Annotated in this window: 44 protein-coding genes (2 of these 44 cut by a window edge); 24 read left to right on the forward strand and 20 right to left on the reverse strand. The window is 71.3% G+C overall.

Annotation, left to right across the window (positions count from 1 at the left end; translation table 11 throughout):
- A protein-coding gene (locus tag ACSRUE_RS36805; RefSeq protein ID WP_441287651.1) for a SpoIIE family protein phosphatase crosses the window boundary here: on the forward strand, positions 1-2,167 show its 3' portion. 302 nt of this gene lie to the left of the window's left edge; 2,167 of the gene's 2,469 nt are visible here — the last part of the coding sequence; the start codon falls outside the window, past its left edge; it ends in the stop codon at positions 2,165-2,167.
- A 22-nt stretch (positions 2,168-2,189) separates the two neighbouring features.
- Here ACSRUE_RS36805 and ACSRUE_RS36810 read toward each other — a convergent pair whose 3' ends face one another.
- Positions 2,190-4,358 carry a serine/threonine protein kinase gene (locus ACSRUE_RS36810; protein WP_441287652.1) on the reverse strand — a complete coding sequence of 723 codons (2,169 nt, stop codon included), beginning with the start codon at positions 4,356-4,358 and terminating at the stop codon, positions 2,190-2,192.
- Positions 4,359-4,552: 194 nt separating this feature from the next.
- On the opposite strand from ACSRUE_RS36810, the gene ACSRUE_RS36815 reads away from it, so the two are divergent.
- The 3 genes from ACSRUE_RS36815 (at position 4,553) to ACSRUE_RS36825 (ending at position 7,262) form a co-directional block, all read left to right on the forward strand.
- On the forward strand, positions 4,553-5,470 hold the full coding sequence (locus ACSRUE_RS36815) for an SIMPL domain-containing protein (RefSeq protein ID WP_441287653.1): 918 nt from the start codon (positions 4,553-4,555) through the stop codon (positions 5,468-5,470).
- A 151-nt stretch (positions 5,471-5,621) separates the two neighbouring features.
- Positions 5,622-6,308, forward strand: coding sequence for a hypothetical protein (locus ACSRUE_RS36820; protein ID WP_441287654.1), 687 nt, complete (start codon positions 5,622-5,624; stop codon positions 6,306-6,308).
- 72 nt (positions 6,309-6,380) lie between these two features.
- On the forward strand, positions 6,381-7,262 hold the full coding sequence (locus tag ACSRUE_RS36825; RefSeq protein WP_441287655.1) for a tRNA1(Val) (adenine(37)-N6)-methyltransferase: 882 nt from the start codon (positions 6,381-6,383) through the stop codon (positions 7,260-7,262).
- A gap of 119 nt (positions 7,263-7,381) precedes the next feature.
- Here ACSRUE_RS36825 and ACSRUE_RS36830 read toward each other — a convergent pair whose 3' ends face one another.
- A complete protein-coding gene (locus tag ACSRUE_RS36830; protein ID WP_437768808.1) occupies positions 7,382-8,104 on the reverse strand; it encodes a hypothetical protein in 723 nt (240 codons plus the stop codon).
- Positions 8,105-8,267: 163 nt separating this feature from the next.
- Here ACSRUE_RS36830 and ACSRUE_RS36835 point away from each other — a divergent pair, with 163 nt between their 5' ends.
- Positions 8,268-8,711 (forward strand): nucleotide triphosphate diphosphatase NUDT15, encoded by a 444-nt coding sequence (locus tag ACSRUE_RS36835; RefSeq protein ID WP_437768809.1) that lies wholly within the window; start codon positions 8,268-8,270, stop codon positions 8,709-8,711.
- An 81-nt stretch (positions 8,712-8,792) separates the two neighbouring features.
- Here ACSRUE_RS36835 and ACSRUE_RS36840 read toward each other — a convergent pair whose 3' ends face one another.
- Positions 8,793-9,032 carry a hypothetical protein gene (locus ACSRUE_RS36840; protein ID WP_437768810.1) on the reverse strand — a complete coding sequence of 80 codons (240 nt, stop codon included), beginning with the start codon at positions 9,030-9,032 and terminating at the stop codon, positions 8,793-8,795.
- 448 nt (positions 9,033-9,480) lie between these two features.
- Here ACSRUE_RS36840 and ACSRUE_RS36845 point away from each other — a divergent pair, with 448 nt between their 5' ends.
- Positions 9,481-10,974, forward strand: coding sequence for a protein kinase domain-containing protein (locus ACSRUE_RS36845; RefSeq protein WP_441287656.1), 1,494 nt, complete (start codon positions 9,481-9,483; stop codon positions 10,972-10,974).
- Positions 10,975-11,083: 109 nt separating this feature from the next.
- Positions 11,084-12,328 (forward strand): ATP-binding protein, encoded by a 1,245-nt coding sequence (locus ACSRUE_RS36850; protein WP_437768812.1) that lies wholly within the window; start codon positions 11,084-11,086, stop codon positions 12,326-12,328.
- A gap of 266 nt (positions 12,329-12,594) precedes the next feature.
- Here the strand turns inward: ACSRUE_RS36850 and ACSRUE_RS36855 are convergent, their stop codons facing one another.
- Positions 12,595-12,744: a hypothetical protein gene (locus tag ACSRUE_RS36855; RefSeq protein WP_441287657.1), complete on the reverse strand. Its 150-nt coding sequence runs from the start codon at positions 12,742-12,744 to the stop codon at positions 12,595-12,597.
- Positions 12,745-12,816: 72 nt separating this feature from the next.
- On the opposite strand from ACSRUE_RS36855, the gene ACSRUE_RS36860 reads away from it, so the two are divergent.
- Positions 12,817-16,119: a beta-propeller domain-containing protein gene (locus ACSRUE_RS36860; RefSeq protein WP_441287658.1), complete on the forward strand. Its 3,303-nt coding sequence runs from the start codon at positions 12,817-12,819 to the stop codon at positions 16,117-16,119.
- Between the two features lie 199 nt (positions 16,120-16,318).
- Entirely contained in the window at positions 16,319-17,404 is a 1,086-nt protein-coding gene (locus tag ACSRUE_RS36865) for a hypothetical protein (RefSeq protein ID WP_441287659.1), read from the forward strand.
- A gap of 177 nt (positions 17,405-17,581) precedes the next feature.
- Here the strand turns inward: ACSRUE_RS36865 and ACSRUE_RS36870 are convergent, their stop codons facing one another.
- Entirely contained in the window at positions 17,582-18,283 is a 702-nt protein-coding gene (locus tag ACSRUE_RS36870; protein ID WP_441287660.1) for a DUF4336 domain-containing protein, read from the reverse strand.
- 55 nt (positions 18,284-18,338) lie between these two features.
- Positions 18,339-19,241 (reverse strand): hypothetical protein, encoded by a 903-nt coding sequence (locus tag ACSRUE_RS36875; protein ID WP_441287661.1) that lies wholly within the window; start codon positions 19,239-19,241, stop codon positions 18,339-18,341.
- A gap of 201 nt (positions 19,242-19,442) precedes the next feature.
- Here ACSRUE_RS36875 and ACSRUE_RS36880 point away from each other — a divergent pair, with 201 nt between their 5' ends.
- The 4 genes from ACSRUE_RS36880 (at position 19,443) to ACSRUE_RS36895 (ending at position 23,293) form a co-directional block, all read left to right on the forward strand.
- Positions 19,443-19,811 carry a cupredoxin domain-containing protein gene (locus tag ACSRUE_RS36880; protein WP_441287662.1) on the forward strand — a complete coding sequence of 123 codons (369 nt, stop codon included), beginning with the start codon at positions 19,443-19,445 and terminating at the stop codon, positions 19,809-19,811.
- 197 nt (positions 19,812-20,008) lie between these two features.
- Positions 20,009-20,905 carry an STAS domain-containing protein gene (locus tag ACSRUE_RS36885; RefSeq protein ID WP_441287663.1) on the forward strand — a complete coding sequence of 299 codons (897 nt, stop codon included), beginning with the start codon at positions 20,009-20,011 and terminating at the stop codon, positions 20,903-20,905.
- Positions 20,906-21,128: 223 nt separating this feature from the next.
- Complete coding sequence (smpB, locus tag ACSRUE_RS36890; protein ID WP_012234932.1) at positions 21,129-21,617, forward strand: SsrA-binding protein SmpB; 489 nt, start codon at positions 21,129-21,131, stop codon at positions 21,615-21,617.
- Between the two features lie 164 nt (positions 21,618-21,781).
- On the forward strand, positions 21,782-23,293 hold the full coding sequence (locus ACSRUE_RS36895; protein WP_441287664.1) for a pyridoxal phosphate-dependent decarboxylase family protein: 1,512 nt from the start codon (positions 21,782-21,784) through the stop codon (positions 23,291-23,293).
- A 100-nt stretch (positions 23,294-23,393) separates the two neighbouring features.
- Here ACSRUE_RS36895 and ACSRUE_RS36900 read toward each other — a convergent pair whose 3' ends face one another.
- Positions 23,394-25,424: an amylo-alpha-1,6-glucosidase gene (locus ACSRUE_RS36900; protein ID WP_441287665.1), complete on the reverse strand. Its 2,031-nt coding sequence runs from the start codon at positions 25,422-25,424 to the stop codon at positions 23,394-23,396.
- Positions 25,425-25,659: 235 nt separating this feature from the next.
- Between ACSRUE_RS36900 and ACSRUE_RS36905 the strand changes: the two genes are divergently transcribed.
- Positions 25,660-26,832 carry an amidohydrolase family protein gene (locus tag ACSRUE_RS36905; protein WP_441287666.1) on the forward strand — a complete coding sequence of 391 codons (1,173 nt, stop codon included), beginning with the start codon at positions 25,660-25,662 and terminating at the stop codon, positions 26,830-26,832.
- Positions 26,833-26,925: 93 nt separating this feature from the next.
- Here the strand turns inward: ACSRUE_RS36905 and ACSRUE_RS36910 are convergent, their stop codons facing one another.
- Together ACSRUE_RS36910 and ACSRUE_RS36915 are read right to left on the reverse strand one after the other, a co-directional pair.
- Positions 26,926-27,417: a DUF6691 family protein gene (locus ACSRUE_RS36910; RefSeq protein WP_441287667.1), complete on the reverse strand. Its 492-nt coding sequence runs from the start codon at positions 27,415-27,417 to the stop codon at positions 26,926-26,928.
- Positions 27,414-27,848 (reverse strand): YeeE/YedE family protein, encoded by a 435-nt coding sequence (locus ACSRUE_RS36915; protein ID WP_441287668.1) that lies wholly within the window; start codon positions 27,846-27,848, stop codon positions 27,414-27,416. The genes ACSRUE_RS36910 and ACSRUE_RS36915 overlap by 4 nt, the downstream gene beginning before the upstream one ends.
- A gap of 309 nt (positions 27,849-28,157) precedes the next feature.
- Here ACSRUE_RS36915 and ACSRUE_RS36920 point away from each other — a divergent pair, with 309 nt between their 5' ends.
- Together ACSRUE_RS36920 and ACSRUE_RS36925 are read left to right on the forward strand one after the other, a co-directional pair.
- Positions 28,158-29,894, forward strand: coding sequence for a protein kinase domain-containing protein (locus ACSRUE_RS36920; protein ID WP_441287669.1), 1,737 nt, complete (start codon positions 28,158-28,160; stop codon positions 29,892-29,894).
- Positions 29,895-29,949: 55 nt separating this feature from the next.
- Positions 29,950-32,808 carry a TonB-dependent receptor domain-containing protein gene (locus tag ACSRUE_RS36925; RefSeq protein ID WP_441287670.1) on the forward strand — a complete coding sequence of 953 codons (2,859 nt, stop codon included), beginning with the start codon at positions 29,950-29,952 and terminating at the stop codon, positions 32,806-32,808.
- Between the two features lie 114 nt (positions 32,809-32,922).
- Here the strand turns inward: ACSRUE_RS36925 and ACSRUE_RS36930 are convergent, their stop codons facing one another.
- From ACSRUE_RS36930 to ACSRUE_RS36960, 7 genes are all read right to left on the reverse strand, one after another.
- Positions 32,923-35,382 carry an SGNH/GDSL hydrolase family protein gene (locus tag ACSRUE_RS36930; protein WP_441287671.1) on the reverse strand — a complete coding sequence of 820 codons (2,460 nt, stop codon included), beginning with the start codon at positions 35,380-35,382 and terminating at the stop codon, positions 32,923-32,925.
- Positions 35,379-35,612 (reverse strand): hypothetical protein, encoded by a 234-nt coding sequence (locus tag ACSRUE_RS36935; RefSeq protein WP_441287672.1) that lies wholly within the window; start codon positions 35,610-35,612, stop codon positions 35,379-35,381. The genes ACSRUE_RS36930 and ACSRUE_RS36935 overlap by 4 nt, the downstream gene beginning before the upstream one ends.
- Before the next feature lie 142 nt (positions 35,613-35,754).
- Positions 35,755-36,870 (reverse strand): 3,4-dihydroxy-2-butanone-4-phosphate synthase, encoded by a 1,116-nt coding sequence (gene ribB / locus ACSRUE_RS36940; protein ID WP_441287673.1) that lies wholly within the window; start codon positions 36,868-36,870, stop codon positions 35,755-35,757.
- A gap of 195 nt (positions 36,871-37,065) precedes the next feature.
- The gene (locus tag ACSRUE_RS36945) at positions 37,066-38,094 is read right to left on the reverse strand and encodes an ABC transporter substrate-binding protein (protein WP_441287674.1); all 1,029 of its coding nucleotides are present in this window, start codon (positions 38,092-38,094) and stop codon (positions 37,066-37,068) included.
- Positions 38,095-38,263: 169 nt separating this feature from the next.
- Positions 38,264-39,505, reverse strand: a complete 1,242-nt coding sequence (locus ACSRUE_RS36950) for a methyltransferase (RefSeq protein WP_441287675.1) — start codon at positions 39,503-39,505, stop codon at positions 38,264-38,266.
- A gap of 312 nt (positions 39,506-39,817) precedes the next feature.
- The gene (locus tag ACSRUE_RS36955; protein WP_441287676.1) at positions 39,818-40,327 is read right to left on the reverse strand and encodes a hypothetical protein; all 510 of its coding nucleotides are present in this window, start codon (positions 40,325-40,327) and stop codon (positions 39,818-39,820) included.
- Positions 40,328-40,350: 23 nt separating this feature from the next.
- Complete coding sequence (locus ACSRUE_RS36960) at positions 40,351-41,694, reverse strand: hypothetical protein (protein ID WP_441287677.1); 1,344 nt, start codon at positions 41,692-41,694, stop codon at positions 40,351-40,353.
- Positions 41,695-42,776: 1,082 nt separating this feature from the next.
- Here ACSRUE_RS36960 and ACSRUE_RS36965 point away from each other — a divergent pair.
- The 4 genes from ACSRUE_RS36965 (at position 42,777) to ACSRUE_RS36980 (ending at position 47,215) form a co-directional block, all read left to right on the forward strand.
- Positions 42,777-43,178 (forward strand): hypothetical protein, encoded by a 402-nt coding sequence (locus tag ACSRUE_RS36965; protein WP_441287678.1) that lies wholly within the window; start codon positions 42,777-42,779, stop codon positions 43,176-43,178.
- Between the two features lie 680 nt (positions 43,179-43,858).
- Positions 43,859-44,038, forward strand: coding sequence for a hypothetical protein (locus tag ACSRUE_RS36970; protein WP_441287679.1), 180 nt, complete (start codon positions 43,859-43,861; stop codon positions 44,036-44,038).
- A 189-nt stretch (positions 44,039-44,227) separates the two neighbouring features.
- A complete protein-coding gene (locus ACSRUE_RS36975) occupies positions 44,228-45,901 on the forward strand; it encodes a DUF1592 domain-containing protein (protein WP_437768839.1) in 1,674 nt (557 codons plus the stop codon).
- A 9-nt stretch (positions 45,902-45,910) separates the two neighbouring features.
- Entirely contained in the window at positions 45,911-47,215 is a 1,305-nt protein-coding gene (locus ACSRUE_RS36980; RefSeq protein WP_441287680.1) for a DUF1552 domain-containing protein, read from the forward strand.
- A 356-nt stretch (positions 47,216-47,571) separates the two neighbouring features.
- Here ACSRUE_RS36980 and ACSRUE_RS36985 read toward each other — a convergent pair whose 3' ends face one another.
- From ACSRUE_RS36985 to ACSRUE_RS36995, 3 genes are all read right to left on the reverse strand, one after another.
- On the reverse strand, positions 47,572-48,525 hold the full coding sequence (locus ACSRUE_RS36985; protein WP_441287681.1) for an MBL fold metallo-hydrolase: 954 nt from the start codon (positions 48,523-48,525) through the stop codon (positions 47,572-47,574).
- Positions 48,526-48,564: 39 nt separating this feature from the next.
- On the reverse strand, positions 48,565-49,218 hold the full coding sequence (locus tag ACSRUE_RS36990) for an MEDS domain-containing protein (RefSeq protein ID WP_441287682.1): 654 nt from the start codon (positions 49,216-49,218) through the stop codon (positions 48,565-48,567).
- 239 nt (positions 49,219-49,457) lie between these two features.
- Positions 49,458-50,216, reverse strand: coding sequence for a hypothetical protein (locus ACSRUE_RS36995; protein ID WP_441287683.1), 759 nt, complete (start codon positions 50,214-50,216; stop codon positions 49,458-49,460).
- Positions 50,217-50,365: 149 nt separating this feature from the next.
- Between ACSRUE_RS36995 and ACSRUE_RS37000 the strand changes: the two genes are divergently transcribed.
- The 3 genes from ACSRUE_RS37000 to ACSRUE_RS37010 all read left to right on the forward strand — a co-directional run bounded on the left by ACSRUE_RS37000 (position 50,366) and on the right by ACSRUE_RS37010 (position 52,874).
- Positions 50,366-50,821: an amidase family protein gene (locus ACSRUE_RS37000; protein WP_441287684.1), complete on the forward strand. Its 456-nt coding sequence runs from the start codon at positions 50,366-50,368 to the stop codon at positions 50,819-50,821.
- 156 nt (positions 50,822-50,977) lie between these two features.
- Positions 50,978-51,355: a hypothetical protein gene (locus ACSRUE_RS37005; protein WP_441287685.1), complete on the forward strand. Its 378-nt coding sequence runs from the start codon at positions 50,978-50,980 to the stop codon at positions 51,353-51,355.
- A gap of 310 nt (positions 51,356-51,665) precedes the next feature.
- On the forward strand, positions 51,666-52,874 hold the full coding sequence (locus tag ACSRUE_RS37010) for a pyridoxal phosphate-dependent aminotransferase (protein WP_441287686.1): 1,209 nt from the start codon (positions 51,666-51,668) through the stop codon (positions 52,872-52,874).
- A gap of 37 nt (positions 52,875-52,911) precedes the next feature.
- Here ACSRUE_RS37010 and ACSRUE_RS37015 read toward each other — a convergent pair whose 3' ends face one another.
- Positions 52,912-56,898 carry a serine/threonine-protein kinase gene (locus tag ACSRUE_RS37015; RefSeq protein WP_441287687.1) on the reverse strand — a complete coding sequence of 1,329 codons (3,987 nt, stop codon included), beginning with the start codon at positions 56,896-56,898 and terminating at the stop codon, positions 52,912-52,914.
- Positions 56,899-57,185: 287 nt separating this feature from the next.
- Here ACSRUE_RS37015 and ACSRUE_RS37020 point away from each other — a divergent pair, with 287 nt between their 5' ends.
- Positions 57,186-57,671 carry the 5' portion of an ATP-binding protein gene (locus ACSRUE_RS37020; protein ID WP_441287688.1) on the forward strand. 663 nt of this gene lie beyond the right edge of the window, so only the first 486 of its 1,149 coding nucleotides appear in the window; its start codon is at positions 57,186-57,188; its stop codon lies beyond the right edge, outside the window.

Below are 57,671 nucleotides of genomic sequence, written 5' to 3' on the forward strand. Positions count from 1 at the left end.
CGTGGGGCTCGCGCTGGACGGCGTCCCGAGCGTCATCGTCGACAACGCGGTCGGGGGGGAGGCGGCGGTCGCGCACGTGCTCGACGACCACGCGTGCAAGCGCGTCGCCTACATCAGCGGGCCGGCCAACAACGAGGAGGCGAAGCTGCGCGCCGTGGCGTACCGGAGGGCCCTCGAGGCGCGCGCGCTCCCCTGCGACGAGCGCCTCTTCGTGTACGGCGATTTTCTGATCGACGGCGGCCGCCGCGCGATGCGCGAGCTCCTCGGGCGCAGGGTCGAGTTCGATGCCGTCGTCGCCGGCAACGACAACATGGCCCTCGGCGCGATGGACACGCTGAAGGCGCACGGCATCGACGTCCCTGGCGACGTCCTCGTGTGCGGGTTCGACGACGTCGCCGTCTCGCGCGTCACCAGGCCGTCGCTGACGACCGTCCGCCATCCGATCAAGGAGCTCGGGGCGCTCGCCGTCGAGACGGTCGTGCGCCAGCTCCGCGGCGAGCGCGTGCCGGAGTGCAGCCTCCTCCCCGTCGAGCTCACGCGGCGCGAGTCGTGCGGCTGCGGCTACTACGCTGCCCTCCCGCGCGCGACCGGGGCGCCTCCGCGCCGCGAGCCGCCCTCCCTCGCCGCGCAGCAGGAGCCGCTGGAGCGCGCGCTCGCGCGGTGCGTGACCGTCCCGGCGGCGTCGCGCGAGGCCTGGCCCCGAGCGCTGCTGTCGGCGCTCGAGGAGGAGCTGGCGGGGCGGGAGGACCGCTTCGTGACGGCGCTCCAGGACGTCCTCGACGCGGCGGCGCGCGAGGGCGTCGCCCTCGACCAGTTCCAGGGCGCGATCACGCTGCTCCGCGCGAAGATCGGCCGGGCGCCCGGCGGCGCCTCCGAGGACCGCCTCGAGCGGCTCTGGCACACGTGCCGCATCCTCATCAGCCACGCCTCCGCCCGCGCCGAGGGCGAGAAGCGGCTGTACCTGGAGCGCGCGTCGGTCAACCTCAGCTGGACCGGCATGTTCTTCTCGACCTGCCTGGGCATGCCCACGCTCCGGCGCACGCTCGCGGCGGAGCTGCCGAAGCTGGATCTCACGCACGTCGCCATATCGCTCTTCGACGACCCCCAGCGCGCCACCCTGCAGTCGCTCTTCCTGATGGAGAACAGCCGCGAGGTGGAGCCGCCGCCCGCGAGCTTCGCGTCCTCGTGTCTCGCGCCGCCCGGATTCCTGAGCTCGTCGGAGCGCTGGAGCGTCGTCGCGATGCCGCTCACGTTCGGCGAGACGGAGCACTACGGCATCGCGCTCGTCAACAGCGGCGCGAACGAGATGGTCTACGACGCGGCGCGCCTCCAGATCGGCTCTGCGATGAAGGCGGTGTCGATGCACCGGGAGATCGTCCGGCACGTGGAGGTACGCGAGCGGCTGGAGCAGGAGAGGGTCCACCAGGAGACCCTCGTCGCGAAGCACATCCAGACCTCGCTCGTCCCGTCGCACCTGCATGTGGAGGGGCTCGAGCTCTCCGCGATGATGCGGCCGGCCGCGGAGGTCGGCGGCGACTACTACGACGTGCTCCCCACGCGGGACGGCGGGTGGCTCGGGATCGGCGACGTCGCGGGGCACGGGCTCGTGGCGGGCCTCGTCATGTTGATGATCCAGAGCATGGTCGCGGCCATGACGCGCAGGGATCCGGGCGCCCGCCCGGGCGAGGTCGTCTCGGCGCTCAACCGGGCGATCTACGACAACATCCGCGACCGGCTGAAGCGCGACGAGCACGCGACCCTGCTGCTGCTGCGCTACGAGCGCGGCGGGCGGGTGACGTTCGCTGGCGCGCACGACGACATCATCGTGTGCCGCGCGAGGACGCGGAGGAGCGAGTGCGTCCCGAGCTCCGGCGTGTGGGTCGGCGTCCTGCCGTCCATCGACGCGATGACCAAAGACGCCGAGCTCCTCCTCGAGGACGGCGACCTGCTCGTGCTCTACAGCGACGGGGTGACGGAGGCGCGCAACGCGCACCGGGAGCAGTTCGGGCTCTCGCGGCTCTGCGCCACCGTCGAGGCCGCCCAGGACGCGCCGGTCGACGACATCCGCGACCGGATCCTGCGGGAGGTCGACGGCTGGTGCCCGAGCCCGGACGACGACATCACGATCGTCGTGGGCAGGTACCGCGCGCCGGCGGCCGCCCTGTAGCCGCGGCGGCTCGCCGGGCTCGTCAGCCGGTGACGCGGCCCTCGATGATCCCGCCGTCCGCGGTGATGGCGACGACCACCTCGCCGTCGACGAACAGCGACACCACCGGGCCGACCCAGGCGTCGTTCTCCCAGACGCACTCCCACACCCCGGCCATGGGCGGGATGCCGCCGCGCCGCACCCAGACGCGCCCCGCGCTGCCCGCCCAGGCGCGCCCCTCCGCGTCGATCGTCGCGGCCGACAGGGCGCGCCGCGGCTCGATGATCTCCGTGAAGACGCTCTGCCCGTACCGCCAGACGACGCTGCCCTCCGCGCCGACGGCGATGCCCACGCCGAGATCGGGCCGCCCGGCGCACGCGACGAACGCCCGCGCCGGCGGCGCCGGGATGCGCTCCAGGTGCCAGTCGAGCGGCGCGTAGAGCGCGACAAGCCCCTCGCCCTGGGTCGACCGGCCGACGACCAGCCACCGCTCGTCCTCGACGCGCGCGACCGCGGCGAGCAGCGCGACGCCGTCGGCCGGCATCGGCCGCAGCCAGCGCTTGGCGATGAACGCGTGGAGGAGCGGCCGCGGATCGTTCGGCGTCGTCGAGACGAGGATGCCCATGTCCTCGAGGTCGCCGCTCAGCGCGACGTGGCTCTGCGGCTCTCCCGGCAGCTGGAAGACGCCCGTCACGCCGCCCGTCGTGTACACCGCGAGCGTCGAGGCGTCGCCGCCGATGAGCCACCGGCCGGGCCCGATCCGGTGCACGAAGCGCACGCCCTGCGGGCTCGGCAGGCCGCCGGACGACGCCTCGCTCCAGCTCGTCCCGTTCCAAAAGAGCAGCCCCCCCGTGCCCGCCGCGAGGCACCGGCCGTAGCCGTCCCAGGCCACGCTCCGGATGACCGAATCGAGGCTCGGGTGGTGGAGCACGCTCCACGTCCAGCGCTCGACGACCGCCGACAGGCGCGGCGCGGGCTCCCGCGAGGCGCGCGGGGGCGCGCTGATGATCTCGGCCTCGATCGGGCGGTCCTGGCTCGGGCGCTCGGCGGCCTTGGCGCTTCGCGGCGACAGCAGCGTCTGGCCGAGCTCCCCCTTGAGCTGCACCGGCGCCTTCAGGTGCGTGGACGGGACGGTCATCGGACCGACCTCCTCCGCGGCGCGCACGCGCGGTTCCCCCGCGCTCGCCACGATCCGCTGCTCCAGCGCGGAGATCGGCGAGGCGGGGCGGAGGTACGGCGAGAGCATCGCGGCCACGGCCACCGCCTCCTGGAGGCGCTCCTGCGCCTCGCCGGTGGAGGCCCAGCGGAGCGCGAAGTCGATCGACTTGCACGCCTGCTCGTTGCCGCGCAGCGCGGGGTGGAGCCACCGCGTCTCGACGATGCTCCGGCGCGTGCGCGCCATGGCGGCCATGAGCGCCTGCGCCTGCGACTCCGCGACGATGTACTCCTCGCCCGTCAGCAGGAAGAAGATGACGGACGCGAGGTTGAAGATGTCGGTCCACGGGCCGATCGTGCTCGGATCGGCGGACAGCATCTCCGGCGGCACGACCCCGGCGTTGCCGACGACGCCGGCCATGATCGTCTCGCGGATGCCGCGCGGCCGCGCCATGCCGAAGTCGCTGATCTTGAACAGCTCGTCGTCGCCGGAGCCGCAGCAGAGGATGCTCTCCGGCGTGAGCTGCCGGTGGACGACGCCGACGTCGTGCACGGCCGACAGCCCGCTCGTGATGCACTCGATGGCGCGCGTCGCGCGCGCCGGATCGAACGCGTGGCCCGTGGCCTGGACGGTCCCCTGCACCCGCTGCCGGAGCGTCACGCCCTGCACGCCGCCGTGCACGTACTCGATGGTGATCCAGGGGAGGTTGAGCGCCTTCGTGCCGCGGCGGACCTCGAACGTGCCGGTGTCGATGAGCCGGACAACGAAGGGGGTCGGAGGGACCTGCTCGTTGAGGCGGCCGAGGGACACCGCCTCTTTCTTCACGATGACGGCCGCTGACGGACCCAGCTGCCTGAAGAGCGACGGCCGGAGGATCTTGACGACCACGGGCGTCTCGCCTTCGGGCGCGGTGCGGACCGCGTAGAACGAGACGAACATCGCCCCGGACCCGGCGCGCGACACGATCCGGTAGCCGATGCTTGACGAGAGGTCGCTGGCGATCGTGGCACCCTGCAGACCTCCGAGGGCCTCTTCATCGCTGGGTATTGTGAGCACGTGAACGACCATAGCGCACCCGGCGCGGCGTGGAACAACTTGCCGCGGGGGAGCAACGCGGCCGCCTCGGGCGCCGCCGGAGCGGCTCGGCAAGCGGCCCGTCGGTCTGCTCGCGGCGGCGAGCGCGCGGGCGCGCGGGCGCTGAAGCGCGCGCCCCCCTGTAAGCCGGCCAGGGCGGCGCGCGTTGCACGGGCATGAAGAACCAGCGCTCCCTGTCCCGGGCGTGCCTCGCCGGGCTCATGCTTTCGGTCACACCGCTGCTCGCCGCGTGCGCGGCGCAGGCGACGCCGCCCGTGGCCGCCGCTCCGGAGATCAACACCATCACGGTCGTCGGCCGCGGCGACGTCAGCGCGAGGCCTGACGTCGCCCGGGCGCAGATGGGCATCGAGGTGATGGCGCCGACGGTGCACGAGGCGACGAGGCTCGCCGCGGCGCGCATGACCGAGATCCTCGCCGCGCTCAAGAACGCCGGCCTGGCCGAGAAGGATATCCAGACCAGCAACTACTCCATCCAGCTCGTGCGGCAGCCCGACGTGCCGCCCTGGATGGCCACGGGCCACGCGCAGCCCGCCCCGGCGGTCGCGCCGGCGGCCCCGGCCACGGCGCCCGCGGCGCCCGCGGGGCGCGGACCGAAGGCGCCTCAGCCGCCCGCGCCGAAGCCGCCGCCCGCCGACCTGGCGCCGGCAGCGCCGCCTCCGCCGACGCACGTCTATCAGGTGAGCAACACGGTGATGGTCGTCATCCGCAACCTCGATCAGGTCGGCGCGGTGCTCGACGCCGCCGTGGCCGCCGGCGCGAACAACGTCTGGGGCGTCTCGTTCGGCCTCGACGACACCGACCCGCTCGAGGCGCGCGCGCGGGAGAAGGCGATCGCGGACGCGCGGGCTCGCGCCGGGGCGCTCGCCAGGCTCCAGGGCGTCTCGCTCGGCCCCGTCGTCTCGATCAGCGAGGTCGTCGAGCAAGGCCCGATCTACGCCCCCCGCGCCGCGCTCGCCTCCGGCGGGTACTCCGCGGACATGGGGACGCCCGTGTCGGCCGGCGAGGTCTCGTTCGGCACGCAGGTGAAGGTCGTCTACGCGCTGGAGAGCGCGCCGGCGAGCCCGCGCAAGTGACGCCGCGGCGCGGAGGGAGGGGCCGCGGGCGCGCCTGCCCGCGCGGCGGCGGTCGGATTCCAGCTAGATCCACCGCGCGTCGCCCCAGTGGGTAAAGTCCCAGCACCCCAGCACGGACCCCACCCCCCAATCGGCCCCTGCACAGCGCACCATGATCGCTCCGTCTCGCCCTTCCCTTCGCCGTGCCCCTGTCCTCGCGGCGCGCCCGCGCCGCTCCGCCGCGCTCGCTCGCTCGTTCGCGGCGGCGGCGCTCGCCGCCTCGACCACGGGCTGCCTCGTGATCGAGCCGCCGACGTACGAGCACCCCGAGCAGACAGCGCCGGTGCTCACCGCGGTCTTCCCTCCCCAGCACATACCCGTGTACATCGTCGAGCAGCAGGACAGCTTCAAGAATTTCGGCGCGACGGTGCTGTCCGAGGACAACGGCACCCCTCTGCAGGGCGTCCTGTACATCGATTATGGGCGGCGCAGCAGTGAAGATGCCCCGTTCCCGCTCCCGTTCCGGAGGGTCACGTTCCCACGAGTGTTCCCAGCCGGGACCATGGCTGGCGGACAGCGCCCCTTCGAGCTCACGTGGGATCTCACGACGCCAATCCCGGCAGAGGGGGTGACGCCGGAGAAGGAGTGCCACACGATCACCATGATTGCATCGCACGCCTTCAACAAGTGCAGTTGCGCGGCCGACCCGGACGACGTGAGTTCGCTCACCTGGCAGATCATCCACTGCAATCCGAACGAGCCGACCTGCCCCAAGTCATGCCCTCCGCTGGATTGCGAGACGACCCCGTGCCTCTTCTGCGATGATCCCTCGCTCGAGGATGGCTGCAAGAACCACTGACGCCGCGGGGCCGCGCGCTCGGGGGGGATTGGGCGCGCCCCCGACGCCGCGGGGGCGTGGTACAGGGGGTCGATGAGCGCTCCCCCTGATGTCCAGCCCGCTCTCGCGCCGCGCGGCGGGGTCGTGCGCCCTGCGCGCCGGCCGCCCGGGTGGGTCGCCCCCGGGCCGCGGCCGGCGACGCCGGATCGCCCGGAGGTCTGGCCCGGCCCAGGCGAGGACCTCTGCTATCTCTCGGGCGATTTCCGGATCCTGCAGCGGCTCGACGGGCACCGCTGGTCGGCCGACGACCTCGTGACCGCCTGGTTCGCGGCCGAGCGGGTCGCGCACGCGCCCCCGCGACGCACGGTCGACCTCGGCTGCGGCATCGGCACGGTGCTCCTGTTCACCGCGTGGCGCTTCCCGGACGCGCGCTGCGCGGGTGTGGAGGCGCAGGAGGTGAGCGCCTCGATGGCGCGGCGCTCGGTCGCGTGGAACGGCGTCGACGCGCGCGGCGAGGTCCGGTGGGGGGACCTGCGCGATCCGGCGGTGCTCGACGGGCTCGCGCCCGCGGAGCTCGTGACGGGGACGCCGCCGTACCTGCCGGTCGGCACCGGCATCGAGTCCGCTCGGCTCCAGTGCGGGCCGTGCCGCTTCGAGCACCGCGGCGGCGTGGAGGAGTACTGCCTCGCGGCCGCGCGGCTGCTCGCTCCCGGCGCGCCGTTCGTGGCCTGCGCGGCGGCGCGGCAGCGGCCTCGCGTCGAGGCGGCGGCGGCGGCGGCCGGGCTCGCGCTCGAGGCGTGGCGCGACGTCATGCCCAAGGAGGACAAGGCGGCCTTGTTCTCGGTCTATGCCCTGCGCCGCGCCGAGGCCGTGGCGTCGTGCCATGACGAGCCGCCGCTCGTGTTGCGGGGCCGGAACGGGCGCTTCACCGAGGAGTTCGACGCGCTCCGCCGGACGATGGGAATGCCGGTATAACCAGGGATCCTGCGCGGGTGTGTCGGCGGGGGGCTCACCGCCTCATCGCGGAGCGCACGAATCTGCGCCCCGCGACAGGGCAGCCTCCTTGCCGGCGGATCCGCCTCGTTCGCCGCCCGTCAGCTCGGCTGTGACACGAGCGGAAGGGTCATGGTCTGCGCGCGGAGCAGCGGCCGTCCGTCGCGCGACAGGAGCGCATCCTTCGCTTGCTGGCCCTGTGCCGTGCGCGGTCGCGCCGGGCGCGCCGGCTTGTCGCCGGGCTCGGGCGCAGGCGCTGGCGCTGGCTCAGCGGACACCATCTCGACCGGGGCCTCCCATGCGTGTCGGGTCCCGCCGGCCTCGTTGGCCTGGAAGAACACGGCACGGAGCGCCCTCCCCTCGACGTCCGTCTCCACGGCCATCATCCAGAACCACGGGCCATCCGGCTCGGTTTCCTGCCCCATGAACGAGAAGGCCATCTGGCGCGACTCCGAGCGGCGACCGTGCTCGCTGCGCGCGGCCTCGAGGTGCCGCTGCGAGGGTTTGTCGGCCGGACCGCGGTACACGCGCACGGCGACGCCCTCAATGTGCGGCATGAAGTACAGCCCGTCTCGATGGACGGACAGCCAGGGATGTCTTCCGCTCTCCGCCAGCTTGCAGAGGGAATGACCGAACCGCTCGTGCGCCTTGCAGCCGATGCCCCAGCTGGTGTCGCCCTCCTCGCGGTTCGCCTCGCTGAACGCCTTGTTGCGGACATCGACCGCTGTCTGCGCCAGAAGGACGAGCCGGCTCTGCTGGAGGACGGGGTTCAGCTCCCAGGGCAAGGACGCATCCATCGTGTCCGGCACGGTACGCGTGTTCACTGAAAAGTCAATCGGTACCGGCGCTTGCACGTGCGCGAGGTGGCTCCGTGCGCGGCGCGGCTGGCGCAGCAGGCGCGGCGGGTCGACCCGACGCCTCCCGAGCGGCGCCGCTGCGCGCCGTGCTAGAGCGCGCTCCACGCACGACGGCGTCGCGTGCGGGGAGGTGTCCTTGGGAGAGGCGATCGTCGGAGGGAACGCCGCGGAGCGACCGCTGGTGGGCGTGGGCGTCATGATGGTGCGCGACGGGCGCGTGCTGCTTGCGCGGCGCCGCGGGAGCCACGGCGACGGCAGCTACTCGTGGTGCGGCGGCCACCTCGAGCTCGGCGAGTCGTTCGAGGACTGCGCTGCACGCGAGGTGCGCGAGGAGAGCGGCCTTGTCGTCAGGAAGCTCTCCTTCCTGTGCCTCAGCAACATCGTCGCTTACGGCAAGCACTATGTGGACATCCAGCTCCTCGCGGAGGAGTTCGACGGCGAGCCCGAGGAGCGCGAGCCCCACAAGATCGCCGGCTGGGGCTGGTACCCGCTCGACGCGCTGCCCACCCCGCTGTTCCGCCCGGTGGAGCTGGCCATCGCGAGCTACCGCAGCGGCCGCCGCTACAATCCCTGATCCCGGCCTCCTGCGCGCGCAGGACGGCGCCGCACCGCGCGCGGCCCTTTCGCTACGTTGCTACGTCGCTGGTCCGCTGCGTCAGCGCAGCCACACGAGCGCGATCACCGCGCCGCACAGGACCGCCAGCGCCAGGACCACCGCGCCGATCCGCGCGCCCCACCAGCGCTTCTCGGCTCCGCCCTCCACCATCGCCGCGCTCATCCAGACCCCGGCAACCTCTTGCTCCATGGCCTCCATCGCCTCCGCCTGGGCCTCGATCTGAGCGAGCTCCTTCCGCACGTCCTCGCCCCGCGCTATCTGGAGATTACAAGGATCCATTGACTCTCCAGTAGACCCTCGAGCGAAGCGCCGCCAACGGATCCGCACCAGGTGCACCAGCGCTCAACTCACCGCAGGGTCAGGCTTCGCTCGCTCAGCTGGACAGCGACGCATCGCTCGCCCGCGCGCCTCCAATCAGGGCATCCTTGCCCTGGCCGGTCACCCTGTCTCAGTCCGCCAATGCCGGTATGAACATGGCCCGGCACCCGAGCCGGGATTCTCCGGCGCCACGCCGGCGCTGGAGGCGCCCTACGGCCCGGCCGGCCGGCGAGCGCGGCGCAAAGCCACGCTCGCCGCGCAGCGTGGCATCCTGCCACAGCTGCGACATCCCGCCTGACCGTGACGCGCCCGCGGCGCGCCGTCAGACCGCCGCGTGCGCCGCGCTTCGCAGCGGAGCGCGTGTCGCTCTCCGTTGATAGGCATGCGCAGGGCACGTATCATGCGCACCATGGCAGACGCGGCGGACGGCTCGCCCGGCTTCAGCTCTGGAAGCGCGAACGGCGGCGATCCCCCCGCGCCGCTCGCGCCCGACACCGCGGACACGCTGCAGGGCGTCGACACCGTGGTGCGCGACCGTCCCCCCGCGCGGGCGGAGCGGCCGGCCGAGCGGAACGGCGGCGGCTCCACGCTGAGCGACGAGGACCTCTGGCAGGCCGCGGCGCGCTCGAGCCTGCACGAGGGAGGCAGCCCGGTTCAGGTGCCGCCCGAGGGCACGTTGCTCGGAGGGGTTTACCGCGTCGTCGGTCGCCTCGGCGAGGGGGCCATGGGCGTCATCCTCCTGGCGCGCGACGAGCAGCTCCAGCGGAACGTCGCCGTCAAGCTGCTCCGGCCGGAGCAGCTCGACAACGCGCAGATGCAGGCCCGCCTGCTGGCGGAGGCGCGGGCGATGGCGCGCGTCCACCACCCGAACGTCGTCGAGATCCATGCGTTCGGCGAGTACGAAAACGCGCCGTATTTCGTCATGCAGTACGTGCCCGGGGTCACGCTCGACACGCATGTCCACAGCAAGGGGGGCCGGCTCGGCCTCGACGAGGCGCTGAGCGTCCTCGACCAGGCCTGCCTCGGCGTCGCGGCGATCCACGCCTCGGGCATCGCCCACCGCGACGTCAAGCCGAGCAACATCCTCGTCGGCCAGGCCCTCCGCGTCGTGGTGGCCGATCTCGGGCTCGCGAAGCGGATCCCCCGCGGCGATCGGGTCGAGCTCGCCTTCTCCGGCACCCCGGCGTACCTGGCGCCGGAGGTGGCGCTGGGCCGGCAGCTCGATCCCGCGCTGCTGCCGCGCATCGACGTCTACGCCCTCGGGGTGGTCGCGTACTACCTGCTCGCCGGCCGCCTGCCGTTCCAGAGCACGAGCACGGTGGATCTGGTCATGCAGCACGCATATCAGCCCCCGATCCCGCCGAGCGAGATCTGCCCTGATCTGCCGCCGTCGTTCGACGCGCCGGTGCTCGCGGCGCTGGCCAAGGAGCCCGACCAGCGCACGGCGAGCGCGGAGGCGCTGCGCGAGGCGCTGCTCGACGCGCGCGGCGCGCTGCCGGCGTACGCGCGCACGACGCGCGTCCTGGTCGCCGACGACAGCCCGTCGTTCCGCAGCTTCCTCGCCAGCGTCCTCGCGGAGGCGCTGCCCGGCGCGGCCATCGAGACCACGCCCGACGGCGCCGCGGCGCTTTCGGCCATCGAGGCGAACCGCCCCTCGCTCGGCGTGTTCGACCTCGACATGCCCGGGCTGGACGGCATCGCGCTCACGGCGGCGGTGCGCAAGCTCCCACAAGGGGATTTCCCGATCATCGTGGCGACCGGGACCGGGGGCGCGGCCGACTGGCAGTGCCTGTCGCGCCTCGGCGCGTCGGCGTTCCTCGTCAAGCCGTTCGACGCGGGGCAGCTCATCACCCTGGCGCGCGCGCTCGTGGGCGTCGCCGAAGAGCAGAAGCGCCGGCCATGAGGGGCGGGGCGAAGACCCGGGCCTCCGCCACGGCGGGGGCAGCGCGGGCGGCGTGGCGCGAAGCTTGCCGGCGGGAGAGCGCCGATGTCCGGCGTGGTCGAGGCTCCCGATGAACGACAGCGCGATGAAGGTCCTGCTCGTGGATGACGACGAGGTCGACCACCTCGTCACGCGGAGGCTCCTCCGCGACGCTCCCCGCACCCGGTACGACGTGACGTGGCTGAGCAGCTCGGACGAGGCGATCCGGGCGCTGCGCGCCGGCGGCTACGACGTCTGCCTCCTCGACTTCCGGCTCGACGCCCGGACGGGCCTCGACGTCGTGCGCGAGGCCAACCACCTCGGCTGCGCGATCCCCATCATCATGCTGACGGGGGTCGGCGACGAGGAGATCGACATGGCCGCGATGAGCGCGGGCGTCGCGGATTACCTGGTGAAGGGGGGGTTCGACGCGCAGATCCTCGAGCGCACGATCCGCTACGCCATCGAGCACAAGCGGAGCCAGCTCAAGCTCAAGCAGTACGCCGACACGCTGGAGGAGAGCAACCGGCAGCTCGTCCAGATGCACGAGGAGCTCGCGGCGAAGAACGCGGAGCTGGTCCGGCTGAACGAGGAGAAGAACCGCTTCGTCGGCATGGCGGCCCACGACCTCAGGAACCCGCTCGGCGTCATCCTGGGCTACAGCGATTTCATGCTGATGAGCCACCGGCGCGGGGAGCCGTCGTCGCTGCTCAAGGAGGGCGGTGTCGAGATCGTCAACATGATCAGGAGCTCGAGCAAATTCATGCTCTCGCTCATCAACGATCTGCTCGACGTGTCGATGATCGAGCTCGGCAAGCTGAACCTCGACAGGAAGAGCACCGATATCGTCCAGCTCGTCGAGTCCAACGTGGCGCTCAACATGGTGCTGGCGGGGCAGAAGAGCATGAGGCTCGTCGTCGAGAGAGACGAGGGCGTCCCGCCGGTCGAGGTCGACGTCCACAAGCTGGAGCAGGTGCTCAACAACCTCATCAGCAACGCCATCCACTACTCGCCTCCGGGCACGACCATCTGCGTCCGGGTCCACGGCGGCCGCGGGGAGGACGCCTGCGGGGGGGCCGAGGTGATCCTGTCGGTGAAGGACGAGGGGCCCGGGATCGCGGCGGAGGACCTCGGGAAGCTCTTCCGGCCGTTCGGGCGGGCGAGGACGGTCAGCACCGGGGGGGAGCGCTCGACGGGCCTCGGGCTGGCGATCGCGCAGCGGGTCGTCGAGGGCCACGGCGGGCGGATCTGGGTGGAGAGCGTGGTCTCGAAGGGGTCGACGTTCTTCGTGGCGCTGCCGGTGGCGCGGGCGGAGGAGAAGGAAGAGGCCGCTTGACCGGCGCGCGACGAGCGCGGGTCCCGCGCCGCTCGACGTCACGATAGAAGGCGTCGAGCGTCCCGCAGACCGGCGCGAGCCGACCGCAACCAGCGCTGTCCGAACCGTCGTGTGGGGAGACGCCGCCACGTGTGAGCTCTCGGCGCTCCGCTCCGCCCAAGAACCCATCCTGCGCCACGCAGAGCAATCGGCGCTGCCGCCGCTCCGTAACAGCATTCCACGTTGAGGAGCCACTCCAGAAGGTGGATACTCCGCTGGATGCAAGCTCACGGTCCGCGGTAGTGCGAAGCCGCGTAGACCGGCTCGATCGCGGGCTGCGCCGTGCCGGACGCGCCCTCGACCGCTCGCCGGAGGCTCGCCGCACCGCCGCCCTCGGGCCGCGACGTTCCGACCACGTTGAACCGTGCGGGATCCATCGATGTGTGCAGTCTCCGTACCTCGAGCGAGGTAGCAGGGAGGAGTGAGCAGTGGCGAAGAGAAGAGCACTGGTGAGAGGTGTGCTGTCAGCGCAGGCCAGCGTGATGGCCGCGCTGCTCTTGCTGCTCGGACAGGGATGCGGGAGCGACGACAAGAAGCCCGTGCCCCAGGAGCAGACCCCACCCGAACCGGAAGAAGAAGAGAACGAGAACCCTCCGCCCGAGGAGGAGGAGCCTGATCCCGATCCTCCCAAGGAAGAGCCCGAGGAGCCAGAGCCCGAGACCCCAGCGGGGCCCACCGACTTCGTGTCGGCCGATGATCCTTTCATCGAGGGGTACCTCGGCGAGGAGGAAGAAGAAGAGGAAGAAGAGGAGGAAGAAGAAGAGAGCCGCGAGCTCGAGGAAGGCGACATCTACCGCGTCCTCGGCAACGGGCAGCTCCTCAACCTCAACACCTTCCGCGGCCTGCAGGTCATCGACATCCAGGACCCGTCGGACCCGAAGTTCCTGGGCCAGATGCAGATCGCCGGCACCCCGGTCGAGATGTACGTCGTCGGTGACCGCGCGGTCGTGCTCCTGAACGACTGGGCCGGCTACCAGCTCAAGGCCGACGGCCTGACCGTGGAGCGGCGGACCGGCGGGACCGTGCTGTTCATCGACATCGCCGACCGCACCGCGCCGAAGCTCTTGTCGCAATATCCGGTCGCGGGCGCCATCATGACGAGCCGCCTCGCGCGCGGCGAGAGCGCGAGCTCGCTCTACATCGCCTCGAACGGCTCGGAGCTCGAGGAGATCAACCCCGGGCAGTTCCAGTGGGTCAACAAGACCCTCGTCCGGAGCTTCGACGTCGGCGCCGACGCGCTCGCCCCGCGCAGCGAGATCGAGCTCGGCGACACCGTGACCGCCATCCACGCGGAGGCGGACGTGCTCCTCGTGGCGCGCAACGGCGGCAGCTGGTCGCAGGATCCCAGCGAGATCTCGATCATCGACATCTCGAGCCGCGACGGGTCCATGACGCTGCGCGACAGCGTGAGCACGGCCGGCTACGTGCGCTCCCAGTTCCACATGGACTTCCGCGACAACATGCTGCGGGTCTTCTCCGGTCCGCAGTGGGCCGACGGGTCGCCCAGCTACCTCGAGACGTGGAACGCAGCCGATCCCGACGACATCGTGCCGATCGACAGCGAGGAGTTCGGCGCCGAACAGTCGCTCTACGGCGCCATCTTCCTGGACGACAGGGCGTTCGCGGTCACCTACCGGCGCCAGGATCCGTTCCACGCCTTCTCCATCGATCCGAGCGGGAACGTCACCGAGGAGAGCGAGTTCATCGTGTCCGGGTGGAACAACTTCTTCCGCCCGGTCTTCGGCGCGACGCGCCTGATCGGCATCGGCGTGAACGATCAGAACGGCCGGCAGCTCGCGGCCAGCCTCTACGACATCACCGATCTGACGAGCCAGGATCCCCTGGTGGCGCGCGCCGAGATCGACGGCGGCGCCCAGGGCTGGAGCTGGTCCGAGGCCGACTGGGATCACCGCGCGTTCACGGTGCTCGACAACGCGGTGGACGCCGTGGCGCCGAGCGGAGAGCCCGAGACGGGCCTCGTGCTGCTCCCGTTCTCCGCGAGCAGGACCGTGGACAACACCCGGCGGCCGTTCTCCGGCGTGCAGATCTTCACCTTCTCGGACACCACGCTGACCCGCCGCGGCGTGATGGAGCACGGGACCCCCGCGCGCCGCACGTTCCGCGCCGAGGACATCGCCACCGCGAACGTCTCCGATGAGGAGCTCACCCTCTACGCGCAGGACAAGCTCGACACGCCCGAGAAGCTCGGACACCTCGATCTCGCCCCGGATTACGTGAAGGTCTTCGCGTTCGGCGAGCACCGCGTCCGCGTGAAGATGCCTTACGATCTCTACTGGACCCCCGCCGAGAGCCGGAAGATCAAGGCGGAGGTCGTGCCGAGCGCCGGGCTCACCCAGCTCGCGCAGCCGATCGCCACCTTCGATCTGCCGGCCGACGCGCAGCTCCACCAGGTGGGCGATCTGCTCGTGTCGCTGACCACCACCTTCGAGAACTGGGTGGGCAAGGTGACCCACCTCGAGGTGATCGACCTGTCCGACCCGACCGCGCCGCGGCGGGCGGGCACGCTCGACACGAGCGATCTCCCCGCCACGGGCAGCTACTACGGCGGGGCGAGCTCGTTCTCGACCGTGCACCCCGCGCGCGACGCCCTCGCCTTCCTGCGCGTCATCGGCCACTCCGAGGACCTCGGGGTCGGCTGGGCGTGCCGGACCAGCTCGGTCGAGAACCCGGGCTGCTTCGGGCAGGAAGGCTGCACGTACATGGCCGGAGAGCGGACGTGCCGCAACATCGGCGGCGAGGAGTACTGCAACGGCGGGTTCGCCGAGTGCACGGACCACCCCGGCGCGGACACGAGCTGCACGCCGGTCGAGGTCGACCGGAACGACATCGTGGGGATCACGTCGACGTATTGTTATGAGTACGTCCCGCGCCGCAGCTGGGCACAAATCGAGGTCCACGTGGTCGACCTCTCCGACCCGGACCACCCGACCGTGGCGCCGGCCGTCGCGCTGCCGGACGACAACGAGGCCGTGAACGTCCTCAACGACAACGGGGAGCTCTACTTCAACATCAAGCGCTCGATCAGCGGGCGCGCGCCGGACGATCCGCGCCCGCGCACGCAGTACTTCCTCACGCACCTCGACCTGACCAACCCGTCGCAGCCGGCGCTCGATCCGGGGATCAACGTGCCCGGCGAGGTGCTCGCGATCCAGGGCGCGTCGATCTTCGCGAGCGACAGGGTGTGGGGCCAGCAGTTCATCGAGACGGCGATCGCGCGGCTCGAGGTGCACGAGGGGCTCGCGTACCTGCAGGAGTACCAGAAGTTCCCGGACCGCCAGGTCAACGCGATCTCCATCGACGGCCGCGGGCTGCCCGTGCTGTCCCACAGCCTGATCTGGCGTCCGAGCAACGGGTGGTACGCTGGCTGGGATCCCAACCAGAAGCTGACCACGCTCTCGCCGGCGGGTGAGGCGCCGCCGCCCGAGCCGGAGAACGAGAGCGAGACCCCCGCGATCCCCGAGTTCGACGTGCTCTCCACCGTCCGACTCGCCTCGTGGGCGTCGCTGCGCCACACGGCCGACATGCGGGCGCTCTTCGAGGTGCCGGGCGGCGCCCTGGCGATCTCCCTCGAGGAGCCCGAGGCGCCGAAGGCACAGGCGTTCTTCCCGCTCTGGGGCTGGCCCGAGAGGTTCGTGACCAGCGGCGAGGAGGTCCTGTTCGCCGCCCGCCGCTTCGGGATTCACCAGCTCGATCGCGAGACCGTCAACCTCGTCCCCTACCTGGGCGAGTAAACCGGGCCGCCGGGCAAGCCGGCCGGGGCCGAGCGCACCGGGCCGGCTTGCCGCAATGGCGCGCGGCGCGCAGCTTCGCGCGGCGCGGCCGCCTCATCCCTCTTTTCCCTCTTCGAACGCTACGCACCGCGCAGGCCGCGCGTGCGACGCGGTGAGATCCGGTTTCGCGGAGCGCCCGACAACGCTATGGAGGAGCCCCATGGTCGAGCAGAGCACAGCGGAAAACGGGGAGGGGCAACCGGAGGGCGCGGGGCCCGTCGAGGAGCGCGCGACGGAAGCCGCCGGAGAACCGGCGGAGGCGGGCGCGGAGGCCTCTTCCGGCGGCACGACGACGACCACGACGGCGGGCGCAGCGAGCGCGGCAGACGCCGTGGCGGCGCCGGCCGCCGCTGCGCCCGCCGCCGCTGCGCCCGCCGCCGCTGCGCCGGCTCGATCGCGGCCGCCGCGGGTCATCGACATGCGCCGGCCGCGCACGCCAGCGCCCGCGCAGGAGCCGCCGCCGCGGCGCCCGGCGCGGCCAGCGGAGCGCGGACCTGCCGACCGTGGAGCGCGCGAGCGCGGGCCGGCGGAGCGCGCAGGACGCGACGGCATCGCGGCCGAGCGCCGATCGCCGGACAAGGCCAGGGGGGCGCGGGAGGGGGCGACGCCGCGCGGCCGGACAGGCGCCGGGGGCGCTACCCAGACCCGCGCGCCCGCGGCCCATCCTGCGCCGGGCGCCGTCACGCGAGAGCAGCGCGCGGCCCCCGCCGTGGACCCCGCGCAGCGCGAGGCGGAGCGCAACGCCGCGCTCGCCGAGGCGAAGCTCGCACCCGCCGCGGGAGAGGCGAACGCCTCCAAGGCGTCGCGGCAGCCGCAGCCCGCCGAGACGCGCGGCGTGGCGCCGGCTCCGGCGCCGGAGACGACGGCGACCGCCGAGCCGCGCCGGGACGCCGTGTGGGTGCCTCCGCCGAGCGCCGCATTTCCGCGGAAGAAGAAGCCCGCGCTCACCGCCAAGGAGGCGATGAAGGCCAGAGTCCAGGCGCGGGCCGAAAAGAAGGCGGCGAAGCAGGCACCGAGCCGCGCGGCCGAGCCCACCGCGGACCAGGGCGTGGAGGCCGCCCGTGAGGAGCCCGGAGCGCCTCCCGCTGCAGCAAAGCCCCGTGACGCCGCCGTGGCGAAGCCCCGCGATGCGGCGCCGAGGTCAACACGCCGCGACCGGGCGGCGCCGGCGCCGGCGGCGAGCGCGCCGGCCGCGAAGCCGGGGCTGCTCACGCGGTTGCTGAGCCTGTTCCGGCGCTCCGGCTAGAGCGACAAACGGGGTGAAACCCCAGAAAAGAGCAGGGATTTGAACCGCCAAGCGCGCCAAGGACGCCAAGATTGTGGTTTGTTCTTGGCGTCCTTGGCGCCTTGGCGGCTCATTTCTCGCTCGAGCAATGACGGGGCTTTCGCTCGGCGAGAGCCGCATGGAAGCGGCGCTGTCAACCTACACCTCCACGCCCTCCAGTCGCCAGGCTCGTGCGAGGCCGTCGCGCCAACCTCCTTCGATGACCTCGGCATGCCCCACGATGAGACGCTGGGCCGGTCGCTCCAGCATGGCGCGGATGGAGCGCGCCGCCGCGGTCTTGTCCGGAATCTTCTTTCTGGCGTCGGGAGGCACACGCACCCGCTCGTAGAAGCCAGTAAGGCGCGCGGCGTAACGCAAAGTCCAGTGGTCCCTGGCGCAAGCGCAAAGGACGATGTCTGCGCCCAGCAGGGTTTGCGTCGGCCGATGGTAGAGCACTGTCTCGTCCCAGAACGGCACGCCCCGAAGCGGCAAGGCCTCGAGCTCGGGCACCTGCTCGACGAACTGGGCGTCGTGGATATCCACGTCGATTCTCAACGCCTTGTTCCTGTCGAGCGCCGACGCCGGTCCCACCACGCGCGCCTCGGGGAAACGGGCCGCCGCCGCGGGTGTCCCGAGGTGATGCCAGCAGTTGGGTACCAAGAGCCAGCGCACGGGGCCCAGGGCGCGTAGCTGCTCTGCCAGCGCATCGGTGGGAGGGGCCGGGGTGTGCAGGAGCAAACTGCCGTCCTCGAGGCGTACGACCGTCGTGCGGGCGCGCATCCGCACCCCGCTGAACCACACGGGGCGGTCCAGGGTCCAGATCGTGTCATCGACCACGGCGGTGAGAGCGCTGTCAGGCATGCGGGCGGCATCCTCCAGACGGCCAAGGCGTTCGAGGGGCAAGGGCCATTCGTCCTCAACCGGCGGCGCCGGCGGGCCGATTCTTCCTTCTCTTCTTCTTCTCGCCCTCGCGCGCCCGGTCCGCCGCCCGCAGCGCGCTGAGCTCGCGCCGGAAATCCGCGGCCGCCGCGTGGTGCTCGCCAGCCGACCGAACGACGCCGGCGATGGCGCCGCCGCAGCGCGGGCACTCGCTCCGATCGGACGCCAGCGCCGTGCGGCAGCCCGGCTCGGAGCAGAGATCGTACTGCCACCAGTGACCGACGGCCCAGCCGACGAGCGGCGCCCCGAGGAGCACGGCGAAGGCGAGCCCCCCACCGGCGCCGCGCGGCAGGGCGGCCGCGACCAGGATCGCCCCACAGAAGCCCGCGAGCAGGCCGAGGAACAGGCCCATGCCCGAGTGCGCCCGCCGCAGGCGGAAGACCGGCCGCGGATCGCCCTCCTCGAGCTTCGTCATCGCGGCGGGCCCCGCCTTCGGATCGTCCCAGACATGGCCGCACTTGTGGCAGTGCCAGCGCCTCGGCAGGAACAGCATGAGCGGCGCGGCGAGGATCGCGAGCGCGGCGGCGGCGCTCGATCCCTCGAGGCGCAGGCGCTCGTGGAAGCAGTAGGGGAGCTCGCAGCGCGGGCAGCGGACCCCGGCAGCCTCCTCGTCGTCGTTGCTGGCCGACTCCCCGCCGGGGTGGACCTCGAGCAGCCCCTCCGCGCGCTGGAGATCGCCCTCGCGCACCTGCAGCTGCGTGCCGCCGGCGGCGCCGCTCAGCATCGGGTTGTAGCTCGCCGCCTCGAACACGTGGGACTCGATGCCGTTGGCCGAGAGCAGCGCGCGGTCCATCTGGGCCGCGACCGGATCGAGGTAGCGGCGGACCGTGATCAGCTTCCCCGTGCCCGAAGCAGCATCCAGCTTGTCGCGGTACGGCAAGACGTCGCCTCCCCTGGGTCGGGACAGTGTCGCCCGGCTATGGGCCAAGAAATCCAAACGCGCTCCGAAAGTCAATCTCCGCGACGAGGGCCCGGCGGGGGCGCGCGTCGCCGGTCCCGGCAGGCGAGCCGGTCTCCCACGCTCGACTGTAATGCGACGGAGGCCCGCGCGTCTTCCCGCGGCACCTGAAAGGAGCTTCTCATGAACGTCACGCACGCAATCTTCTCGATCGCGCTCGGCATCACCTCGGTCGCCTCCGCGCTCGGCTGCTCTCAGCCCGCGAGCGCCGAGCCGCAGAAGGCCCCTCGCGTGGTCGAGATCATGGTCCACGGCGCCTTCGTGCCGGACAAGATCGCCGCGGTCGAGGGGGAGCGGCTGGAGCTCCGGCTCGTCCGACACGACAGCGGCGGCTGCACCAAGGAGGTCGTCTTCCCGAGCCTCGGTATCCGCAAGGAGCTGCCTACCGGACAGCCGGTGACCATCGACCTCCCGGAGCTGAAGGCAGGGGAGCTCCGATTCGAGTGCGGCATGGGGATGATCAAGGGCACGATCGCCGTCGATCCCCGTTGACGGAATGCACGAAAGACGCGGACTGCGCCGTGCGCCGGAAAAGCGAGGACGTATATCCTCCGCACAGCGCTTCAGGTCGTCGACCGGGGCGCCCCCACACCGGTCTGTCCGGCGAGCGCCCGCTGCAGACCTCCCTGCACGATCTGTGACGTTCCGCCTCTTTTGGTATACAGGTCAGGAGAGAGCAAGGGGCACGGATGAACTGTGAATCGGATCACAAGGATGTCATTGCAGAGAACGAGCGCCTGAGGCAGCGCATCCGGGAGCTGGAGGAGGCGGACCAAGAGCGGGATCACCTCCGCGCTGCGCTGGGCCGGAGCGAGGAGCATGTGCGCCTCTTTGTCACCTACACACCCGCCGCGTTTGCCATGTTCGATCGGGACATGCGCTACATCCTGGCCAGTCACCGCCACCTGGCGGATTTCGGCTTGCGCGAAGAAGATGTCCTTGGCCGGTGCCATTACGAGATCTTCCCCGACATGCCCGAGCACTGGAAGGCCATCCACGAGCGCTGCCTCGCAGGGGCCTCGGAAGGGAATGACGAGGAGCCCTTCCCGCGGGCCGACGGGCACGTCGAATGGGGGAGCTGGAGGATCTTCCCGTGGCACACGACGACCGGCGAGATCGGCGGGATCGTGCTGTTCTCGGAGGTGATCACCAAGCGAAAGCAGCTCGAGGACAAGCTCCGGTTGCAGGCGAAGACGCTGCTGGAGCTGTCGTCGCCCATCGTGCCCATCAGCCAGGGCGTCCTCGTGCTGCCGCTGGTGGGCGCGCTGGACGCGGCGCGGGCGCAGCAGATGATGGAGAACCTGCTGGGCAAGGTGGTCGAGCGGCAGGCGCGGGTGGCGATCATCGACGTCACGGGCGTGCCGGACATCGACACGGCCTCGGCGAGCGCCCTCCTGCAGGTGGCGCGGGCGGTCCGGCTGCTCGGGGCGCAGGTCGTCCTGACGGGCATCCGGCCCGAGGTGTCCCAGGCCATCGTCCGCCTCGACATCGATCTCGCCGGCATCGTGACCCGCCGCGATCTGCAGAGCGGGATCGCGTTCGCCACCGCGGCGAGCCCGGGGGCCTCGTCGCCGTCCCCGGCGTGACGCACCCTGCCGGGGGATCCGGCCGCCGGCAGCCTGCTCGGGGCGCTGACGTTTCTGGGCGCTCGAGGCGCTCTACTTCCCGTTCCCGGCGCGCGCCGCCCGCCGCGCCGGCCGGGAGGCCGATGCGCGCGCGGCCTTCGCCGAGGCGCGCCCGCTGCTCCCGTCGGGCCTCTCGTTCGCCCGGCGCTTCGCCGCGCTGGGGATCGACGGATAAGATCCCCTCGTGCCCAAGGAAAAGGCCAGGCCTGGCGAGACGCTCATCGCGCGCAACAAGCGCGCTGGCTTCAATTACGACCTCGGCGACCGGTTCGAGGCGGGCATCGTCCTCAAGGGGAGCGAGGTGAAGATGCTTCGCGCCGGCAAGGCCGACTTGACCGACTCGTTCTGCACGGTGCTCCGGGGCGAGGTGTTCCTGCACGGCGTGAGCATCGCCGCGATGGCCAGCGCCGCCTTCGGCCACGTGCCGAAGGGCGCGCGCAAGCTCCTCCTCCACCGGCGCGAGATCGAGCGCATCGACCTCTCGATCGCCCGCGAGGGGATGACCGCCGTCGCAACCCGGCTCTACTTCAAGAGCGGTCTTGCCAAGGTCGAGATCGCGCTGGCGCGGGGGAAGAAGAGCCACGACAAGCGCGAGACCATCAAGGAGCAAGACGCCGAGCGCGAGATGCGCGCCGTGGTGGTGCACGGGCAGCGAGGGTACGGACGCGCGTGACGCTCCGCGAGCTCGCGGAGGACCCGGCTCGTGCGTCGATCGCAGGCCGGCGCCCACCCCGGACGAGGCGGCTCGCCTCGCTGGACGTTTCGCGACGTCCTCGCGACGTTTTCGCCCCGAACGCCGCCCGCCGTGGAGCGCGCGATGACGTAGGATGGCGCGCCTTGGCCCGCCCGAAACGCCCGCCGTCAGGCCCCCACCCGCTCGAGCTGCCGGGCGACGCCATGCGCGAGATGGTCGAGCTCGCGATGGACCGCATCGTTCGGCACATCGAGAGCCTGCCGGAGCAGCCGATGCACGCGACACGGGGAGGCAAGCGGGTCGCGCGCTCGCTCCGCGAGCCGCTGCCGGAGCGCGGCGTGCCTTATGAAAAGCTCCTCCGGAAGCTCTTCGGCAAGCTCATCCCGATGAGCCTGAACACGGCGTCCCCCGGTTACATGGGGTACATCCCGGGCGGCGGGCTCTTTCACGCGGCCGTGGCCGATCTGATCGCGGACGCGGTGAACCGGTATGTGGGCATGTTCCAGGCCGCCCCCTTGCTCGTTCAGGTCGAGGCGAACGTGATCGCCTGGTTCTGCGCCATGCTCGGCCTGCCCCAGGGCTCCGGGGGCATCCTCACGACGGGCGGCTCGCTCGCGAACCTCGTCGCGGTGATCACCGCGCGCCGCGAGCGACTCCCGCCGGACTTCCTGCGAGGAACCCTCTATGCCTCGGAGGAAGCGCACCACTCGGTGACGAAGGCCGCGCTCCTCGCCGGCTTTCCGCCGGAGGCCGTGCGCGAGATCCCGGTGGACGGGCGCTTTCGCATGCGGACCGACGCGGCGGCGGAGGCGGTCGCGCGCGACCGGGCGCGCGGCCTCTCGCCTTTCCTGCTCGTCGCCTCCGCGGGCACGACGGGCACCGGCGCGATCGACGATCTGCCCGCCCTCGCCGGCCTCGCCGAGGCCGAGCGCCTCTGGCTGCACGTCGACGCGGCGTACGGCGGCTTCTTCGCGCTCACCGAGCGAGGGCGCGCGGCGATGCGGGGGATCGAGCGCGCCGATTCGGTGACGCTGGACCCGCACAAGAGCCTCTTCTTGCCGTACGGGACGGGCTGCCTCGCGGTGCGCGATCGCGAGGCGCTGCGGCGCGCGCACGCGCTCTCCGCGTCGTACATGCCGCCGATGCAGGCAGAGGACGATCTCGTCGATTTCTGCGCGATCGGCCCCGAGCTCTCGCGCGACGCGCGCGGGCTGCGGGTGTGGCTGCCGCTGAAGATGCATGGGGCCTCCGTCTTCCGGGCCGAGCTCGACGAGAAGCTCACGCTCGCGCGCGGCGCCGCCGACGCGCTCCGGCAGATGGCGCACATCGAGGTCGTGGCGGAGCCCGAGCTGTCGCTCCTCGCCTTCAGGGCGCGCCCGCCCGGCGTCGGCGACGGGGCGGCGCTCGACGCGCTGAACCGGCGCCTCCTCGCGCGGGTGAACGCGAAGCAGCGGGTGCTGCTCACGGGCGTGGTGGCCGGGGGGCGGTTCCTGCTGCGGATGTGCATCCTGAGCTTCAGGACACACGCGGACCGGGTGGACGCGGCGCTCGCCGACGTCGCGTCGAGCCTCGCGGAGGTGCTGGAAGAGCTCCGCGACGGGCCGCTCTCGCCCGCGCGCGGCGGCGAGCAGCGCGGAGGAGCGGACGACGACTGAGGGGCGCAACAGACGCGCTCGCCCGGCGCTGGCTCAGCTCGGTCTCGTGTTCTGCTTCCCTCCCTGGATCACCTCGGGATCTCCTCGTTGCGTCGTCGGGTCAAGCGGGCTTCCGGACGGGCAACGCCGCCTGGTCGAGGAGTGTGAAGGCGCGAAGCACCTCGCCGACGCTCCACGCCTGGGCGATGCAGCCGCGCGGCGCGAAGGGGGCGTCACCATCGAAGATCTCGCTGATCGAGCCGAGGCCGGCGGTGTTGATGTGGTCGCCCATCGGCGCGAGCAGCCGGCGGGCTGCGTCGGGATCGCCATACACGCGGAGGTGCGCGTCGACGAACGGGCCGATGAGCCAGGCCCAGACCATGCCCTGGTGGTAAGCGGAATCGCGGCGCTCCTGATCGCCGCCGTAGAACCCGTGATACGCCGGATCCGACGGGGCGAGCGAGCGCAGCCCGTGTGAGGTCAGGAGCGCCCGCGCGCACGCGTCGACCACGGCGCGCTGTCGCTCGGGGGAGAGCGGGCTCTCGGGGAGCGACACGGCGAAGATCTGGTTCGGCCGGAGCGCCGCCTCGGCGCCCGCGGGCCCGTCGAGGACGTCGTAGCAATAGCCCGCGGCGGCGTTCCAGAAGCGCTCGAAGGAGGCGAGGGCCCTCGCCGCCATCCCCTGATACGGCTCGGCGGGCTCGCCGAGGCGGGCGGCGAAGACGACCATCGCCCGCAGCGCGTTGTACCAGAGGGCGTTGATCTCGACCGGCTTGCCGATGCGCGGCGTGATCACGCGATCGCCGACCTTGGCATCCATCCAGGTGAGCTGGACGCCGTCCTGCCCGCCGCGGAGCAGGCCATCGCCCGGGTCAACCTGGATCCCATACCGCGTGCCCCGGAGATGCCAGTCGACGATGTCCCGCAGCACCGGGAACAGATCGCGCAGGAGCCCGTCGTCGCCGGTCGCCTCGTGACAGGCGCGGATGGCCTGGAAGTACCAGAGCGTGGCGTCCATCGTGTTGTATTCGGGGTGCGCGGCGCCGTCGGGGAACCGGTTGGGCAACATCCCCTGATCCACGAAGGCGGCGAACGTGCGGAGGATCGGCGCGGCGATGCTCGCCTGTCCTGTCGAGAGCGCGAGGCCGGGCAGGCTGATCATCGTGTCGCGGCCCCAGTCCTCGAACCAGGGATAACCGGCGATGACGCTCTTGCCGGGGCTGCCGCCGGGGGCCTGCGCGCGGTCCACGACGAACTGGTCGGCGGCGAGGACGAGCTGCGAGACCCAGCCGGGGGCGGCGGCCGCGCCCGACGGTCGCGCCCCGCACCACGCCGAGAGGAGGGCCCGATCGCGCGCGCGGCGGCGCGGGAGGGCCTCCGGATCGACAGCGGTGATGCCGTCTCCGGCGGCGGCGAGGAACACCACCGTCTCGCCGGGCAAGAGGGTCGCCTCGAAGGTCGCGACGTGGAGGTGGTCGTCGCGGTCGAGGAGCCCGCGCGCCGTCTCGGCCGGGAGCGCGAAGCCGCGGTAGAGCTCCGTCGCGGGGGTGGCCGCGCCGCCTTCCAGCTTGAGGAACAGCGGCAGCGCGTCGCCGGCCGTGACGACGCGGACGCCGCCCCAGGCGGCGCTGACCTCGGCCGGCCACGCGACGGTGCCGGTGTTGTGGAAGACGCGGTTGTTGGCGATGGCGCGCGCGGTGAGGCGCAGCGGCTCGCGCGCCTGGAGCGCGGTGTACGCGACGTAGGTCGTGTTCTGGCCGTGCTCCATCCAGACGCGCTTCTCGAGCAGCGCGTCGGCGCAGGCGTAGCGCCAGCAAGGGATCGAGCCCTCGAGCGCGAAGTGCTCGATGTTGACGAAGCCGCTCGGCGCGACGGCGCCGCTCGCCCAGCGGTTGGTCGCGAGGTCCCAGGCCGCGCCGCGGTAGGTGACGGTCTCGTCGAGCTTGACCAGCATCAGCCGCCGATCGACGGGCGGCCGGAGGGCGGCGACGAGCAGCCCGTGGTAGCCGCGCGTGAGCGAGCCGGCCACCGTCCCGGAGCCATAGCCGCCCATGCCGTTGGTGACGAGCCACTCGCGGTCTTCGGCGATCCTCAGGTCGCCGCAGATCTCCCTCCCCATCCTGACCATGCGCTCCTCCTCCGGGACTTCCATCGCTGACCTAACCGGCGCGACGCGACCTCGAATTCGCCGAGGATTTTTGATCACGGCATCGTAACCGTCATCGGCGGGCACCGCGCAGGCGTCCGTCCGCAGCGCCGTGTCAATTTTCAACAGCACGTCCCGCCCTCCTTCCGTTCCGCCTGCGCCCCACAGCATATCACACCGATTCGGTGATCTGCCGAGGCGCTCATCGCCGAGCGCGGCCTCCTGCGCGCTATGCTCGGTCATGCTCGCGTCCAGAGGTCGTCTCGTGTCCAGCGCGGACATCGCAGCGCTCATGCTCGTTCTCCTCCTGCCCGCCGCGTGCGCTCACGGCCCGGAAGCGCCATTCGCCGCGCCGTCGCGGCCCGCCGACATCGCGGCGCTGCGGCTCGCGGACTGGCAGCCCATACCGCTTCTGGCGCTCGAGCGCACCGCGATCACCCACCTGGCCGTGCCCGCCATCGATGTCCACACGCACCTGCACCGGGTCGTCGACGTGGCGGCCGAGGTCGCGCGCATGGACGCGCTCCACGTCGAGACCCTGGTCAACCTCGACGGCTCCTCGGGCAAGCGCCTGGTGCGCGAGCTCGAGCGCTTCGACCGCGCCTATCCAGGGCGCTTCCTGACCTATGCCAACCTCGACCTCACGCTCGTGGGCGCGCCGGGCTGGGGCGAGCGCGTGGCCGCGCAGCTCGCGACCGACTTCGAGGCCGGGGCCAAGGGGCTCAAGATCTTCAAGGAGCTCGGGCTCACGGTGCGCACGCCCGAGGGCCGGCGCGTCGCGCTCGACAGCCCGGAGCTCGAGCCGGTCTGGCGCACGTGCGCGCGCTACCGCCGGCCCGTGCTCTGGCACGTGGCGGACCCGGCGGCGTTCTTCGCCCCGCTGGACGCGAAGAACGAGCGCTGGCACGAGCTGCACGAGTTCCCGAGCTGGTCATTCGCGGACAGGACGCGCTTTCCAACACGCGCGCGGCTCTTCGAGGAGCGCAACCGCGTGCTCGAGCGCCACCCCGACGTCACCTTCGTGGGCGCGCACATGGCCAGTTCGTCCGAAGACCTGAAGCAGCTCGCGGGCTGGCTCGATCGCTTCCCCAATCTGCAGGTCGACATGTCGGCCAGCGTCAGCGAGCTGGGCCGGCAGCCGCGCGCGGCGCACCGCTTCTTCGTGCGCTACCAGGACCGCGTGCTCTTCGGCACCGACCTCAAGAGCGCCAGGACCGCGGGCTACGAGGTCTATGCGCGCTTCCTCGAGACCGAGGACGACTACTTCGACACCGAGGCCGCGAACGGCCGCCAGGGGTTCTGGAGGATCTACGGTATGCACCTGCCCGAACCCGTGCTGCAGAAGATCTACCGCGACAACGCGCGCCGCCTGCTCTGGCCTGCAGATCCCGATCGGCTCGCGGCGCACCCGTGACGCGCGGCGCCCGGCGCGACACACGATGTTCCGTCCGGCGCGACACGCGTTATGAGCCGTTCCGCCGGTCACAAGCGTTGTTTCACTTGCCGTTCATTTCGTCGCCTGCTCGCTCGTCTCCGCCCTCCCCCTGGCCGAGGTGAAACGCTCGACCGCCATGCCGGCGGCCATCGCCGCGACGAACGCGAGCACGGCGCTCGATCCGGTCGCCAGCGAGACGAGCGCCGGCCCCGGGCAGTACCCGGCGAGACCCCAGCCGACGCCGAACAGCGCGGCGCCAGCGACGAGGCGAGCGTCGATGCCGACGCGGGTCGGAACGTCCGCGCGATCGGCCAGGAGGGGAAACCGCGGCGCACGGGCGGAGCCGGCCGCATCGACGCCGCCCCCACGCCGCCGCCAGCGAAGGGCGCGGTAGGCCAGGAAGTGCACGGATACCGCGCCGGCCATCACGAACGCGAGGCTCGGGTCCCAGCCGCCGGCCACGTCGAGGAAGCCGATGACCCTGGACGGCTGGGTCATGCCGGAGACGCCGAGCCCCACGGCGAACAGCAGGCCGGCGAGGAACGCGACCGCGCCCTGCCTCATCGCGCCCCCCCGAGCAGATGCCGGCTGACGTACACCGTGATGGCCGCGGTCGCGATGAACGTCAGCGTGGCGACGAGCGACCGGACCGACAGACGGCTGAGGCCGCAGACTCCATGGCCGCTCGTGCACCCGTTGCCGAGCCGCGTGCCCCAGCCGACGAGCAACCCGGCGACGATCACGAGGCCGAGCGACCCGCCGCCCCCCGCTGAGGGAAAGGCGAGCGGGTGCGCGGCGACGAGCGCGAGGCCGCCGAGGAGGAGGCCCGCGACGAACGCCGCGCGCCAGGCGGTATCGCCAGGCTTCCGGAAGAGGAGCCCTCCGACGATGCCGCTGATGCCAGCGACCTTCCCGTTGAAGAGCAGGAGGAGAGACGCGCCCAGGCCGATGAGGGCGCCGCCGAGGAGGGGGCCCATCACGGTGAATTCATTCACGATGTGACCTCGCTGAAAAACCGGTGGCCAGCATAGCAATGCGCGTCATCCACGGAAGACGAACCACCACGCGGTGCGCAATCCCGGAGCCCGCTCGGCGGTTGTCGGCCGGCCCGCCGGCTCGCGCGCCCCCTGCCCCGTCCGCCACCGCTCGCCGCGCAACCGCTGCTGCGAGCGCGCGGCGCCACACCCCGCCTGGATCGCCGCCCGACAGAGCGGGTGGGGCTGGGAGCGGGCGTATCGCACACGGCGCCGGCGGACAGCCGAGATTGTGCCGGGTCCCAGAGGTGCTGGTGTATACTGACGCCGATGGCCCACGCAGGCTCGGACGCGGCGGAACCGGCTTCATGGCGCAGGATTCCGCGCGTCGGGGATGTCGTCGGCGGCAAGTACCGCATCGAGCGGGTGCTCGGCCGCGGCGGCATGGGGATCGTCGTCGCGGCGCACCACCTCTCGCTGCGCCACCGCGTCGCGCTGAAGTTCCTGCTGCCCGAGGGGCGCACCACGCCCGGCGCCACGGAGCGCTTCTTCCGGGAGGCGCAGGCCGCGGCGGCGATCGCCAGCGAGCACATCGCGCGCGTCATCGATGTGGGGCAGACCGACGACGATCTGCCCTATTTCGTGATGGAGTACCTGAATGGCATCGATCTGGAGGCGCTGCTCGAATCGCGGGGCCCGCTGCCCGTGGAGCAGGCGGTCAGCTACGTGATCGAGGCCTGCGAGGCGCTCGCCGAGGCGCACTCGCTCGGGATCGTCCATCGCGACCTCAAGCCGGGCAACCTCTTCCTCGCGAGCCGCAAGGACGGCTCGACCCTGATCAAGGTGCTCGACTTCGGCATCTCGAAGGCGTCCGAGGAGGGCGTGCTCGGCCTGAACGCGCAGCTGACGGCATCCGCCGTGGTGCTCGGCTCCCCCCGCTACATGTCGCCGGAGCACATCCGCAGCACGCGGACGGTGGACGCCCGCAGCGACATCTGGGCGCTCGGCATGACGCTCTATCAGCTCCTGACAGGGCGGCTGCCGTTCGAGACCGAGTCCGTCTCGGCGCTGTTCGTCAGCATCGTGACCGACGTGCCCGTGCCCCCGCGCAGCCACCGGCCAGAGATCCCGCTCCCGCTCGAGTGGGTCATCCTGATGTGCCTCGAGAAGGATCCGGCGCGCCGTCCCCAGACGATCGCCGAGCTGGCCACGCTGCTCGAGCCGCTCGGGTCGGAGTCCGCTCGCCAGACGGTGGCGCGCATCCTGCGCAGGGCGATGGGGAACGAGGCCGTCGACGCGCCGCCGGCGCCGGACCGCCCGCGGGCCATCGACGAGGAAGCCGAGACCCTGACCGGGCCGATCGGCCCCACGCGTGGGTCCCGGCACAGCGTGAGCGAGCAGGCGAAGGAGCGCGCCTCCTCGATGCCACCCACGCGGGCGTCCGTCGCTCCGCCCGCCCTCGCGACGGCGGCCTCGCCATCGATGCCGCCCGCGCGGGTGTCCGTCGCTCCTCTCACGCTCACCGCGGCGGCCTCGCCCTCGGTGCCGCCCGCGCAGACGTCGGCTGCCGGACCTCCCTCCGTGCACGCGTTGCCCCCGGACGAGTCGCTGGCGCCGACGGCGGCGCCGTCCGGACGGGGCGAGCGCGTCGCCGCAGCGGATCCACAGGGGCGGCGCCGGCGAAGCATGGTCGCGCCCCTCGCGGCGGCGGCGCTCGTCGCGCTCCTCGGGGGCATGGCGGCGACCGCGTGGCTCGGGCGCGGCGCGGCGCCGGCCCCGGGCGCGCCGCCTGACGGCGAGGCGGTCGCGCCGGCGCAGGGCGAGCTTTCCGCGCCCTCGCGCGAGGATCCCGGGCCTTCGTCCCTCCCGCCGTCGGAGGTCGCCTCGCCGCCCGCGGCCGCGGCGGCCGCCGCGGCGAGCGGGTTCGCCACCGCCGGCGCCGCGCTCGCGCCGCTCGGCTCGGCGAGGGCGGGCCGCCCGCGCGCGGTGCTCGCGCCGTCGTCGCCGTACCCGGCCAGCAGCGAGCCGGCGCCGACGAAGGCGACGCGCCTGCGCGAGCACCGCTAGCGGCATGCGTCGAGCGCCCTCGAGCACGCGCGCTCGCCTATGGAGGCTCGCCGCAGTGCCCCTCTTCGCAGGCGCCCTGCTCCAGGCCCCCGCCGCCCGCGCCGACGGCGAGGGCCAGGCCGACGAGGCCGACCTCCACTTCGACCTGGGCCGCGACCTCTACAAGCAGGGGCAGTTCCAGACGGCCCTCGAGCACTTCCTCGCGTCGAACCGGCTCGTCCCGAACCGCAACGTCGTCTTCAACATCGCGCTCACCTACGAGGAGCTGGGCCGCTTCGCGGACGCGCACCGGTACTACGACGACGCGCTCGAGGGCGAGGCCGACCCGGAGGTCGTCGCCGAGGTCCAGGCCGCGCTCCAGCGGATCGCGCCGCGCGTGGCCGTGCTCCAGATCGTCACGTCGCCGCCGGGCGCCAGGATCTACGTCGATCGCAAGGACCTCGGCGCGCGCGGCACGGCGCCGCGCCGGCTCGCCATGTCGGAGGGGCGCTACCGGATCCTCGTCGAGCTCGCGGGCTACGAGCCCGTGGCCGTGGACGACGTCCCCGTGAAGCTGGGGCAGAGCAAGGAGGTCCTCATCGTGCTCCGCCGCATCGTGGGCACCGTGCGGGTGGACGTGCGCGGCGCGAGCGAGGCCACCGTGCACGTCGACCACGACGGCGCGCCGCCCGCGTGCACCGCCCCGTGCGATCTCGACCTGCCGCCGGGCCGCCACGTGCTCCATTTCTCGCGCCCGGGCTTCGAGGCGGCGCCGCAGCCGCTGACCGTCGCCGCGCACGAGACGGTGCCGATCACGGCGACGCTCAGCCCGCTCACCGGCTCGATCCTCGTGCGCGCCGACGAGCCCGACGCCCTCGTCGAGATCGACGGCCGCCCCATGGGCTTCACGCCGTCGGTGATCCAGGGCGTCGCCGTGGGCCGGCGCCGCGTCCGCGTCAGCCTGCGCGGCTTCGCGCCCGTCGAGCGGACGATCGAGGTGACGGCCGGCCAGCAGGCGGAGCTGCGCGACGTCACGCTGGCGCCGCTCCGGGAGGTGTCGTCGGCCTCGCGCGTCCTCGAGCGCCTGGAGGACGCGCCCGCGTCCATCAGCGTCATCGAGCAGCACGAGCTGCGCGCCTTCGGGTACCCGACCATCGCCGAGGCGCTGCGCGGCACGCGCGGCATCTACCTCTCGAACGATCACGTCGTCTACTCGGCCGGGATCCGCGGGCTCGGCGAGCCGCTCGACTACGGCAACCGGCTCCTCGTCCTCTCCGACGGCCACTCGACGAACGACAACGTGCTGAACGCCGCGTTCGTGGGCTCCGACGCGCGCGACGACCTCCACGACGTGGATCACATCGAGGTCGTCCGCGGCCCCGGCTCGCTGCTCTACGGCACGGGCGCGCTCTCGGGCATCGTCAACCTCGTCCCGCGCGGGCGCGACGAGCCCACGAGCGCGCACGTGGCGGCCGGCACCTACTACGACGGCGTGGGCCACGCGCGCGCCGGGTTCCACTACAACGCCCGCGGGGACGCGGGCGTGCAGGCGAGCGTCACCGGGGCGCGCTCCGACGGGTTCGACGTCCCGGTGGCGCTGCGGGACCCCGGCGAGGGGCCGCGCGTGCAGATCGCCGAGCGCGCCGAGACCTTCCGGGCCGGCGGCACGTCCGGGCGCGCCTGGTACGGGCCGTTCACGGCGCAGTGGATGTACCATACGCGCGAGCAGCTCGTCCCGATCGGCTACGTGGGCACGCGGCTCAACGACCTCGGGACGAGCTACGAGGACGCGCACATGATGGCCGAGGTGCGCTTCGAGCCGCGGCTCACGCCCGACCTGCAGCTCATGGCGCGCGCCCACGTGAACCGCTTCGTCTGGCGCGGCGCCTACGCGTTCGAGGAGGGGACGATCTTGGAGCAGCAGCACGGCACCTGGCTGGGCGGCGAGCTCAGGGCGGCGTGGACGCCGCTCCCCTGGCTGAGGGTCACCGGCGGCGGCGAGGTGCAGGCGCACCCCGAGGCGACGCTGGGCAGCGTGTTCGCGGACGGCCGCGCGCGCACGAAGCCCGTGCCGTACCGCTTCGGCGCCGGCTACCTCATCCTCGACAGCTCGCCCGCCCCCTGGGTCCGCCTCTCGTGGGGCGCGCGCCTCGACGTCTACAGCACGTTCGCGCCGATCGTCGTGCCGCGCGCCGCGGTCATCCTCCGGCCCGCGCCGGGAGGGGTCCTGAAGATCATGGGCGGGCGCGCCTTCCGCGCCCCGAGCATCTCCGAGCAGTTCTACACCGACGGCAAGACGCAGGTGCCCGCCGTCGACCCCGCGCGGGGCCTCGTGCTCAAGCCGGAGTCCATCGCTTCCGCCGAGATCGAGTACTCGCAGCGCCTCGGCGACGACTGGACCGCGCTCGGCGCCGCCCACGCGAGCAAGCTGTCGGACCGGATCACCTCCGCCGAGGACCGCCCCGGCGTGCCCGGCGTGGTGCGCTACGTGAACAGCCGTCGAGACGCGTTCGTGGCGGGGTGTGACGTCGAGCTCCGCCGCGAGTGGCGCCAGGGCTGGATGCTCGCGGCGACGTACGGCTACCAGCGCGGCGAGCTCAGGCGCGGCGAGCGGCTGATCAACGCGCCGGAGCACCTCGCGTCGTTTCGCGGCGTCGTCCCGGTGGTGGAGCGGCTCGCCGCCGCGGGGCTCCGGATCAACCTGGAGGCGCCCCGGCGCATCGGCCGCAGCTCGGCCGACGAGACAGCGGGCGCGATCGTCGCGGATCTCACGGTGTCCGGGGAGCTCCAGCGCTTCCACAGCCGCTATGTGATCGGCATCTACAACGCGATGGACGCGCGGTACGACTACCCGGCCGCGGAGAGCTACCTCTCGGCCACGAGCCGGCAGAACGGCAGGACCTTCCTCGCCGAGATCACCGTCAGCTATCCCTAGTTCCGCGCGTCCAATGTGCTGCTGCGCGCGGGTCTGCAGCGGCCCGGAGATGCTGACCACGCGGACACGCACGAGCCACGCGGAAAAGAGCGAACGGCCTGCCAGGCGCCGCCGTTACGGGGTGCTGTACTCGTGCCGGAAGCGGCGGAACAGGTTCCTGACCGCGCTCGCCGAGGGGACGCCGGAGACCGCGAGCGCCTCCAGGATGGTGCCGTCATGCGGGAAGCTGCTCTGGCTGTCTCCGCCGAGCGTAAGCCCGGTCACCGTCACGTTGTTCAGCGAGACCGTGGTCGAAGTGCCGTCGATGATGATCGCTGAGCTGGCCCCATTCACGATCACGCCCACAGCGTGCGCCACGAGTGGGTTGTACCCGGCGACCTGTCTGGTTACCGCGCCGTCGCTGAAGGCCAACGAGGTGGGCGTGTTGTTGTAGAACAGCGCCCCTGAGCCAACGCTTGTCCTTCCGATAACAGCACCGAAAGCCGTGGAATTCTTCTTGAATACGGCGAACAGGGCATAGGGTGCGGCGAGAGAAATCCCGTTCAGGCGATACTGTTGCAGGATGTTAGAAAACGAGATCGCCGGTTTGTGGTTGAGGCTGTCGATCTCGAATGCTGCGGGGCTCGCTGCGTACTGGATCGTCCAGTGCCTCGAGTTCCCGCTCCGGTCAACGGCCTGGCCGATCCCGAGCGGCAACCTCCAATAATGCAGGTTGCTGTACGTGGCAGAAGGGAACGTGAGCGTGATCCCAGTCGTACCAAGCGCAACAACGCCGTTGGACGGCACCAGGACATTATTCTCTGCCCACACGCCACCGCCGTGAATGCTCCAGTCGAACCTAGCGGTGCCGCGCGGCCCCCCCAAGACCATCTCGACATGAAGCAAGCCAGTGACCGTCGACGTGCCGGCAGCGGTCAGGGCAGGCGGTGAGGAGCCGAAGCCGGTGGGCGTCCCGGTCACGGTTCCACCGGGGAGGTCAAACCCAGCTTTGACCCAGGTAAAGAGCCCCGGAAGATGGTTTGGGCTGAACGGGAAGGCGTCCCCGGCGCATACCGCCGTCATCTTCTCCTGCCCCTTTTCGTTGGGATGAACGGTGTCCACCGCGTTGTGCGCAGCCGCCGCCTCCGCCGTCCACGCGGAATCGGCATAGATCACCTCGCCCCACGGAGCGAGCGCGGCAACCGCCGCCGCCTCCGCATCGCGCTGCGCGTCCCAGGACGTGCCGTCGACGTCGTTCTCGGTCACCTCGCGCGTGTAGGTCATGGCGCGCACCACCACGCGCGGATCGGCCTCTTTGATCGCGTTCGCAAGGTCCACCTTGAACTGAACCACGTTCGCGGCCGTCGTTTTCCGGTTGGCGAAGTCGTTCCTTCCGATCTGGACAATCACCTCGTCGGGACGGTTCGCCAGAATCTTCCTGGCGAGCGCACGGCACGCAGCGACGGAAGGCGTCGCCGTCCCGGTAAGATGCACGAGGCCATCCCCACCGCTGCCATGGGTCATGAACTCGAGGCCCTTGCGTTGCATCTGGAGCTGCCACGACGTCATGCCAGAGAACGCGGTGTACGCGCCCGCGCCCTTCGAATCGACGATGGCGATGATCACGCGAGCCCGGGGAGGTGTGACATCGAACATCGATGCGCCTGGCACGTAGATCCCAACAGGGAAAACGCCGATGTTCTCGCCACGGATGGCGACCAGCGACGCCGTGTACGGTGATGCCATCTGAGGACCAGAATAGACTCTGACCTTGCGCGGCACGGCACTGCGTGCGGCCGGGACGCTCACCCTGCTGAACGTGGTCGAGTTCCACGCCACGGGGAGCACCGGATCGATGGGCTCGCCGTCGGCCCAGACGGACGGATAGGAGCGGTTTCCGTTTCGTCGGTTCACCGTGTCGTAATACTCGACGTCAAAGACGTCGGTGTCGGTGGACAACGCGTAATACGCCAGGTTGGACATCTCGAGATGTCGAGGGTTGCGCCAGGCAGTGAGCTTTTCATACCCCGCCTCGCTGGAGCCGTGGAGCAGCGCCGGGTGCACGTCCAGACGGTAGAAGTCGGGGTAGAGGCCCCCCGTGGCGCCCACCGGGCGAATGCGGAGCCTGCCGCACAGGAACGTGGCCTGCGTCGCGCCGCTGCGAACGACGACCCGCGCGCGGTACGACAGCCCCGCGGTGACCGCGAGCGATGGCGTGATGCAGTCCGTCGGGGTGCTCGTGGGCGTGAACGACGCCGACATCAGGACGGAGGAGCCCACCGCGTCCAGGATCTGGAGCTGGAACGCGCCGGAGCTCCCGACCCCCGACGGGAGCGACACCCTGTCGAGCTCGAGGCGCACCGCGGGGACTTCGGACGGGACAGCGAACCAGCGCTCCTTCATCGCGCCGTCCGGCGCAGCCTGGTCGTGGTTCACCCAGATCAGGCTGCGTTGCCCGTCGGCGTCGACCCCCGTCAGGGGCAGGCACCGCGGGGCCAGGTTCGGCCGCTCCACGTGCCAGGCCATCGACTCGAGTCGCCCGGGGCCGAGCGAGTTCCGATCCACGTGCAGCCCGGCCGGGTACGCGAGGCTCACGTGTTGCTCCGCACGAGCTGACAGGCATGCTCCCAGCCCGGGCCGACGTTGGTCCACGTGCGCGTCGCTCCCGCGGACCCCTCGGTGATGACCGCCAGGACTCCGAGCTGCGGACCTTCGACGATCTCGACCGCGCGACATCGAGCATCGACACCCTCCGCCGGGATGGGATCGGGGAGCTCGAGCTCCTCCCCATCCGACGGCACACCGATTGAGTCACGATCTGCCATGACACGTTGTCTACTATAGAGTGCCAATCCTGTCGAGGTCGCCCGTCAGGCGTCCGATGCCGGGGCGCCGGCGTGGCGGGGGTCGGCGGAGGCGGCGACGGAGGGGCCTCCCGAGCGCGCGGGGGCGGAGGGCGGGAGCTCTTCAGGCACGCAGCTCGGCGGTCAGGCCCACGTTGGATCGATGGCTGTGGACCCCCACCAGCGTCACAGGCTCGCCCGTCTCGAGGTCGATCTCCTTCTTCGGACCGTCGGGCCAGGGCGCCTTCGAGTCGAGGAGCGTCGCCCGGCGAACCCCGAGCGCCACGAGCTCGCGCGCGGCGACGGCGAGCTCGAGCCCCGTGGTGACGTCGGCTCCCGCGGCCGTCGGCTCGGCCGGCGGGGGCACATAGACGACCGCGCCAGCGCCGGCGGCCTCGATGTCTCGCAGGGCGTCGAACAGATGGGCGTCGCCGAGGAGGTCCGAGACGAGCGCGGCGCGGTGGGTGTACACGACGACAGTGTCACCGGCGCGCGCCGGCGCGCCGTGCGTCAGGAGGAGCAGCTGCCTCTCGCGACGTACCGTGTACGTGTGCGCCCGCCACTCGCCGCTGAGGCCTGCGGGCCGGAACGGGGCGCTCCGGACGCGCGCGGCGACGTCCTCGCTCCGCACCCGGTGGCGGAGGAGGTCGTCGATGGAGACCAGCGGCAGCCCCTGTCGCGCCGCGAAGCGCGCGAGGTCCCGGCGGCGCGCCATCGTCCCGTCGTCATTCAGGATCTCGCAGATGACGGCCGCCGGCAGCGCCCCGGCGAGCCGCGCCAGGTCGACCGCGCCCTCGGTGTGCCCCTCGCGCTCGAACACCCCGTCCCGGCGCGCCCGCAGCGGGAACACGTGCCCTGGCGACACCACGTCTCGCGGCGACGCGTCCCGCGCGATCGCGGCAGCGACCGTGCGCGCCCGGTCGCGGGCGCTGATGCCGGTCGTGACGCCCTCGCGCGCCTCGATGCTCACCGTGAACGCCGTCGACCGGCGCGCGCCGGGCCGGGTCGCCATGAGCGGCAGCCCGAGGCGGTCCACCTGGTCCTCGGTGAGGGCGAGGCAGATCAGCCCCCGGCCGTGGGTCGCCATGAAATTGATGGCGGCCGGCGTCGCGTGCTCCGCCAGGACGACGAGATCTCCCTCGTCCTCGCGCGCCTCGTCGTCGACGAGGATCACCATGCCACCGGACCGGAGCTGCTCGACGGCAGCCTGAACACGCAACGTGGATGTCGAAACAGCCATGGATTCCTCTTCGCTCAGCGGGGCGGGAGCGGCGCCAGTCGATCGATCTCTTCCAGATCGGCCCCGGTCAGCCGGAAGCCCAGGGCGGCGGCGTTCGCGCGCACCTGCTCCGGCGACGTCGCGCCGGCGATCACGGAGGCGAGTCGCTGGCGCCGGCGAAGCGGGCCGCATGACGCAGCCCGCGCCCCCAGGCCGTCAGCCCTTCGGCTTGCCGTTCGCATCCCACTCGGCCCAGAAGCGCTCGAGTCCGGCGTCCTTCAGCGCCCGGTTGAGGAAGCGCCGATCGGTCCAGGGCTCGACCTCGAACGTGCTCCTGATCAGGCCGTACTTCTTCGAGTCGGCGACCGCCGACGTGTACCGGGCGATGGCGTAGTCGTCGAGCAGCGGGCTGGCGTTCTGCTTCATGTCCTCGCCCTGCTGCGCTTCCTTGTAGTTCGCGAAGGGCGTGCCCGACTTCGACCAGAGCTGGAAGGCTTGCGTGCGGTTCTTCTCGTCCGCGACCCACGCCGCTGATTTCACCGCGAGCGTGATGATCTTCTGCACGACGTCGGGGTATTCGTTGATGAAGTCCTCCCGCGCGATGATGCCTGAATTGCTCGGATAGGTCGGGGAATCCCCCTTCGTCGTGTAGACGATCTTCGCGATCCCCTGGTCGCGCAGCGAGAGATAGTCCGTGCCACCGAACACCGCGTCGATGTCCTTCGTGGCGATCGCCGCCTTCGCGGTGGAGGCATCCATGCTGATGGACCGGATGTCCCTCTCGCTCAGCCCGTGGCCCTCGAGGATCCGGTTCGCGGAGAGCTGCGAGGCCGTGCCCTTCTGGAAGGCCACCTTCTTGCCGCGCAGATCCCGGACGCCGGTGATCGGCGAGTCGGCGGGCACCACGAGGTAGGCGTGTCCGCGCCGGCTGGCGCTGGCCAGGAGCCGCGTCTTGAGGCCGCTCGCCCGGCCGACCACCGAAGGCAGGTGACCGTGGGTCCAGATGTCGAGCAGGTTGTTCGCGACCGCCTCGTTCACGGCGGGGCCGGCGCCGCGGAAGAAGTTCCACTTCACCTCGATGCCGTCCTTCTTGAACTCCTCGGCCAGGGTCCCCTTGAGGTGCAAGAGGGAGAAGAAGCTTCCTCCGGTGACGGGGCGATTGCCCACGCCGACGCCGGGCACCCCGACGCGGATCACGCTGGGCCCGGCGGCCCGGGCCCTGCCTGCCAGAAGCGCTGCCGACACCGCTGCAGCGGCGCCTCCCAAGAACTGACGTCTTTGCATGGCGCCGCGATGTGCACCGTGCGTGCCATTCCATGAGACCCGTGGAATCAAGGGTCTGCCGCGCGGCGCTGTTGCTGGAGAAGCACCCGATCCGCAGGGCTGCTGGCGAGCGGCCCGCCGCGGGGCCGCGTCAGCCGCCGAGCCCTCCCGGCCTGGCGCTCGCGAAGATCGCGACGTTCCTCGGCGTCACCTCGGGCTCGAACACGATCGCCGCCTCGACCTCGTGCCCTCGCTCGCCGAGGGCCGTCGCGCGATCCAGCGCGACCGCGACCTCCGTGAGCCGGGCCAGGAGCGCGCGCGGCAGCGTGAGCCGGCGCATCTGGCCGAACGCCGCGCGCGCCGCGACCTCGCGCTCGCGGAGCTCGGCCTCGGTCGCCGGGCCGAGGCCCCGCAGCGCGAGCGCCCGCGCCGCGAGCTCGCGCAGCCCGCCGTGCGCGCGCCGCCGGTTGATCCCGCGCATCTCCTCGCCCAGGGCGACGTCGAGCCCGCGGCCGCGGAGCAGCGACAGCAGCGCGTGCCGCCGCTCGCGGGCCAGAAGCTCCTCGTCCAGGCTGGCCTCGACCCCCGCCGGGCGCGCCGTCAGGTTGGTGAGCCCCAGCGCCTCGCGCCGAAGGACGAGCCCCGCCGCCCTGGCCGCGGCCGAGAGCGGGGCGCGGGCCGGCGCGCCGATCTTCTGCAGGCAGCACGAGACGAGCGCCAGGTCGCAGGGCGCCTCGGCCGCCGCCGTCACCGTGCGGTCCCCGAGCTCGCCGCAGGCGTGCAGGCCGACCGCCAGGTCGTCCGGACCGAACGCCAGCGCCTGCTCGAAGGCGTCGAACGCCACGAAGCGCGCCCGCCCCCCGGCGGCCAGCGCGGAGGCCGTGGCCACGCGGTCGGGCTCACGCTCCAGGCCGACCGCGTCGCGGTCGAAGCGCGCAGCGGCGAGGCGGGTAAAGTGGCCGTGCCCCGCCCCCACGTCGACGAGGCGACGGGCGCGGGCGGCCATGGGCGCCACCGCGCCGAGCAGGGCCTCCAGCTGGAGCCGCTTGCGCGCCGGCACCGCCCGCAGCTCGTCCAGCGACGCCGGCGGGAGCGGCTGGACCGGTCGCCGCGGCAGCCTGGCCGCGTCGTCCGCGGCCCGCGCCAGGGCCACGAGGCTCGGGGGCGCGCCCTCGAGGCCGTCGATGCACGCGGCGAGCCCCTCGGCCTCGCAGCGGGCGAGATCGGCGTCGGAGAGCGCCAGCAGGAAGCCCGTCCAGCCCCGCGCCTCGCACCAGGCCGGCGGCGGCCCCTCGTCGACGCGGGCCTCGACGATGTCGAGCGCCGGCACGAGCACCTCGAGGGCGCGCGCGAGGCGCTGGGCGACGGAGGGCGGCGTGGTCGGTGGGGGCATGCGCGGACTGGAGGCGGGCGAGGAGTACCGGATCCGCGCCGCGCCAGGAAGGCGCCTCGGGCGCGGCGCCGGGGGAGCTCGCCCCATGCCCACCTACGATCTTGCGGCCGTAGACATCCACGATCAGATACAGGAAGTAGAACGCACCGCGCACCGCGCTCTTCAGGCAGGTGATGTCCCAGCACCACACCTGATTGGGCTTCTTGGCGACGAGCGTGGCGTCTGGCCGCGGGGGCGCCAACGAGGTGGGCTCATCGAGAAGACGACCGCACCGCCCGCGCTGCCGTGGCGGCCAGACGCTCGTTCACTTCCTCAGGGCGGGAGCGCGGCGATGAAGTCGCGGATGCACGCGATCTCGGTGTCGCTGAGCGCCGCGCCGCCGAACGGCATCCGGTCGTTGCACGGCGGGTCCGGCGTGACCTTCGTGTAAATCGCGCTGGCGTCCGGGTCGCCCGGGACGAGCACCGAGCTGCCGTTGCCGCACACCGACGCCTGGCCCTGGAGCGTGTTCTCCCACCCGGCGGCCAGCGAGAGGCCCGCCAGCTTGGTGTTCTCGTCATGGCAACCGGCGGTGGCGCACTTCATCGCGACCAGGGCCGGCGCTTCGGCGCATCCGCTCGACCCCCCGCCCGTCGTGGCGCCGCCGCTGCCGGTCACCGCGGCGGTGCCGCCGCCGGCCCCCTGGTCGTCGGTGCCGCCGCTGCCCTGGTCGTCCAGGGGGAACTCGTCCTCGTCCAGGGTCCCAGCGCAGTTCAGGAGGAGCGCGCCGTTGGTCAGCAGGGCGGCCGCGGCGAGCGCGGCGCGCCCGTAAAGGGAAGTCATGAACGTCACGTGCTACCTCTCTCTCAATAGACGTAGGCTCCGGCGAGCCGCAGTCCCAGGTATTGATCGATGGCCCCGCCTGCGATGTACGCGTCGCCCTGCTCGGGCTGGAACGACGAGAAGAACCGGGCGTACTCGACGAGCAGGCGCGCCTCGATGCCGGTCGCGACTGGGACCATCACCCCGGCCAGCGCGCCGATGCCCTGCACGCTCGCCCCGGTGAACCGCTCGTAGACCGGGCCTGACGAGAGCGGCAGGATGTACTCGGCGCCCAGCGCCAGCGCGATCGGGCCGACCGGAAAGCGCCCGTCGAGGCCCGCCCGGAACAGGGTGTACGAGACGTTCGGCACCGTCATGGCGAGGTCCGCCGGCGCGTCGATCTCGAAGGTCAGGAACCGGAGCCCCGCGGAGATCCCGAGCACGGACGCCTCGCCGAGCGACAGCCGCTCCCGGAGCCCCAGGTTGATGCGCTCGTAGGTGGTGCTGATCGGGTCGCCGCTGCCCACCGCCGAGTTGAGGCCGAGCGCCCGCGCATACCCCGCGGTGACCCCGAGGCCCTTGAGCACCGCGATGTCCGTCGACGCGAGCGGGTACAGCTCGCCCGAGACCGACAGCGCGGGCTGTCCGAAGACGCTGTAGGGCGGGAGGTTCTGCGTGCGCGGATCGGAGTAGTCGAACCAGCGGCCGACGAACTCGACGCCGAGCTCGATCGAGAAGAGCGCCGAGCCGGCCTCGTGCGGCGCGCGCTCGCCGCCCTTCCCGCCCTCGTCGGCGTCCCTCTCCTCGTCCCCCCCGTCGCCATCCTCGCCTTCGCCTTCCCGGTCGCCCTTCACCTCGTCCTCCTCGACGGGCGGCGGCGCGGGCGGCGGCGCGATCTGCGCCAGCGTCGGGCCGAGCAGCTCTTCCAGCGCCCTCTTGCGGTCGTCCCGCGAGCCGCTCAGCGGCACCGCGCTGTCCACGGCGAGGTCGCCGGCGTTCTCGTCGACGTAGACGAGGTGGACCTCTTTCTTCTTCTTGTTGGTCCGCGAGACGCCGTAGATCACCCCTTCTGCCTTCGCAGCCTTTCCTGCCTTGCGGATGCGGTCGATGGCCTTCTTCCGCTGAGCCTTCGACACGAGCGTGTCCCCGACGGGCTTGGTCTGGCCGGCGCCTTTCAGCGACTTCGAGAACGCGTCAGGGTCCACGACCCCCAGCGTCTCCGGCATGATGGCGAGGATGTCCTCGCGGATGTCATCCGCGTTGGGGCCTTCGATGCGCACCGCGATCGACTTCGACGCCTTGGGGGCGGCGAGCGTGGCGGGCGCGAGCGCGAACGTCGCGGCGGTCGCGGCGGAGAGCCCGAGCAGGATCCGCCCGCAGAGGCTCATGGAAAGGAACAGCGTTGTAGTTCTGGCGGGTTTGTGCACGGGCCTCTCGCTAGCGGCAGAGACGTCAACCGGGGCTTGCACGGGCGTCAGCCTACAGGGGACCTGGACGAGCTCCCGCAGGCTGTGGAGTGAAGGCGGCCCCTTCGATGCATGGATAAGTTGCTGGCATCGCGTCGCTTTTCCAGGGGGTCGTATAGAAAAGTCGTCTGTCAACCCGGAGCAGGTCCCGCAGTGTGACGGAACCTGGAGCACCTGATCCGGGACGGGGCCAATGTGATGACACCGTGCACCCCAGGAGGGGCTGAGCAGAGCCCGCCGCAACATAGGTCACGCTGCACCCAAAGTTGCCGTCCGGCCGCCTTGCCGGATCTCGGAGGATTCCGGTGGAGAATATCCTGGATCTCACGACAGCCGAACCGAGGCTTGCCGTGGTCTCCAGTGCATTGAACTTGGCAAAACACCAAGCACCATCGATCGGCGATCGCTTCCGTGATGACCGACCGAACGGAATCGGTGCCGAGACCGGTCAGATGACAAAAGTCTCGGTGCGCATGACGACCCACCCGAGGCGAAGCAAAAGGATACCTGTCGAGGGGAATGTGAACGATCACATGGCCGATGTCAACGCCAATTCATGGGCCCGCGGGGAGATCCCCGAGCCCGATGGAGGGCAAGGCTGGCGGGGCTCCTCCAGCGCGCCGCGTCAACATGGGCGGACGCCGGACAGCGTTGATCGCCGGCCCGCCCGACGCGCTCGAAGCCGAGCAGCGCATCGCCGGTTGGCGCTCGACGCTGCGAGCCCGCCGGCGCCTGGCCGCCGCCTCTCGTGCGCGGCGATCTTGTGCGCGGTGACTCGAACGCGCGGTCCAGCGCGAGCTCGCCCGCTGCTCCTGCGCTCGCCGGACCTCTCGGAGCTCGGGCGCCGCGGCCGGCCGCCGCTGCGCGCCCATCGGGATCGAGGATAGCCGCGCGTCGGCCGATTCTGGTTGACGCCAGTAATGTGAACGTTCACAATTTGATTCTCCGAGCTGCGATAACTTGGCTGAGGTTGCTGCTTACATGACAGGAGACGTCGGATGTCGATGAGCATGAAGCTGATGAGTGCGGTGTTGATGAGCGTCGGCATTGGCTTTGCAGGCGCAGCATGGGCCGCGAACGGGACCGCGGACGTCCCCGGTTCTGTTGCCGAGGGGAAGGATTTTGGCTGCGGTGCAAAAGGACAGAAGGCTTGTCCGATGCAGGGCTGGATGAAGACGGTGATGCAGTCGGCAACCACGAGCGGCGACGGCGCGAAGATCGCGTCGGCGCTGGAATACGTGGCGTCGAAGCCGCCGCCCGGGATGCCCAAGTGGGTCGCGATCTCGAAGGATGGCGCGGAAAAGGCCAAGAAGGGCGATATCGACGGCGCCAAGGCGAGCTGCAAGGCCTGCCACGATCTGTACAAGGCGGAGTACAAGGCGAAGCTCCGCGACGTCGCCTTCTGAGGCGCCTCTCTCTGCTATCTCCCTCTCCGCTCCGCGCGCCGTTCCATTTCCGGTTGACACCGAAATGTGACCGTTCACAATGCCTTCTCGGGGTATCCTACTGCTTTGCCCTGGACAGGCTGTCGTGCGCGCCGGCCCTTCGTCCCCGGGATCGGGATCGATCTCGGCACCGGGTACGTTCGTTCGGTCGTCGAGCACGCGTGCAGCGGCGCGTTCGCGGGGGCATCGCTCGCGCCATGCGGCGCTCTGAGCGCGAGGCCCCACCTGCGATCCGCACACGCACCGGTTCACTCAGCTTTCAGCCGTACGCAACCAACATCGTCGAGGCTGCCGTGAGTTCATATGCAGCGATAAATCGTCGCTCTCGCTGGATTGAGCCTGGTGGGATGCGGCTCGTCGGATCCAGAGCCGGCCCCGGGAAGGTGGAGCACCCCCTCCCGGGCAAGAGCGGGGAGCGACGGCGCCCGTGGAACGACCAGCGGTGGGGCGACCACGCTCACGCAGAGCGGCGCGGCGTTCGTGAGGTGGAGCGCCTGGAAGTTCTTTATGGGAGTCCTCCTCGCCCCCCGGGGTTGGGGGAACGACATGGAGATGGCGCGGCCAAGCAGGAACGCGATGGCTCATCTGGTGACCAAACCGGCCGAGTCCGCCGCATCCACCCCCGGCGCAGAAATACTTCAATGGACGATCTTCACGGCCTCTCGAGAAATCTCGAGCGAATCGTGATCGTTCTCGGACGCTCGGGTCCGGCTCAGGGCCAAATGCGACGCACGGCGGACGCCCGCCACGGCGACGGCGGCGTCATCGCGCAGACGCCGCCCGAGACGCTGCTCTGGCTGTGGCGCGGCGACTCGCGCTGAACCCGGGAGCGACATCGATTTTGATCACGAACACCGCCATTGTAACAATCAACGGAGACGCAACTACAAGGAGCTCGATGTTCGGATCGCGTTTGGATTTCCTGGCCTCACCCAGCTTCGTCTAACATTTCAGCCTAGCAAGAGCGTTCCATGCCAATCGCAAAACGAATCGGTGTACTACGTTCACTCATGAGCCGCTCGTTTGGCCTTGCGGCGCCGCTCGCGGTCGTCGTGGCCAGCGGGTGCACGGGCGTCTTGGGAGTCGAGGGCGAGGCGGCGCCGGCGACCGAGACGCCGCCGGCGGCCGAGTGTGGCGCCACCCCTGCGCTGGCCAAACCGCGCATCTGGCGGTTGACCAACACCCAGCTTGCCAACACCTTGCGCGACGAGTTCGACGTCCAGCCGGCAGCGCTTGCGAACCTGCCGAGCGAGGCCAGGCTCGACGGCTTCGCCAACCAGGCCTCAGACCTGCGAATCGCGCCGCTCCTCGCGGACGTATATTTCGCCGTCGGTGAAGAGCTCGGAGCGCACGCGCTCCAGAACCCCGACAAGTTTGGGATCGCCTGCGACGTCGACAGCTTGGCGCCTGGCCCTTGCCTGGACGGTTTCGTCACCGAAACGGGGCAAAAGCTCTGGCGCCGCCCGCTCTCGACGACTGAAGTCACCTCCTTGAGCGCGCTCTTCGCCAAGACCGCCGCGCAGGGCGAAGGTGCTGCCGGAGGCGTCAAGAGCGTCGTGCAGGCGCTGTTCATGTCGCCGAACAGCCTGCACCGCACGGAGCTCGGCACGGTGAAGGATACCGGAGCGGTGACGGCGCTGACGGACCACGAGGTCGCTTCGGCGCTCTCGTACCTGCTCTGGGATAGCGCGCCGGATGCTGAGCTCACCGCGCTCGCGGATCAAGGGGAGCTGCGCGACCGTACAGTGCTCTTGGCCCAGGCCAAGCGCATGTTCGAGGCGCGCGACAAGGCGGCGCCGGCCATGAACCACTTCTTCGAGCAGTGGCTGGAGCTCGAGAATCTCTCGACTTCGGTGAAAGAGGCCAGCGTCTTTCCGATGGTAACGCCCGAGTTAGCGCCCGAGTTCACCGCCGATTTGAAGGAAGAGTTGCGCCTGCTCACGAACAGCGTACTCTTCGACGAGGGAGCGGATCGTCGCTTCGACTCGCTGTTCATGGGCACGTACGCGTTCGTGAACGAGCGCACCGCTCCGCTCTACGGTTTGAGCGGGGTGACCGGCGACGCCATGGTGCGTCGCGAGCTCAATCCGACGGAACGCCGAGGCATCTTCACCTCGCTGCCGTTTCTCTGGGGCCACGCGCACAGCCAAGATACGGGCCTCGTCGGGCGCGGCGCCTACGTCCGCGCAGAGGTCCTATGCCACCGCGTGCCGCTGCCGCCCGGCGGTGTTCCGAATCCCGGCCGTTTTGCCCCGGAGGACGCCACGGGTCGGCAAAGACTCGGCGTTCATGCGAGTCCGGGCTGCGCCGTCTGTCACGATCTGTTCGATGGAATCGGGTTTGCGCTCGAGAACTACGATGCTATCGGTCGCTACAGGACGACGGATCACGAGCAGCCGATCGATGCAAGCGGCAGTCTGCCGCTGCCGAGCGAGGAGAATGCGCTTCCCGGAATCGCGTTTTCCAACTTCGTGGAGCTTGTGGACGAGTTGGCGCAAAAGCCGGATGTCTACAGCTGCTTCGCACAGCAGTTCGCCGCCTACTCTTCAGGATACGACTTGCCGGAGCTCGACGCCTGTGAGAAGGAGCGCCTCGTGGACGAATTTGCGCGCTCACAGCACGCGATTGATCAATTGGTGCTGGGCGTGATCGCGTCGCCCAGCTTCATCGACCGGAGGAACTAGGAGTTCGCCATGCGCAACGTAAAATTTTCCCGGCGTACGATGCTTCGTGGCCTCGGTTACGGGACGCTCTTCTGTTCTGGGCTGGCCGACAACCTCTACGCACAAACCGTTCCGCGAGTCACGCGCGTCGCCATGTTCGGCTACGCAAATGGCTCTCAGTATCAATCGGAGCCGACCGGCGGCGAAAGAAATTTCGTGCTCAAGCCGCACATGGCGCCGCTCGAAGCGGTGCGCGACGACATCCTGGTGTTCAAGAACCTGACGCTCAAACGCGACGGCGGTAACGCGCACCGCTCGGCGTCGTATTCGGTGTTCGGCCTCGGCGCGCGGACCAGCATCGACCAGGAGTTCGCCAGGTTCCTCAAGGACACGACCCCCCTGGCATCGCTGGAGATCGCGGTCGGTCAGACGTCCGGCGACGGCGGCGTCATCCCCGGACTGTCTCAGGTCGATGGGAACTTCATCCCCAGCGTGAAGAACCCGCTGGCTGCGTATCAGCGCATCGCCAACCGCATCAGCGGGGGCGGCACGCCCATGAACACGCCGAACGCCGCCGAGCAGGCGCTGCTCCGCCGTCAGAGCGTGCTCGACTTCATCAAGGACGATGTCCGGTCCTTCCGCGGGCGGCTCGGGCCGGAGGAAGGCGCCAAGATGGACTTCTACCTCGAGTCGCTGCGCACGCTCGAGCGCGATGTCGGCGGCAGCATCCCCACAGAGGGCTCGTGCAAGCAGATCGCGTCGACGCTGCTCAGCAAGGACACCATGATGAACGACATGCCGGAGCACAGCCGGCTGTATCTCGACATCATGGCGATGGCCTTCGCCTGCAACATCACTCGCGTGGCGACCATGATGTGGGGCGGCGGCGAAAACAACGAAGCCGTCAAGCTCGGTGACATCGATATCTCAGCCTGGCACTCCATCTCACACGGCGATCCGGACGGTGCTCCTGGACAACAAATCACTCGGCTCCAGGCCTATTTTGCGGGAGAGTTCCGCTATTTCATCGAAAAGCTGAAAGGCCTTTCCGACGGCGAGTTCTCGGTGCTCGACAACACCGCAGCGGTTCTTTGCACCCAGAACGGCAGCAGCCAGTTGGGCTCCGGCCAGAACTTCGCCGAGACCGACCACCCGCCCCAACACGCACCTTTCGTGGTTGCCGGCAGCTGTGGAGGTGCTTGGACGACCGGGCGCCTGCTCGACGCCGGTGGGCGCAATCACAACGACGTTTATGTCAGCATTGCCCGGGCGATCGGCATGAACGTGACGTCTGTCGGCCGCGCTGACTGGTGTCGAGGTCCGCTCATCACGTAGCTGGCGGCCGATCGCGGCGCGGCAACGGCAGTGCCGCGCCGCTCCGCGGGTTCCCAATCCCGTGACCGAGCCCCGCAGGCTGTGGAGTGACGCCGCAGCACGCCGTGGCGCTGCGCCGTCTCGCGCAGCACAGCGCCCTGAAGCGCCCCGGCGCGTACCCGCCGCCCACGAGGATCCATGGGACGAACCTTCTCCGAGCTGGACGACGACCTCATCGGCTTCCTGGCCGAGCAGCGCCTCTTCTTCGTGGCCTCCGCCCCCTCGGGCAGCGGCGGGCACGTCAACCTGTCGCCGAAGGGGCACGACACCTTCCGCGTGCTCGACCCGCGGACCGTGGCCTACCTCGACCTGACCGGTCAGAGCCCGCGGGTCTCGCCGACGTCGAGGATCCAGAGGCGCTCCATGTCGCCTCGGCGCTTCAGGAAGGCCTCGCGCGCGCGGACCGGCGGCTCGCCGATCGGCTCGTCGGTGAGCTTGTACGTGCCCCAGTGCATCGCGACGAAGGTGCGCGCGCCGAGCAGCTCGGACGCCTGCACGGCCTCTTCCGGGCCCATGTGCTGCGGCTCCATGAACCAGCGCGGGGCGTAGGCGCCGATGGGCAACATGGCCCAGTCGATGGAGCCGCCGCTTCGCTCGCCGATCTCGGCGAAGCCGTCGAAGAAGCCGGTGTCGCCCGAGTGGTACGCGGCGCCCTCGGGGCCGCGGATCACGAAGCCTCCCCAGAGCGCCTCGTTCCTGTCCCAGGGCATGCGCATCGACCAGTGCCGCGCGGGCACGAGCGTGATCTCGACCTGGCCGACGTGGACGGACTGCCACCACGCGAGCTCGTCGATCGCGCCCGCGCCCAGCTTCGCGAGGAGCGCGCCGTTGCCCTGCGGCACCACGAAGCGGGGCCGGAGCGGCGCGCTCTTCTTGCCAAGCTTGCCCGGGTGCACGGCGTGCGCCGCGAGGATGCGCGACAGCGTCGGCGTGTCGAGGTGATCGCGGTGGTTGTGCGTGATCAGCACCAGATCGATCTCGGTGAGGTCCTCGAGCGGGATGCCCGCCGGGGCGAGCCGCTTCGTGGTGCCGAGGCCTGTCGCGAGGATGGGATCGATCAGGATGCGCAGGCCGCCCAGCACCAGCAGGAACGACGCGTGGCCGATCCACGTGAGCGAGGCGCGGCCGCTCTCGACGAGCGAGCGGTCGTACGCGCGGTGCGGCGTGACGAAGCCGTCGGCGACGGCCTTCTCGCGGGCGCCGAGCTTCCACTTGAGGACGTCGGCCGCGCCGCGCGCGGGCGTGGTGGCGAGATGATCGAAGCGTCCCACGCCCGGCGGTATACCACGCGGAGCGGGCGGCGAAGAGGGTCAGCCCGCGTTCGCGAGAGCCACAGGCGCGCGCCGCAACGCCAGCTTCCTCAGGAACGTCACCGGGTCGAGGTAGTACGGATTCTCGTGCACGTGTCCGCCGATGATCACGTGCGAATGCGTGGCGAGCACATCGGCGATCACCCGGCCGCTGAAGCGATTGACGTCGTAGCAGCAAAGAAGCGTGCAGTCGTGCCTGGGCGCCAGCGTGTTCAACTTTGCTTCGTAGACCATCAGGTCCTCGGTGCCCGGCAGGTTCTTCAGCGCCCATTCCATGTCGCCGCAGGTGCGAACGGACTTGAACTCGCCTTCGGCAGCGCCCTCGAGCACGCCCTCGAGGATCGAGTACATGCGGTCGGCGACGAACACGTTGTCCTGGATGTACGTCTGCTCGGAAGGCACGACCTTGAGCTGGCCACGCCGGATCGCATCCTGCACGGGCACGCCGCCCTTTTGCATTCGATCCACATGGTCGTCATGGGCGCTCGACTCGAAGATGGTCACCACCTCGTCGCCGACATCGATCCCTTCCCGGAAGTACGGATTGAGGACGTCGTACATTTCCTTGCGCGAATCGAAGAACGCGCAGATGTGCTTCAGGCCGTGCAGCTCCTTGCCGCAGAGACTCACTTTTCGCGTACGTGTCGGCGCCATGTTGCACTCCTGGAGCTCGCACGTCTACCACCTCGTCGCGTTCGCGTCGACCCATCCTGGTACAGCTTCATTCCCGAATTTCGTCCCTGGATCGGCGCTGTGTCAGCGTGGCGGCGATCCGGGCTGATCGGGCTCCTGAACGAAGCGAGCTCGTCGGGGGACAACGCCGCCGAGCGAGCACCTCGATGGGCGCGGTTTCCCCTCGGCCGCATGGCTCGGCCCCGTCGTGTTCGTCGCTCTCAGTCGTTCGCTGCGTGGCCCAGCTGCAGCAGTCTCCGCGCGACCGTCAGGTTCCACGCGATCATGAGGAGCCCGCCAGGCATGGCGATCGCCATGAGCATGCGGCTCGACTCCGACGCGAATGTGGCGCCGGCGATGTAGACGAGCAAGAGCGAGATGCCGAGCATCCCCGTGTACGGCGCCACACGACCGAACAGCCTCCCCTTGAACATTGCGACGGTCATGAACAGCGTGCCAACGCTCGAGAGGAAAAAGCCCACGAACGCGCCCATGCTCCCGTGTGCCCCCTTGGCGAGCAGGGCCTCGCCGGCCCCCCGGAGCGCAACCCGCTGTGCTTCCGTGGATGCGACCGCGTAGTCGCGGCTGAGCTCGAGCATGGGCAGCGCCGCGTTATTGGCGGTGAAGACGGCTGTCCCGAGGGTCACGACGACCAGCGCGAGGGCCGCGCAGCCCGGGCTCGCGCTTCGATGAGCCCCGTACAGGGCAACGTACAAAGGGAGCCCGACAAGAGACACCGTGACGTTCAGGAGGTCGAGGTTGCGCAAACCCAGCCATGGTTCTTGATGGAGCTGGGTGAACCATTGCTCGACGGTGACCGGCACGGTCGAGGCTTCCCACCCCGGAATCATCGTGAGCACGACATCAGCGAGTGTCCCCGCCAGCGCGACGAGCGCGGCGACCGCACCGAGGACATAGAGGCTCCGCCAGGCGGACTCCGCAGCCGCCTCAGCCCGCCGTTCTCCTTGCGCATCAGACATGGGATCCTCTCTCCGGAGACGCCACCCGCGCCCGGCGTGGCAGTCGGCTGTGATGCACGACCTGTCTACACGACAAAGACCATGGCGGGAACACGACGGCGAACGCGCGCATCCGTTATACAGGACGATACATCCGTTATAATGGACGCATGCCGCCCACCTCGCTCGTGCGGGCCACCGCCGTCGAGCTCCTCGCGCTCTATCGATCCCGGAGCGCTTCCCCCGTCGAGGCGCTCCGCGCCGTCCTCGCCCATGTGGAGCGCCACGGAGCCGCGCTGAACGCGTTCGCGCTCCTCGACGAGGAGCGGGCCCTGGAGGCCGCGCGGGCGTCCGAGGCGCGCTGGGCTCGAGGCGAGCCGGTGGGGCGCCTGGACGGGGTGCCTGTCTCGGTGAAGGACCTCCTGCTCACGCGCGGCTGGCCGACCCGGCGGGGCTCGCGTGCGGCACGAGGCGAGCACGCTCGTGCTGGCCCCCCGAGGCTCGCGGTCCTTCAAGCAACGCCGCGCGCCACGGGGCCCGAGCTCGCGACCGCAGCCCGGGACCGGCGGAGCGCCGGCGGCATCCTCAGGATGCCACCCGCGATGCGCAACTACGCGCGCAAGTGAGCGAGGTTTCGCTCAACCACGCGCGCAAGTGAGCGAGGTTTCACGCAACATGCCCACGCACGCCTCCGAGGAATAGCCCGAAGAAGCGGGGGGTTTGATGCGCGGGCACCTGCCTTGCTCTGAGGGAACAGCGAACCCTCACAAGGAGCTGCTCAGATGAAGAACACCATTCGCGCCGCGCTCGCCATCCTGTCGCTTGCCTCCGGCCTCCTGGCCGGCTGCGTCGTGGCCCCCGACGAAACGACCGCTCCGGAGGAGACGAGCGCCGTGACAGAGGCGCTCGTGAACAACGGCGGGGGCACCGGTTCGCTGAGTTGGTGGTGCAGCGAAGACGGAAGCTGCACGTGCGAGGGTGGAACGCTGTCGTCAGACTGCTGGGGGCTCTCTCAGTACTGCATTGACAGGTTCGAGTGTCGCGTCAGCTCGCCGTACCTGTGCTATTGCCACTGGAAGGTCGTGCGGCAAAGCCCGGGCGTCAAGGCGACGACCGGGACAGTCGGGAACGCGACAGTCGGGGCGGCGATCGGTCCGTGAGCGCCCGCGCGGCGGCAGGGCTCGCCCAGTCGGGTTATCCGCCGGCACGCTGTGGATTTGTGCGGGCGCCGCACGGGACGAAGGCGCGAACAGGGTGCCCCACGAGCGCCTGCGGGGGGACAACGACTGCTCCGTAAGCCGAGCTCGCACCGCGGCCCATCCTCACCCTGGTCGCACGCCTCCGCACACAAGTTCTGGGGCCGCGCCTCTCGCTCTTCCTTCTTGCAACTGGCCAGCGAAGGTGGCCTCCTGAATCACGGGGACGAATCGCCTGGTTGATGCTGGTTGAACACCACGAGAGGAGCGCTCCATGCAGCCTCGAACGACAGCGAGCAACGCGTCCGACGCCCCGAATCGCCGGGCCGGCGCGCCGCCCATCGACATGGCGCTGAACCACGGCACCTACTGCTCCGAGCGGTGCGCGGACGTCCTGCGGCGCCACGCCGGCAACATCTCCCTGCGGAGCTACCCGGCCGGGGACAACGGAGATCTCCGGCGCGCGCTCGCCGCCGACGCGGGCGTCAGGCCGGAGAACGTGCTGGTCGCCAACGGGAGCGGCCCGCTGCTCAAGACCTGCATCCCGTTCCTGATCGAGCGCGAGATCAAGCGTTCGGCGATGCGAACGCTGCGCCATTTGCTGAAGCGTACGGCATATCCCATCATCACCCCCCGGCTCACCTACTCCAAGGTGCCTGCGTCCGCGGTCCGCGTGGGGCTGCGATGCGAGCTGCTCCCGCTCCATCCGGAGAACGGCTTCGCGCTCGACGTGGGAATGCTCGAGTCGCGCCTCTCGCGGCAGGACGGCCTGGTTTACCTCTGCAACCCCAACAACCCCACGGGCAACGTCCTCATCACGAGGCAGGAGCTCGGTCCGCTGCTCACCCGGTTCCCGGACTCCCTCTTCTTCATCGACGAAGCGTACGTGCACTACCTCGAGGAGAGCCCGAACACCCGGATGGCAGACCTGGTGCTGCGCCACCCCAACCTGATGGTGCTGCGCAGCTTCTCCTTCGCCTACGGGCTCGCGTCGGTGCGCGTGGGGTACGCCATGGGAGACGCGACGGTGGTGGCGCAGATGGAGGCCAAGATGACGCCGCACCGCGTCGGGCAGCTGGCCGCAGAGCTCGCGATGGCGTCGCTCCAGGACGGCGGACACCTCGGGTTCGTCCGGCACCAGACAGCGAGGGAGCGGGCCAGGCTGATGGCGGCCATCGGAGCGCATCGCGCGCTGGAGGCCTATCCGTCACAGACCAATTTCATCCTGTGCCGCGCGCGCGGGGCCTGGTCCGGGGCGAAGATCCACGACGCGCTGCTCGCCCGAGGCGTGAAGGTGAAGGCCTTCGAGCCGTTCGGCGACGAGCGATACGACGACTACTTCCGCGTGACCGTCGGCCTTCCGGCGGAGAACACCTTCTTCACCGAGCAGCTCGACGCCCTGATGCGCCCGCGCCGCAGGGAGGAGCCCTCCAGGACGGCGGCGCCGGCGGTCCGCCAGGTCGAGCTCTCGGAGCTTGCTTAGCCGAGAATCTGCTCAAGGTCCCTGGGGAACGCGGCGCTCAGGCGACAGCCCAACGGCGCTCCAGAGCCCACGCCTCGGCGAGCGCGAGCGTCCGGGCGTTCTCGGGGATGCTCTCCAGGAAGCTCTGCCGCAACGCCGGCCTGCCGATCTTCGCGGCGCGCTCGAGGAGCCGCGCGCACGCCGCGTCGATGATCTGCGCGGCGCGCTCGCGCTCGCCGGCGGCGCGCAAGGCCTCGGCGTAGGTCAGGCGGATCAGCGACTCTCCCTCCTCGGCCATCCCCGCGTCCTCGATGAGGCGGAACGCCTCCTGCGCGTGGATGAGCGCCTCGGCCGCGCCCTCGGGCCCCCCTCCCATCCGGGCGCGCGCGAGGAGGGCCAGCGCCACCGCGCGCAGGAGCGGCGCCACGTCGAGCAGCGCCGCCGCCGCGCCCGCCTCGCGCGCGGCGGCCTCGCCGTCGCCCGACAGCAGCGCCGCCCGGGCGAGGTACGCGCGCGAGAGCCCCTCCATGCGCCGGTTGCCCTGCCGGCGCGACGCGTCGATGGCCTGCTCGAGCAGCGCGCGGGCCTCGTCGATCTGGCCCGCCGGGAGGAGGGCGTGCGCCAGGTTCTGGCGCGCGGTCGCGAGCACCTCGTGCAGATCCATCCGTGTCGCCTCGGCGACGGCCGCGCGCAGCAGCTGCTCCGCGCGCTCGAGCGCGCCGAGCTCGGTGAGGATGAAGCCCATGTTCAGCTGGACAGAGCAGGCCTGTCGGCGGTCGCCGGCGCGCCCGAACGCCCCGGCCGCCACCTCCAGGGCGTCCACCGCGGCGGCGTGATCGCCCGCGAGCGCGGCGCGGAACGCGACGGTCTGGTGCAGCCCCCCGACCGCCTCGTCGTCGACGGCCGGAGGCTCCCCCGCGAGGCGCAGGGTCTGCTCGAGCAGCGCGTCGGCGGTCGCGTGCTGGTTGGCGAGCATGAGCTCCGCCGCGCACCCGGAGAGGCAGAGCACCACCGCGCTCAGCGCCCCCTCGGCGGGCGCCGTCGCCGCGAGCCGCGCGGCCCACGCCCCGGCGCGCTCGACGCCGCCCTGCTTGCTGGCGCTGATCAGCGCCGCGGTGAGCGCGCGGTACCATGCGCCCGAGCCCGGCTCGAGCAGCGCGACCGCCTCCGTCGCGCGCGCCTCGGAGGCCGACAGCTCGCCGCGCCACAGGTGCGCCTCGGCCTGGACCAGGCGCAGGGCGCCGAGATCCCGCCCGCTGGCCCCGGAGGCCACGCCCCGCTCCGCGCGCGCGAGCGCGGCCGCGAGGTCGTTGCCGCGGAGCGCCTCCTCCGCCGCGGCGCAGAGCCACCGCACGGCCCGCTCGGGTTCGCCGCCGCGCTCGCAGTGCCCGGCCAGGGCCAGCGCGTCCCGCTCCCCCGCGCGCTCCAGCCACTCGGAGGTGAGCCTGTGCCCGAGCCGCTGATCCGCCTCGGTGAGCATCCTGTACGCCGCGTCGCGCACGAGCCCGTGCCGGAACGCGTACTCCACCTCGCCCGGGAACCGGGACGCGGGCCGCCGCGCGATCCACTCCTGCCGCTCCAGCGCGAGCAGGCAGCCCGCGAGCGCGGCGTCGTCCCGGTCCACCCCGAGCAGCCGGGCGACCGCGCCCCACCAGAACACCTCGCCCAGCAAGCTCCCGGCGCGCAGCGCCCGGCGCGCCTCCAGATCGAGCCCCTCGAGGCGCGCCTGCACCATGGCGAGCGCGGTCTCGGGCGCCTCGCCCGCGTCGCGGCCCACGGCGCCGTCGGCGCCCTCGGCCGCCACGCGCAGCATCTCCTCCAGCAGGAACGGGTGCCCCGCCGCGCGCCGCACGAGCCCCTCCACCTGCTCCGCGGGCGCCTGCTCCCCGAGCGCCGCGCGCACCAGCCGCTCGCACGCGAGGGCCGGCAGCGCCCCGAGCCGCATCGCGGTCGCTCCCCGCTCGGCCCACAGCCCCGGGAACACCTCGTCCACGTCGGGCCGCCCGAGCCCCAGCACCAGGAGCGGGCTCGACCGGAGCTGCCCGAGCGCCGCGTCCACGAGCTGCACGGTCGGCAGGTCGCCCCAGTGCAGGTCCTCGAGCACCAGGAGCACCGGCCCGGCGCGGCACTCCGCCTCCAGGAAGGTGAGCCAGGCGCGCCGCACCTGGTCGGCCATGAGCATCGGGCTCTGCCGGGCGGCGCGCAGCTCGCGCCGATCCGCGTCCGGGAACGGCGCGCCGATCACCTCGCCCAGAAACTCCGTCACCCGCGCCTGCTCCGCGGCGTCCACGGATCGCGCGACGCGCGCGGCGAGCTTCTCCCGGCCGCGCTCCTGCGGCTCGCCCTCCGCGATCTGGGCCGCGCGCCGCACCACCTGGGCGAGCAGCCCGAGCGGCGCCCCGGCCCGCACCGCGTCGCCCTGCGCCGTCCAGATCTGGGGCGGCGCCTCGCGGCCGAGCACCCTGCGCGCGAGCTCGATGCGGAGCCGCGACTTGCCCACGCCGGCCGCGCCGATCACGAGCGCCGCCTGGGCGCACGGCTCCGAGGCGCACTGGTCGAAGAGGAGCTCGAGCCAGCGCAGCTCGCTGCTCCGCCCCATGAACGGCGTCGGCTTGCCGAGCAGCGCGCGCGCCTCCTCCAGCGGCTCCTGCTCGCCGAGCAGCGCCGCCCCGCGCTCGCCGTGCGCCACCTCGAAGCGCGGGCCGAGGAGGGACGCGGTCATCGCGTCGATCGCGATCGGCCGGAGCGCCTCCCCTGCGCCCCGCTCCGCGGCCGTGAGGCTCGCGACGGCGCGGTCGATCACGGGCCCGAGCGGCTGGGTCCCGTCCACGACCTCCCAGCCCGTCGCGAGCGCCACGTCGGAGGCCTGGAGCAGCGCCTTGAGCGAGAGGGCGCACCGGGCCGCGCTCGCCGCGAGATCCGTGGGCGCCTCGGCCCCCGTGAGCAGGGCCGCGATCGATCCGTCCCGGAGCAGCTCCACGCGCGCGCCGTGCAGGTCGACGGTCCTCCGGATCGCCTGGAGGAGGGCGAGCGGCCAGCGCCGCTGATGGGTCAGGCCGCGCGCCGGCGCCGTGCTCGCCTCGCTGGACACGGCCTGCGCCGGCTGCGGCGGGTGCGCCGGCTCGGCCCGGCGCGCCGCCAGCACCACGCTGACCAGCCGCCGCTCGGCCGTCGTGAGGCCGACCGACGGCGCAAGGGGCGCCGCGCTCGCCTCGCGGATCTCCGGTGCGCGCAGCTCCGCCGCGACCGCGAGCGCGTCCCCGGGCCGCAGCCGCCGATCCTTGCCCAGGAGGCGCGAGAGCAGCGCGTCGAGCGCCGGGGGCGCGCCGGGCCACAGCTCGCGGAGGCGGGGCGCCTGCTCGAAGAGCACCTTGGTGAGCAGCGCGACGACGTGCACCCCCCCGAACGGCGGCCGCCCGGCGAGGCACTCGAACAGCACGCACCCGAGCGCGTACAGGTCGGCGCGCGCGTCGATGTCGGGCTCGCCGCGGACCTGCTCCGGCGCCATGTAGGCGGGCGTCCCCACGGGGGCGTCGGGGTTGGTCAGGGTGTACGTGACGTCGGGGGCCCGCGCGATCCCGAAGTCGAGGATCTTCACCGCCGCGACGTCGCCGCCCGGCAGGAAGAGGTTCGCCGGCTTGACGTCCCGGTGGACCACCCCGCGCAGGTGCACGGCGCCGAGCGCCTCGGCGGCGCGCGCGGCGAGCGCGAGGCTCTCGTCGAGGCCCAGCGGCCCCCGCCGGAGCCGCGCCGCGAGATCCTCGCCGTCGAGCCACTCCATGACCAGGTACTGCCGGCCCTCGGCGGTGACGCCGTGGGCGACGTGCCGCGCGATGGCGGGGTGGTGGAGCCCCGCGAGGACCCGCGCCTCCCGGCGGAACCGCTCGGCCTGCTCGGTCTGCGCGGCGTCCGTGTGCAGCCCCACCTTGAGGGCGACGGGCTCCCCGGTCTCGCGGTCGATGGCCCGATAGACCGCGCCCATTCCCCCGGATCCTGCGACGCGATCGAGCTCGAAGCGACCTGCGAACAGGTCCCCGGGGCGCATGCGCGGAGTATCGGGCACGCACGCCGCGCGTGCCAGGGTGGAGCGCGCGGCCAGGACCGACGCAGCGTCCTCTGCCTCCTTGCCTGGAATCTTCCTGCCTCAGAGCACGTCGACACGGGCAGCCTCAGCGCCGCGGAGGCCGTCTTTCGCCGACGACTCCCACCTCGGCTACCTGGCTCCGTCCGGCTCGTGTTTCTCCTGGGGGGCCTTGCGGGATCCATGACAATGGCCGACTGCGCCGCGCCGAATGACGAAGCGCGTCGACGTCGATGGGGGGGAGAGCGCACGTGAGCCACACGTTGTCGCGCATCACGGTCCTGCTCCGTGAGCGAAGCGAGGAGATCATACGCCTGTGGATAGCGCGCCTGCGGAGTGAACCGAAGATCCCACGGACCTGTGAGCTCACCGATGACGAGCTGAGAGATTACACGCCGAAGCTCCTCGACGACCTCATCGACTCACTCGCGCAGAGCGCGCAGCCGGGCGCGCCGGAGAGAGCCAGCGGCACGGAGATCGGCAGCTCGGAGTCCGCCAAGGTGCACGTCTCGCATCGCATCGCCGAGGGCTACACCCTCGCGGAGGAGCTGCGCGAGCTCGGCGTCCTTCGCGCCGTGATCGTTGACCTGTGCGCGCGGGAAGGGGTGGTGCTCGGCGGCGCGGAGGCCCAGCTCGTGCACTCGGCGCTCGACGAGGTGATGATCACCGCGGCCGTCGAGTACGAGCGCGCGAGCTCGGCCGATCTCCGCCGTGACGTCACGCTCCACGAGCTGTTC

Origin of the sequence: Sorangium sp. KYC3313 (assembly GCF_052075895.1) — a bacterium.
Classification (GTDB): Bacteria; Myxococcota_A; Polyangia; order Polyangiales; family Polyangiaceae; genus Sorangium; species Sorangium cellulosum_B.

Excerpts from the sequence above, each read along its gene's own strand:
- ACSRUE_RS36855 (WP_441287657.1), bottom strand. The coding sequence starts at position 12,744 with ATGGATCCCGCACGGTTCAACGTGGTCGGAACGTCGCGGCCCGAGGGC.
- ACSRUE_RS36885 (WP_441287663.1), top strand. The coding sequence starts at position 20,009 with ATGAACTGTGAATCGGATCACAAGGATGTCATTGCAGAGAACGAGCGC.
- ACSRUE_RS36965 (WP_441287678.1), top strand. The coding sequence starts at position 42,777 with ATGAGCATGAAGCTGATGAGTGCGGTGTTGATGAGCGTCGGCATTGGC.
- ACSRUE_RS36865 (WP_441287659.1), top strand. The coding sequence starts at position 16,319 with ATGGTCGAGCAGAGCACAGCGGAAAACGGGGAGGGGCAACCGGAGGGC.
- ACSRUE_RS36955 (WP_441287676.1), bottom strand. The coding sequence starts at position 40,327 with ATGACTTCCCTTTACGGGCGCGCCGCGCTCGCCGCGGCCGCCCTGCTG.
- ACSRUE_RS36990 (WP_441287682.1), bottom strand. The coding sequence starts at position 49,218 with ATGGCGCCGACACGTACGCGAAAAGTGAGTCTCTGCGGCAAGGAGCTG.
- ACSRUE_RS36820 (WP_441287654.1), top strand. The coding sequence starts at position 5,622 with ATGATCGCTCCGTCTCGCCCTTCCCTTCGCCGTGCCCCTGTCCTCGCG.
- ACSRUE_RS36910 (WP_441287667.1), bottom strand. The coding sequence starts at position 27,417 with ATGAGGCAGGGCGCGGTCGCGTTCCTCGCCGGCCTGCTGTTCGCCGTG.
- ACSRUE_RS36840 (WP_437768810.1), bottom strand. The coding sequence starts at position 9,032 with ATGGATCCTTGTAATCTCCAGATAGCGCGGGGCGAGGACGTGCGGAAG.
- ACSRUE_RS36900 (WP_441287665.1), bottom strand. The coding sequence starts at position 25,424 with ATGGAAGTCCCGGAGGAGGAGCGCATGGTCAGGATGGGGAGGGAGATC.
- ACSRUE_RS36935 (WP_441287672.1), bottom strand. The coding sequence starts at position 35,612 with ATGGCAGATCGTGACTCAATCGGTGTGCCGTCGGATGGGGAGGAGCTC.
- ACSRUE_RS36815 (WP_441287653.1), top strand. The coding sequence starts at position 4,553 with ATGAAGAACCAGCGCTCCCTGTCCCGGGCGTGCCTCGCCGGGCTCATG.
- ribB (WP_441287673.1), bottom strand. The coding sequence starts at position 36,870 with ATGGCTGTTTCGACATCCACGTTGCGTGTTCAGGCTGCCGTCGAGCAG.
- ACSRUE_RS36975 (WP_437768839.1), top strand. The coding sequence starts at position 44,228 with ATGAGCCGCTCGTTTGGCCTTGCGGCGCCGCTCGCGGTCGTCGTGGCC.
- ACSRUE_RS37005 (WP_441287685.1), top strand. The coding sequence starts at position 50,978 with ATGAAGAACACCATTCGCGCCGCGCTCGCCATCCTGTCGCTTGCCTCC.
- ACSRUE_RS36960 (WP_441287677.1), bottom strand. The coding sequence starts at position 41,694 with ATGAGCCTCTGCGGGCGGATCCTGCTCGGGCTCTCCGCCGCGACCGCC.
- ACSRUE_RS36905 (WP_441287666.1), top strand. The coding sequence starts at position 25,660 with ATGCTCGCGTCCAGAGGTCGTCTCGTGTCCAGCGCGGACATCGCAGCG.
- ACSRUE_RS36970 (WP_441287679.1), top strand. The coding sequence starts at position 43,859 with ATGGACGATCTTCACGGCCTCTCGAGAAATCTCGAGCGAATCGTGATC.
- ACSRUE_RS36880 (WP_441287662.1), top strand. The coding sequence starts at position 19,443 with ATGAACGTCACGCACGCAATCTTCTCGATCGCGCTCGGCATCACCTCG.
- ACSRUE_RS36850 (WP_437768812.1), top strand. The coding sequence starts at position 11,084 with ATGAACGACAGCGCGATGAAGGTCCTGCTCGTGGATGACGACGAGGTC.
- ACSRUE_RS37000 (WP_441287684.1), top strand. The coding sequence starts at position 50,366 with ATGCCGCCCACCTCGCTCGTGCGGGCCACCGCCGTCGAGCTCCTCGCG.
- ACSRUE_RS36920 (WP_441287669.1), top strand. The coding sequence starts at position 28,158 with ATGGCCCACGCAGGCTCGGACGCGGCGGAACCGGCTTCATGGCGCAGG.
- ACSRUE_RS36845 (WP_441287656.1), top strand. The coding sequence starts at position 9,481 with ATGGCAGACGCGGCGGACGGCTCGCCCGGCTTCAGCTCTGGAAGCGCG.
- ACSRUE_RS36950 (WP_441287675.1), bottom strand. The coding sequence starts at position 39,505 with ATGCCCCCACCGACCACGCCGCCCTCCGTCGCCCAGCGCCTCGCGCGC.
- ACSRUE_RS36995 (WP_441287683.1), bottom strand. The coding sequence starts at position 50,216 with ATGTCTGATGCGCAAGGAGAACGGCGGGCTGAGGCGGCTGCGGAGTCC.
- ACSRUE_RS36980 (WP_441287680.1), top strand. The coding sequence starts at position 45,911 with ATGCGCAACGTAAAATTTTCCCGGCGTACGATGCTTCGTGGCCTCGGT.
- ACSRUE_RS37010 (WP_441287686.1), top strand. The coding sequence starts at position 51,666 with ATGCAGCCTCGAACGACAGCGAGCAACGCGTCCGACGCCCCGAATCGC.
- ACSRUE_RS36870 (WP_441287660.1), bottom strand. The coding sequence starts at position 18,283 with ATGCCTGACAGCGCTCTCACCGCCGTGGTCGATGACACGATCTGGACC.
- ACSRUE_RS36825 (WP_441287655.1), top strand. The coding sequence starts at position 6,381 with ATGAGCGCTCCCCCTGATGTCCAGCCCGCTCTCGCGCCGCGCGGCGGG.
- ACSRUE_RS37015 (WP_441287687.1), bottom strand. The coding sequence starts at position 56,898 with ATGCGCCCCGGGGACCTGTTCGCAGGTCGCTTCGAGCTCGATCGCGTC.